Annotated in this window: 48 protein-coding genes (2 of these 48 cut by a window edge); 24 read left to right on the forward strand and 24 right to left on the reverse strand. The window is 66.4% G+C overall.

What is annotated here, in order from left to right; translation table 11 throughout:
* The 7 genes from WK25_RS17385 to WK25_RS17415 all read left to right on the forward strand — a co-directional run.
* Window positions 1-1,034: the 3' portion of an ATP-binding protein gene (locus tag WK25_RS17385; RefSeq protein ID WP_083253037.1), read on the forward strand. 718 nt of this gene lie to the left of the window's left edge; 1,034 of the gene's 1,752 nt are visible here — the last part of the coding sequence; its start codon lies off the left edge, out of view; it ends in the stop codon at window positions 1,032-1,034.
* Window positions 1,035-1,185: 151 nt separating this feature from the next.
* Window positions 1,186-2,616, forward strand: a complete 1,431-nt coding sequence (locus WK25_RS17390; protein WP_069242210.1) for a cytochrome ubiquinol oxidase subunit I — start codon at window positions 1,186-1,188, stop codon at window positions 2,614-2,616.
* Complete coding sequence (gene cydB, locus WK25_RS17395) at window positions 2,613-3,593, forward strand: cytochrome d ubiquinol oxidase subunit II (RefSeq protein WP_012218176.1); 981 nt, start codon at window positions 2,613-2,615, stop codon at window positions 3,591-3,593. Before WK25_RS17390 ends, cydB begins: the two co-directional genes overlap by 4 nt.
* A 39-nt stretch (window positions 3,594-3,632) precedes the next feature.
* Entirely contained in the window at window positions 3,633-4,376 is a 744-nt protein-coding gene (locus WK25_RS17400; protein ID WP_069242211.1) for a (Fe-S)-binding protein, read from the forward strand.
* Window positions 4,373-5,746, forward strand: coding sequence for a lactate utilization protein B (locus tag WK25_RS17405; protein WP_012218178.1), 1,374 nt, complete (start codon window positions 4,373-4,375; stop codon window positions 5,744-5,746). The genes WK25_RS17400 and WK25_RS17405 overlap by 4 nt, the downstream gene beginning before the upstream one ends.
* Window positions 5,743-6,342 carry a LutC/YkgG family protein gene (locus WK25_RS17410; protein ID WP_069242212.1) on the forward strand — a complete coding sequence of 200 codons (600 nt, stop codon included), beginning with the start codon at window positions 5,743-5,745 and terminating at the stop codon, window positions 6,340-6,342. Before WK25_RS17405 ends, WK25_RS17410 begins: the two co-directional genes overlap by 4 nt.
* 14 nt (window positions 6,343-6,356) lie before the next feature.
* A complete protein-coding gene (locus WK25_RS17415) occupies window positions 6,357-8,336 on the forward strand; it encodes an FUSC family protein (protein WP_069242454.1) in 1,980 nt (659 codons plus the stop codon).
* 104 nt (window positions 8,337-8,440) lie between these two features.
* Here WK25_RS17415 and WK25_RS17420 read toward each other — a convergent pair whose 3' ends face one another.
* The 4 genes from WK25_RS17420 to WK25_RS17435 all read right to left on the reverse strand — a co-directional run bounded on the left by WK25_RS17420 (window position 8,441) and on the right by WK25_RS17435 (window position 12,846).
* Window positions 8,441-9,079 carry a PqiC family protein gene (locus tag WK25_RS17420; protein ID WP_069242213.1) on the reverse strand — a complete coding sequence of 213 codons (639 nt, stop codon included), beginning with the start codon at window positions 9,077-9,079 and terminating at the stop codon, window positions 8,441-8,443.
* Window positions 9,076-10,371: an MlaD family protein gene (locus WK25_RS17425; RefSeq protein WP_038572209.1), complete on the reverse strand. Its 1,296-nt coding sequence runs from the start codon at window positions 10,369-10,371 to the stop codon at window positions 9,076-9,078. Before WK25_RS17425 ends, WK25_RS17420 begins: the two co-directional genes overlap by 4 nt.
* A complete protein-coding gene (locus tag WK25_RS17430; RefSeq protein ID WP_059545755.1) occupies window positions 10,368-11,573 on the reverse strand; it encodes a paraquat-inducible protein A in 1,206 nt (401 codons plus the stop codon). The genes WK25_RS17425 and WK25_RS17430 overlap by 4 nt, the downstream gene beginning before the upstream one ends.
* A 703-nt stretch (window positions 11,574-12,276) precedes the next feature.
* On the reverse strand, window positions 12,277-12,846 hold the full coding sequence (locus tag WK25_RS17435; protein WP_012218184.1) for a lipocalin family protein: 570 nt from the start codon (window positions 12,844-12,846) through the stop codon (window positions 12,277-12,279).
* A gap of 200 nt (window positions 12,847-13,046) precedes the next feature.
* On the opposite strand from WK25_RS17435, the gene WK25_RS17440 reads away from it, so the two are divergent.
* The 11 genes from WK25_RS17440 to WK25_RS17485 all read left to right on the forward strand — a co-directional run bounded on the left by WK25_RS17440 (window position 13,047) and on the right by WK25_RS17485 (window position 22,907).
* Complete coding sequence (locus tag WK25_RS17440) at window positions 13,047-13,880, forward strand: DUF1295 domain-containing protein (protein ID WP_069242214.1); 834 nt, start codon at window positions 13,047-13,049, stop codon at window positions 13,878-13,880.
* Window positions 13,877-14,977, forward strand: coding sequence for an SAM-dependent methyltransferase (locus WK25_RS17445; protein ID WP_069242215.1), 1,101 nt, complete (start codon window positions 13,877-13,879; stop codon window positions 14,975-14,977). Before WK25_RS17440 ends, WK25_RS17445 begins: the two co-directional genes overlap by 4 nt.
* Complete coding sequence (locus WK25_RS17450; RefSeq protein ID WP_038570866.1) at window positions 14,974-15,594, forward strand: lipocalin family protein; 621 nt, start codon at window positions 14,974-14,976, stop codon at window positions 15,592-15,594. Before WK25_RS17445 ends, WK25_RS17450 begins: the two co-directional genes overlap by 4 nt.
* A 92-nt stretch (window positions 15,595-15,686) precedes the next feature.
* Window positions 15,687-16,991 (forward strand): NAD(P)/FAD-dependent oxidoreductase, encoded by a 1,305-nt coding sequence (locus WK25_RS17455; protein WP_038570879.1) that lies wholly within the window; start codon window positions 15,687-15,689, stop codon window positions 16,989-16,991.
* On the forward strand, window positions 16,988-17,842 hold the full coding sequence (locus tag WK25_RS17460; protein WP_069242216.1) for a DUF1365 domain-containing protein: 855 nt from the start codon (window positions 16,988-16,990) through the stop codon (window positions 17,840-17,842). Before WK25_RS17455 ends, WK25_RS17460 begins: the two co-directional genes overlap by 4 nt.
* Window positions 17,839-19,056 carry an SAM-dependent methyltransferase gene (locus WK25_RS17465; RefSeq protein WP_069242217.1) on the forward strand — a complete coding sequence of 406 codons (1,218 nt, stop codon included), beginning with the start codon at window positions 17,839-17,841 and terminating at the stop codon, window positions 19,054-19,056. The genes WK25_RS17460 and WK25_RS17465 overlap by 4 nt, the downstream gene beginning before the upstream one ends.
* A 1-nt stretch (window position 19,057) precedes the next feature.
* Window positions 19,058-19,585 (forward strand): chalcone isomerase family protein, encoded by a 528-nt coding sequence (locus tag WK25_RS17470; protein ID WP_069242218.1) that lies wholly within the window; start codon window positions 19,058-19,060, stop codon window positions 19,583-19,585.
* Window positions 19,586-19,688: 103 nt separating this feature from the next.
* A complete protein-coding gene (locus tag WK25_RS30545) occupies window positions 19,689-19,859 on the forward strand; it encodes a DUF2256 domain-containing protein (RefSeq protein ID WP_082721534.1) in 171 nt (56 codons plus the stop codon).
* Window positions 19,860-20,442: 583 nt separating this feature from the next.
* Window positions 20,443-21,228, forward strand: a complete 786-nt coding sequence (locus tag WK25_RS17475) for a hypothetical protein (RefSeq protein WP_069242219.1) — start codon at window positions 20,443-20,445, stop codon at window positions 21,226-21,228.
* A gap of 126 nt (window positions 21,229-21,354) precedes the next feature.
* A complete protein-coding gene (gene folE, locus WK25_RS17480) occupies window positions 21,355-22,086 on the forward strand; it encodes a GTP cyclohydrolase I (RefSeq protein WP_038570893.1) in 732 nt (243 codons plus the stop codon).
* Between the two features lie 116 nt (window positions 22,087-22,202).
* Window positions 22,203-22,907 carry a sigma-70 family RNA polymerase sigma factor gene (locus WK25_RS17485; protein ID WP_038572211.1) on the forward strand — a complete coding sequence of 235 codons (705 nt, stop codon included), beginning with the start codon at window positions 22,203-22,205 and terminating at the stop codon, window positions 22,905-22,907.
* Window positions 22,908-23,169: 262 nt separating this feature from the next.
* Here WK25_RS17485 and WK25_RS17490 read toward each other — a convergent pair whose 3' ends face one another.
* From WK25_RS17490 to WK25_RS17515, 6 genes are read right to left on the reverse strand one after another with little or no spacing between them, the layout of a single operon-like run.
* Complete coding sequence (locus WK25_RS17490) at window positions 23,170-23,871, reverse strand: succinate dehydrogenase iron-sulfur subunit (RefSeq protein ID WP_038570896.1); 702 nt, start codon at window positions 23,869-23,871, stop codon at window positions 23,170-23,172.
* Between the two features lie 21 nt (window positions 23,872-23,892).
* Complete coding sequence (gene sdhA, locus WK25_RS17495; protein ID WP_038570900.1) at window positions 23,893-25,668, reverse strand: succinate dehydrogenase flavoprotein subunit; 1,776 nt, start codon at window positions 25,666-25,668, stop codon at window positions 23,893-23,895.
* Between the two features lie 3 nt (window positions 25,669-25,671).
* On the reverse strand, window positions 25,672-26,040 hold the full coding sequence (gene sdhD, locus WK25_RS17500; RefSeq protein WP_006399546.1) for a succinate dehydrogenase, hydrophobic membrane anchor protein: 369 nt from the start codon (window positions 26,038-26,040) through the stop codon (window positions 25,672-25,674).
* A gap of 4 nt (window positions 26,041-26,044) precedes the next feature.
* Window positions 26,045-26,461, reverse strand: coding sequence for a succinate dehydrogenase, cytochrome b556 subunit (sdhC, locus tag WK25_RS17505; RefSeq protein ID WP_069242220.1), 417 nt, complete (start codon window positions 26,459-26,461; stop codon window positions 26,045-26,047).
* A 13-nt stretch (window positions 26,462-26,474) separates the two neighbouring features.
* Window positions 26,475-26,918, reverse strand: coding sequence for a DUF3429 domain-containing protein (locus WK25_RS17510; RefSeq protein ID WP_226209478.1), 444 nt, complete (start codon window positions 26,916-26,918; stop codon window positions 26,475-26,477).
* A gap of 11 nt (window positions 26,919-26,929) precedes the next feature.
* A complete protein-coding gene (locus WK25_RS17515; protein ID WP_069242222.1) occupies window positions 26,930-27,682 on the reverse strand; it encodes an SDR family NAD(P)-dependent oxidoreductase in 753 nt (250 codons plus the stop codon).
* A 272-nt stretch (window positions 27,683-27,954) separates the two neighbouring features.
* Between WK25_RS17515 and WK25_RS17520 the strand changes: the two genes are divergently transcribed.
* The gene (locus WK25_RS17520) at window positions 27,955-28,968 is read left to right on the forward strand and encodes an NAD(P)/FAD-dependent oxidoreductase (RefSeq protein WP_069242455.1); all 1,014 of its coding nucleotides are present in this window, start codon (window positions 27,955-27,957) and stop codon (window positions 28,966-28,968) included.
* 242 nt (window positions 28,969-29,210) lie between these two features.
* Here WK25_RS17520 and WK25_RS17530 read toward each other — a convergent pair whose 3' ends face one another.
* Complete coding sequence (locus tag WK25_RS17530) at window positions 29,211-30,740, reverse strand: cryptochrome/photolyase family protein (RefSeq protein WP_069242224.1); 1,530 nt, start codon at window positions 30,738-30,740, stop codon at window positions 29,211-29,213.
* Window positions 30,741-31,078: 338 nt separating this feature from the next.
* Here WK25_RS17530 and WK25_RS17535 point away from each other — a divergent pair, with 338 nt between their 5' ends.
* Window positions 31,079-32,050 carry a MerR family transcriptional regulator gene (locus WK25_RS17535; RefSeq protein ID WP_059547900.1) on the forward strand — a complete coding sequence of 324 codons (972 nt, stop codon included), beginning with the start codon at window positions 31,079-31,081 and terminating at the stop codon, window positions 32,048-32,050.
* 179 nt (window positions 32,051-32,229) lie between these two features.
* On the opposite strand, the gene WK25_RS17540 is transcribed toward WK25_RS17535, so the two are convergent.
* On the reverse strand, window positions 32,230-33,189 hold the full coding sequence (locus WK25_RS17540; protein ID WP_069242225.1) for an alpha/beta hydrolase: 960 nt from the start codon (window positions 33,187-33,189) through the stop codon (window positions 32,230-32,232).
* 515 nt (window positions 33,190-33,704) lie between these two features.
* On the opposite strand from WK25_RS17540, the gene WK25_RS17545 reads away from it, so the two are divergent.
* Window positions 33,705-34,319 (forward strand): DUF2878 domain-containing protein, encoded by a 615-nt coding sequence (locus tag WK25_RS17545; protein ID WP_081011801.1) that lies wholly within the window; start codon window positions 33,705-33,707, stop codon window positions 34,317-34,319.
* A 91-nt stretch (window positions 34,320-34,410) separates the two neighbouring features.
* Window positions 34,411-35,928, forward strand: a complete 1,518-nt coding sequence (locus tag WK25_RS17550) for a cryptochrome/photolyase family protein (protein WP_069242226.1) — start codon at window positions 34,411-34,413, stop codon at window positions 35,926-35,928.
* A 129-nt stretch (window positions 35,929-36,057) separates the two neighbouring features.
* On the opposite strand, the gene WK25_RS17555 is transcribed toward WK25_RS17550, so the two are convergent.
* Both WK25_RS17555 and WK25_RS17560 read right to left on the reverse strand, forming a co-directional pair.
* Complete coding sequence (locus WK25_RS17555; RefSeq protein ID WP_069242227.1) at window positions 36,058-38,667, reverse strand: YbcC family protein; 2,610 nt, start codon at window positions 38,665-38,667, stop codon at window positions 36,058-36,060.
* Window positions 38,668-38,688: 21 nt separating this feature from the next.
* Window positions 38,689-40,287 (reverse strand): NADH-quinone oxidoreductase subunit L, encoded by a 1,599-nt coding sequence (locus WK25_RS17560; RefSeq protein ID WP_059547915.1) that lies wholly within the window; start codon window positions 40,285-40,287, stop codon window positions 38,689-38,691.
* A 97-nt stretch (window positions 40,288-40,384) separates the two neighbouring features.
* On the opposite strand from WK25_RS17560, the gene WK25_RS17565 reads away from it, so the two are divergent.
* Together WK25_RS17565 and WK25_RS17570 are read left to right on the forward strand one after the other, a co-directional pair.
* On the forward strand, window positions 40,385-41,314 hold the full coding sequence (locus tag WK25_RS17565) for a LysR family transcriptional regulator (protein ID WP_038570926.1): 930 nt from the start codon (window positions 40,385-40,387) through the stop codon (window positions 41,312-41,314).
* A 182-nt stretch (window positions 41,315-41,496) separates the two neighbouring features.
* Window positions 41,497-45,153 (forward strand): CheR family methyltransferase, encoded by a 3,657-nt coding sequence (locus tag WK25_RS17570; RefSeq protein ID WP_069242228.1) that lies wholly within the window; start codon window positions 41,497-41,499, stop codon window positions 45,151-45,153.
* A 141-nt stretch (window positions 45,154-45,294) separates the two neighbouring features.
* On the opposite strand, the gene WK25_RS17575 is transcribed toward WK25_RS17570, so the two are convergent.
* The 10 genes from WK25_RS17575 to WK25_RS17620 form a co-directional block, all read right to left on the reverse strand.
* Window positions 45,295-46,767: an efflux transporter outer membrane subunit gene (locus tag WK25_RS17575; protein WP_069242456.1), complete on the reverse strand. Its 1,473-nt coding sequence runs from the start codon at window positions 46,765-46,767 to the stop codon at window positions 45,295-45,297.
* A gap of 47 nt (window positions 46,768-46,814) precedes the next feature.
* A complete protein-coding gene (locus tag WK25_RS17580; RefSeq protein WP_059548193.1) occupies window positions 46,815-49,901 on the reverse strand; it encodes an efflux RND transporter permease subunit in 3,087 nt (1,028 codons plus the stop codon).
* Window positions 49,898-50,995, reverse strand: a complete 1,098-nt coding sequence (locus WK25_RS17585) for an efflux RND transporter periplasmic adaptor subunit (RefSeq protein WP_069242229.1) — start codon at window positions 50,993-50,995, stop codon at window positions 49,898-49,900. The genes WK25_RS17580 and WK25_RS17585 overlap by 4 nt, the downstream gene beginning before the upstream one ends.
* 165 nt (window positions 50,996-51,160) lie before the next feature.
* Window positions 51,161-51,595 carry a DoxX family protein gene (locus WK25_RS17590; protein ID WP_069242230.1) on the reverse strand — a complete coding sequence of 145 codons (435 nt, stop codon included), beginning with the start codon at window positions 51,593-51,595 and terminating at the stop codon, window positions 51,161-51,163.
* Entirely contained in the window at window positions 51,592-52,782 is a 1,191-nt protein-coding gene (locus WK25_RS17595) for a multidrug effflux MFS transporter (RefSeq protein ID WP_069242231.1), read from the reverse strand. Before WK25_RS17595 ends, WK25_RS17590 begins: the two co-directional genes overlap by 4 nt.
* A gap of 57 nt (window positions 52,783-52,839) precedes the next feature.
* Window positions 52,840-53,466: a thermostable hemolysin gene (locus WK25_RS17600; RefSeq protein ID WP_038570942.1), complete on the reverse strand. Its 627-nt coding sequence runs from the start codon at window positions 53,464-53,466 to the stop codon at window positions 52,840-52,842.
* A 14-nt stretch (window positions 53,467-53,480) separates the two neighbouring features.
* Window positions 53,481-54,950, reverse strand: coding sequence for an AMP-binding protein (locus WK25_RS17605; RefSeq protein WP_069242232.1), 1,470 nt, complete (start codon window positions 54,948-54,950; stop codon window positions 53,481-53,483).
* Complete coding sequence (locus WK25_RS17610; RefSeq protein ID WP_226209403.1) at window positions 54,947-55,807, reverse strand: TauD/TfdA family dioxygenase; 861 nt, start codon at window positions 55,805-55,807, stop codon at window positions 54,947-54,949. The genes WK25_RS17605 and WK25_RS17610 overlap by 4 nt, the downstream gene beginning before the upstream one ends.
* Before the next feature lie 289 nt (window positions 55,808-56,096).
* Entirely contained in the window at window positions 56,097-57,053 is a 957-nt protein-coding gene (locus WK25_RS17615) for a LysR family transcriptional regulator (protein WP_069242233.1), read from the reverse strand.
* Between the two features lie 78 nt (window positions 57,054-57,131).
* Window positions 57,132-57,671, reverse strand: partial view of a MarR family winged helix-turn-helix transcriptional regulator gene (locus WK25_RS17620; protein ID WP_069242234.1) — the 3' portion only. 12 nt of this gene lie beyond the right edge of the window; only the last 540 of its 552 coding nucleotides appear in the window; the start codon falls outside the window, past its right edge — the gene reads right to left on this strand; its stop codon occupies window positions 57,132-57,134.

Here is a 57,671-nt window from a genome sequence, read left to right on the forward strand (position 1 = left end):
GCGATCGCGCGCTCGCCGGCGTCGCACCCGACGCGCCCGCGCACTGCGACATCGAGCAGGTGCTGAAAGCCGGGGAACGGGCACGGCTGCTGGTCGAGCGCATCCTGACATTCAGCCGCAGCGGCCCGACGGCGAGGGAGCCGGTAGACGTCGGCGCGGTCGTCGACGAAACGGTGGAACTCGTGCGCGCCACGCTGCCGCCGCATGTCGCGCTCGACGTACGCATCAGCGCCCGCGATGCTTACGTGCTGGGCGACGCCACGCATCTGCACCAGGTCGTGATGAACCTTTGCGGCAATGCGATCCACGCGATGCGTGCCGGCGGCACGCTGCATATCGGACTCGACGTCGTCAGCGTCGACACACCGCGCTCGCTGTCGCACGGCGCGCTGCGCGCCGCCCGTTTCCTGCGGCTCACCGTCGCGGACGACGGTTGCGGCATTCCGGCCGAGATACTGGAACGCATCTTCAACCCGTTTTTCACGACACGCCCCGCCGGTGAGGGGACCGGCCTCGGCCTGTCGCTCGTCGACGGCATCGTCCGCGAACACGGCGGCGCAGTCGACGTGCACTCCGCGCCGGGGAAAGGGGCGCGTTTCGACGTCTTTCTGCCCGCCGCGGACGCGCGCCCGGCGCCGCGTGCCGACGGGGTCCCGCCGCCTCGAGGGAACGGGCAGGTCGTGCTGGTGATCGACGACGAAGAAACACTCGTGCGCCTCGCGGAAGACGTACTGGCCGATCTCGGGTACGAGCCGGTCGGATTCTCATCGAGCGAGGCCGCATGGGATGCCGTGAACGCCGATCCGGCCCGCTTCGACGTCGTCGTGACCGACCATACGATGCCGAATTTGACCGGCCTCCAGCTCGCGGCCCGCATCGCGGGCCGGCGCGCGGATTTGCCGGTGATCCTGTGCAGCGGCTTCAGCACGGCCTCGCTTGAACGTGAAGCCCGCGCGCTCGGTGTGAGCATGGTGCTGCGCAAGCCGCTGAAGTCGCGCGATCTCGCAGACGCGCTCGCCCGCGTGCTGCGCTGACGGGGCGACCGGGCCGGCCGCGCACCATGCGATCGGCCCAGCCGGTGCGGCGCTTGTTTCAAATGTAACGCAGCCGCGGCAATCTGCAACGCCCGAGCAACACCCCGCGCCGACACTCCATTGCAATGCAATCTCGCAATGGAGCGTACGCATGGAAGCAACGGCCCTCCTGTTGTCCCGAATCCAGTTCGCGGCCACGGTCTCCTTTCACATCATCTTCCCGTCTTTCACGATCGGCCTCGCGGCGTGGCTCGCGGTACTCGAGGCCATGTCCATCGCGACGGGCAATCGCGTGTATCGCCGCGTATTCGAGTTCTGGCTGAAGATTTTCGGCGTCGCGTTCGGCATGGGTGTCGTCTCGGGCATCGTGATGGCCTTCCAGTTCGGTACGAACTGGAGCGAGCTGTCGCGCGCGAGCGGCCCGATCCAGGGGCCGCTGCTGACTTACGAATCGTTTACCGCGTTCGCGCTCGAGGCGACGTTTTTCGGTGTGATGCTGCTGGGACGCGCGCGTGTGCGGCCCTGGTTCTATCTGACCTCGTGCATCCTCGTCGCGGCGGGTACGACGATGTCCGCCTTCTGGATCCTCGTGAACAACTCATGGATGCAGCATCCGGTCGGATACGTCGTACAAAACGGCATATTCGCGCCCACCGACTGGGCGGCGATTATCTTCAACCACGTCGTGTGGGTACGCTTCCCGCACATGCTGTTGGGTGCGTACCTGACGACCGCATTCTGCGTGGCTGCCGTCGGCGCGGCCTATCTGCTGAAGGACCGCTACCGGGTCGAAGCCACGCTCATGGTCCGGATGTCGGTTACGCTCGCTGCCGCGCTCGTCCCGCTGCAGATCCTGTTCGGCCATCTGACCGGCGACTATCTGCACGACGACCAGCCGGCCAAATTCGCCGCCGTCGAGGGAAGATGGACCGACGAACAACCTGCCGCCGAAGTGATTTTCGCCATTCCGGACGCCGCGCACGAGCGCAACCGCTTCGAATGGAAAGTACCGGTGCTCGGCAGTCTGATCGCGTCGGGCACGGCGGACTCGCGCGAAGTCGGCCTCACCGACTTTGCCGCCGCCGACCGGCCGCCGGTGCTGATTCCATTCTTCGCGTTCCGCGTGATGGCCGGCTGCGGGCTGATCATGCTGGCGCTTGCGTGGGCGGGCACCGTCGCGGCCCGGCGCGGCCGGCTCGAACGACGGCGCTGGCTCCTCTGGCCGCTCGCATGCAGCTTTCCACTCGGCTTCATCGCAATCCTCGCGGGATGGTTCACCGCCGAAGTCGGGCGCCAGCCGTGGACCGTATGGGGCGTGCTGCGCACCGCAGATGCGCTGACGCCCGGGCTGACCGCGCACTTCGCGGCTGCGACGCTCGCGCTGTTCGTCGCCATATACGCATTCATTTTCTGCTTCGGCGTGTACTACATCGTACGGATCGTGCGGCGCGGCCTCGTCATCGGCAACGTGCTGACCGTCTGGAATGGTCACGTGATTCAACAAACGCATGCGCCCGCCGCGCTGCCGGTGCACGCGCGGCGCCGCGACGTCCTCAAGATTCGATCAGGAGAACTTCAATGATGACCTGGTTCTGGTTCGCCGAACTCGCGTTCGCGCTCGTCGCTTACCTGATGCTCGACGGGTTCGACCTCGGTGTCGGCATGCTGACGGCCTTCGCCGGCGATGCGCGCGACGAGATGATCGCGTCGATCGCTCCGGTATGGGACGGCAATGGTACGTGGCTCGTCATCGCCGGCACGATCCTGTTCGGCGCGTTTCCGTCGGTGTATTCGATCGTGCTGCCTGCGCTGTATGCGCCGCTTTGTCTGATGCTCGCCGGGCTGATCATGCGTGGCGTCGCGATCGAATTTCGCCACAAGGCGGCGCGCTCGCGCCGGATCTGGGACGTGCTGCTGTTCGTCGGCTCGCTGCTCGCCAGCGTGATGCAGGGCGTATGCGTGGGCACGTACGCGCACGGGCTGCCGGTCGATCAGCTGCGCTACGCAGGCAACGGCTTCGAATGGTGTTCGCCGTTTTCGTTCTGGTGCGGCGTCAGCCTCGCGCTCGGCTATGCGCTGCTCGGCTCCGGATGGCTGGTGTTGAAAGGGCAACGCGCGTCGCAGCGCATCGGTCGCGACGCGATCGCGAGGCTCGCGCCGATCACCGCACTGTTCGTGCTGTCGATACTCGCGTCGACGCTGCTGACCGAGACGACCGTCGAAACGCGCTGGCTCCTGCATCCGCTGCTGTTCGCGCTGCCCGTCGCAGCATGCGCGACGTTCCTTTGCGCGCCTGCGGCGGCGCGGCGCGACGGCGCGTCGGCCTATCTGTTCGCCGCCGGCGGATGCATCGCGATGGTGCTGATGCTCGCCGCATCGTATCTGCCGTTCATCGTGCCGTTCGACCTGACGCTCGATGCAGCGGCCGCGCCGCGAGCGAGCCAGACGTTCATGTTCTGGGGCGCAGGCCTGTTCGTCATGCCGTTCATCGTGTTCTACACCTGCGTCGCGTACTCGGTATTCCGCGGCAGGGTGTCGAACGATCACGCATACCACTGACGCTTTCGCCCCGAGCGTTCAATTCAACGGAGGAATTCCATGAAGGTCGCCCTTTTCATTCCGTGCTTCATCGACGCGTTCTACCCAGACGTCGGGATCGCCACGCTGCAGTTGCTCGAGCGTCTGGGTTGCGACGTCGACTATCCGCTCGACCAGACCTGCTGCGGCCAGCCAATGGGCAACAGCGGCTGCGAAAGGCAGGCCGCCGCGACCGAGAACCTGTTCGTCAAGAATTTCACGGGCTACGACTACATCGTCGCGCCGAGCGGCAGCTGCGTGCACCACGTGCGTGACCACCTGACCGCAGCCGACCAGACCCGCGATGCCGTCGCCGTGCGCAAGAACACGTACGAGCTCGTCGAATTCCTGCACGACGTGCTGCGCGTGCGGGAATTTCCATGGGCCGAATTCCCGCACAAGGTCGGCCTGCACAACAGCTGCGGCACGCTGCGCGCGTTGCGCACAGCGAAGATGTCCGAGATCGAGGAGCCGTTCTTCTCGAAGCCGCTGACACTACTCAAGGGCGTCAAGGGTATCGAGTTCATTCAGCCCGATCGGCCCGACGAATGCTGCGGCTTCGGCGGCACGTTTTGCGTATCGGAGGAACCGGTTTCCGCGCGCATGGGCGCGGACAAGGTGCGCGACCACAAGCGCAACGGCGCGGAATACATCGTGTCGGCCGATTCGTCGTGCCTGATGCACCAGAAAGGTTGCTCGGACCGCCTGGAGCTGGGGCTGAAATTCATCCACATCGCACAGATCCTCAATGGAGCACGAGCATGAAACGCGTAGACCACGTCGGCGCATCCGCGAAATTCATCGCCGACGAAAAGCACATCCAGTTCCATGACAAGCGTCTTTGGGAACTGCGCACGTCGCGGGATGCCGAGGTGCACGCCATCCCCGAATGGGAGGAATTGCGCACGCTTGCGTCGGCGATCAAGGAGCACACGCTCACGCATTTGCCCGAGTATCTCGAGGAATTCGAGCGCAACGCGACCGCCAACGGCGTGATCGTCCACTGGGCGAAGGATGCCGAAGAACACAATCGGATCGTGTACGAGATCCTGGAGCGCCGTCACGCGAAGCTGCTCGTGAAGAGCAAGTCGATGCTGACCGAGGAATGCGAGATGCGCCCGTATCTGGAGGAGCGCGGCATCACTGTCGTCGAAACCGACCTCGGCGAGCAAATTCAGCAGCTCGATGACGAGCTCCCTTCTCACATCGTCGTGCCAGCCGTGCACAAGCTCGCCACCGACGTCGCCAAAATCTTTTCCGAGAAGATCGGCACCGACCCGAACGAAAGCAACATCCCGAAACTCGCCGAAGCGCAGCGCAACGCCACGCGTCCGCTGATCCTGAACGCCGATGCCGGCATGACCGGATGCAACTTCGCGGTCGCCGAAACGGGCGGCATCACCGTGTGCACGAACGAAGGCAATGCGGACCTCAGCGCCAACGTGCCGCCGCTGCACATCGCATCGATCGGCATCGAGAAACTGATTCCGAAGCTCGAGCATCTCGGCGTATTCATCCGGATGTTGTCGCGCAATGCGATCGGTTCGCCGATCACCCAGTACACGTCGCACTTCCGCGGTCCGAAGAAAGGCGGCGAAATGCATTTCGTGCTGGTCGACAACGGCCGCTCCGAGCGGCTCGGCATGGACGACTTCTGGTATTCGCTCAAATGCATCCGCTGCGGCGCGTGCATGAACACGTGCCCGGTCTATCGACGCAGCAGCGGGCTCAGCTATGGCGGCGTCTACTCGGGGCCGATCGGCGCGATCATCAACCCGACCTTCAACCTGCGCAAGTACAGTTCGCTGCCGTTTGCGTCGACGATGAACGGCAGTTGCACCAGCGTGTGTCCGGTGAAGATCAATATCCACGAGCAGATCTACAAGTGGCGGCAGATCGTGGCCGAACAGCACGAACTGCCGTTCGTCAAGCAGGAGGCGATGAAAGTCGCCGGACAGGTGCTGTCGCGGCCGGCGCTGTACCGCGCAGCCGTCAAGACGGCCGGCACCGCGGTATCGGTACTGCCGCGCGCCGTGCTCTACAACCCGCTCAACGTGTGGGGCAAGCATCGAGAAGTGCCTGACGCACCCCAGCAGACTTTCCGCGACTGGTATCTGAAGAGGAACAAGAAATGAGCAGCCGAGACCTGATTCTTTCCCGTTTGCGCGACGTGCGTCCCACGCCCCGGCCGTTGCCCGACGTGCCGCTGTTCGATACGGCTCTGCCGCCTGCCGTCGACACGTTCAGGGCGTCGCTCGCGCGACTCGGCGGGACGTGGTGCGCGATGCCCGAAAACGCGTCGCTCGACGCGTTCGTGCGCTCCCGGTTTCCCGGCGCGTCCGTGTTCTGCTCGGCCACGCCCGAGTTCGACGGCAACCGCGATCTCGCCGCGATCGACGATCCGCGCGCGCTGAACGACGTCGACGTCGGGATCGTGCGCCCGGCGTTCGCCGTCGCCGAAACCGGCTCGATCTGGCTCAGCGAGGCGCAATACGACGTCAACGCGCTCGGTTACCTGTCGCAACACCTGGTCGCGCTGCTCGACCCCGCCGACATCGTCGGCAACCTCCATCACGCGTATCACCGCAGCGAGTTCTTCGCGGCCAACTACGCCGTGCTGATGAGCGGACCGTCGGCAACCGCCGACATCGAAGGCGTGCTGGTGCGCGGCGCACAGGGGATCCGCTCGCTCACCGTTATCCCGTTGCGGAGGCCCATCGGCGAACGGTGATGCAGGAGCATGCGATGAGCGCCATCAAGCGCATCCGAGACTGGGCGGCCCGTGCGGTTCGCGACGGGCGGCATCACCTGCCGCTGCCCACGGCGCTGAAGGCCGGACTGGTGTGCGCGGCGCCCGCGCTGCTTGCCGCCACGCTGCACGCGCCGCTGCTGTGCTGGGCGGCGATTGCCGCGTTCTGGACGTGTCTCGCCGACGAGCCGTCAGAATCGATGCGCCAACGTGCGCTCGCGGGTGCGATGTTCGGATTGATCGGCTCGCTTGCATCCGCCGCAGCCACGGCCGTGGCGGATCTCGCGTGGCTCGCGGTCGGCCTGACCGGCATTGCCGTCTATATCGGCGGCCTCACCCGCGTGGGCGGCCCAACGATCGGCGCTCGGGGGCTGCTGCTTGCCACCGCGTGCGCGGTGTCGGCCGCGTTTCCCGCCCATCCGTGGCCGGCGCCTGCCGAGTATGCAGCGAGCTTCGCGGCCGGCAGTCTGTGGGCGGTCGCATGCCTCGTCGGCCTCCGGCCCGAAAGCGCGGCGACGCGCGCACGCCGGGCGGCGTTCGCCTATCTGTACGCGGCGGGATCGTTCGTGCGTGCGCTGGTGCCGGTCGCGCACGATGCACGGCACGCAAGCGGCCCGCACCGCACGGCACTGCGAACGCGACTCGATGCGCTGATTCGGACGGCGCGGAGCCGCCCCGACGCGGCCGGCGCCACCGTGACGGCGTGGCAGCTAGACGGCGAACGCTCGATCGCATTGCTCGCGGGCCTCGACACCCTGCTGCGCAATCGGCCGCCCGGCAGTAGCGCCGCAACCGCGCTGCTGGTTCCGTCGCTGCACCAACTCGTCGCGTTAATCGACGCGCATGCCGACACCGTGCTCGCGCGGCCGCATGCTCGCGCCGCCGTCACGCGGCTGCGCAACCGGCTGACTGCCGACCTGCGCGGCGCAACGCTGCGCGCCGAAGGGGCGGCGCTGACCGAACCGGCACGGACGTGGCTGCAATCGTGCCTGGCGCTCATGATGGCATTCACCGATATCGGCGGCAGCGAGGTCGGCGATCGGCGCATGGCGCCGCCGCCGCAAACGGAACGGCACGAGCCGTTGCGCGCAAAGGCGACCGCACCAGGTGCGGCGCTGATGGAGATTCGCACAAACGGACGCATCGCGCGCTATGCGCTGCGCCTGTCCGCCGCGGCCATGCTCTCCGCCGTGCTCGCGCGCGTGCTCGGCGTTCAGCAGGGTTACTGGATGGTGCTGACGACGTTGTTCGTCATGCAGCCGACCGTGCCGCACACGTTGAAAACGTCCGCGCTGAGAGTACTCGGCACGATCCTGGGCGCGATCCTGGCATCGGCGGTCGCGCTCGCGTGTCACAACCCGGTGCTTCTCGCGCTGGCGATCGTACCGCTCGCAACCGGCACGTTCTCCGCAAGGCCGCTCGACTACGTGTCGTACATCCTGTTCCTCACACCGCATTTCATCCTGGTTGCGTATCTCGGCGCGCCGATTGCATCGCCGTGGCTGCTTGCCGGCATGCGGGTCGCGAACAGCATCGCCGGTGCGCTCGTTGCGCTCGGCGTAAGCGTGCTCGCGTGGCCCGATTGGGAGCGCAGGCGGCTCGATGCCGTGTCGAGCGATGCGACTGCCGCCGTGACGGAATACGTCGAACTCGTCCGTGCGTTCGTCACCACGCACGGGGTCGACGCAGATGCGCTCGTTGCAGCAAGGCGGCGCGCGTGCACGGCGACGGACGAACTCGACACGCTGTTGGCCGCCATGCGCCTGGAGACCGTCGCGAGGCGCCGACGCCATATCGACGATGCGCGCGAGCTGGTTCGTCGCCTGCGCGATGCGGTCGGCGCGGCCGCGCCGCTCGAGTGCCTCACGCCGGACATGAGCGACGGGCCGAGCGCAGGACGCGGGCCGCGCGCGCGGCCGCTATTCGACGTTCCGGCGCCCCCTTTGGCGTGCGCTGTCAAAAGCGCAGCCTCGTGAGCGCCAACGCGGTAATCGGCTCGGTCCGGATCCGCGCAGAAGCGGCGCACGGGACGCCGCGCCGACGCGCCTTCACTCGCTCACCGATTCACACACCCACGCACTCAGCGCCCAACGAGCGCACTCGCGATCCGGTCGGCGAGCTGCCCGAGCACACGGCTCAGGGCGTCAGCCTGCGCCGCCGCATCGCGCGACGTGAGTTGCGCGGTCAGCGCCGTCTCCCGGCTCGACGTCACGCGCTCCGGGCGGCCGGACAACAACGTCCACGCAGCCAGAAACGTCAGCGTGCCGCTTTCGTCGGCGTGCGCGTCCAGCACCGTGACGACGAGCGTGCGCGTATCCGCCTGCCGCGGCGCGCCGGGCAACACGACGGCACCTTCAGGCAGACGCGCCAGCAAGTCCTGCGTCAGGGTCTCGCGCATCATCAGGTCGAGCGGCGCGCCCCAGCGTGCGCCGTCGTCGATCACGAGGCGATTCGCCGAACGCTGCACGACGACCTCGAGGCGGTCGAGCGCCGCCGGAACATGCACCGCAGTCAGCTGCACGGGCGCGACAGGCTCGGTTGCGCGCGGCGCAGCACTTGCCACCGGGCTCAGCGCAACGTAGCGCGTCGGTGGGCTGTGCCCGCATCCGGCGACGACGAACGTGCCACCCAGCGCGATGGTGACGGCGAGCGCGGCCGGTGCCGATTTCACCGCGTCGCGCACCGATGTTCGGATCCGCTTGCACGCAACAGCGATCATGGCTTCTCCTCACGCCTGCCGCGCACGATCGCTTCCGGATGCCGGTCGAGATAGTCGGCCAGCGCGCGCACCGAACGCGCGGTGTCGGTCAGTTCGCGCAGCGCGGCAGGCAAACTGCTTTGCGCGGTCCCATCGTCGTCGAGCGTGCGCCTGGCCGACGCAACCGCCTGATCCGCAGCGTTCGCCGTATCGCGCAGTTGCGCGACGAGCGGGCCGATCTGCGGCGACACCTGTTGCAGCGTCCGGTCGATCTGCGCGACCGAGCGGTCGATATGCGCGAGGCTGTCGCGCAGTTGCGGCGATGCTGCCAATGCGTTGATCCGTGCCGCGATGCTGCGCACGTCGTCGCCCGTTTCCCTGATTGGCAGCGCATCGATCTTGCCCGCGATGTCGTTGGCCCGGGCCGCGATCGCGTCGAAGTCCGCGGATTCGACGCTCGGTATCTCGGCCGGCCCCTCCGCGGCCGCCAACGTCGCAGCCGGCGCATCGCGGACGAAGTCGAGACTGATCATACGGGCGCCGACGAGCGGCGGATCCTGCACGAGGCGCGCACGCAGCCCGCGTGCAACGAGTCGCCCGAGCATGCGGTCGACGATCGGGCGCCAGTTGCCATCGGCCGGCGGTTGCACGCCGGTGATACCCAGCGCTGACGGCTCGAGCGCAATCTGCACGGGCGTACCAAGCTGCTCGCTGGCGACGTCGTAGCTCAATCGCACGCGTGTGACCGTCCCGACCTGGAAGCCGCGCAACTTCACGGGCGCGCCGTCCTTGAGTTCGCCTGCAGCGCCGGCAAAGCGCACGACATACGAAACGACGGGCCCATGCCGCGGCGCAAGCGCGGGCCGCCGCTCGGTGCCATCGAAATGCCGCGCGGGCTTGCCGGGCCCGGGCTCCATGACGATTTCCGGCCCGACGACGAGCGCACGCAGCGATGACGGATCGCTCATCTCCGGTTGCGCGCCGCGCAGGAAAAACCGCGTTCCGCTGCGCAGGTACTGCTCCTCGGCACGCGCGATGGCGAGGGTGGCCTCGACGTGCTGGCCGTCGGGCGACAACGCGATGCCCGACAGCTTCCCGACCTTGACCCCGCGCAGCGTGACTTCGGTATCGTCGACTTTCATTCCGTGCGCGTCGGAAAACACGACGGTCACGGTTTCGCCGCGTTCCGCCAACGCGCGGATGCCGAGCCATCCCACCACGCCGAGCGTCGCGACCGGGACGATCCAGACCCAGCCGGGCCATGCGCTGCGGCGCACGTCGGCTCGCGTGCGTGGCGTGCGCGGCCTGTTCATCGGCTGCTCCTGTCGCGCGAGTCCCACATCAGGCGGGGATCGAATGCATGCGATGCCAGCATCGTGAAAAAGACGACGAGCGCAAATGCGGTGGCGCCGGCCGCGGGGTCGGCGGACGCGATGCCGTCGAACCGGATCAATGGAATGAACGCCGCGATCGTGAACACGTCGACGTTCGACCATCGGCCGAGTTCGTCGATCCATCGGTAGAGCCGTCCTTTTGCGCGCAAATGCCGGCGCGAGCGTCGCAGCACCGACGCGACGAACCATGCCATGCCGGCGATCTTGCCGACCGGTATCGCAATGCTCGTGATGAACGTCAGTATCCCGAACGGCCAGAGCCCCACGTGAAACAGTTGCGATACGCCGTCGATGATTCGATGCGACACCACGTGTCCGAACTGCATCGACCGCGTCATCGGCAGCAGATTGGCGGGCACGGTCAGCACGAGCGCCGCCAGCGACAACGCGCTGGCCCGCGAAAGCGGCGCCGCCTTGCGCAAGCGCAGCCCGAGCCCGCAGCGCGGACACGGCGTCCCTTCGCGCGACACCGGCAGCACCAGGTCGCAAGCGCTGCACGCAACGGTCAGCTCGCCCGGCTGCGGGTATCGCTCGGCCGCGATGGCACGCCACACGGTTCGGCGATCGAGCGACGCGCGCGTGATCATCGACATCAGTCCTGCTGCGAGCAGGCAGTAGCCTCCGGCGTCGATCGTGCCGGTCAGGTTCTGCGTCACGCGCGCGTAGCCGACGATGCAGCCGACCAGATACACGTCGGGCATTGCCCACGCATCGAGCCAGAGCGTCCACCGGAACACCACGCCGATGCCGGTGAAGGGCCGGCGGAAGCGGATCGCACCGAGCACCAGCATCAGGCCGCCGAAGCGGGCGAACGGCAATACGATGCCGAACATCGCGAGCAGCGCGGCCAGGATCACCCAACCGCGATCCCACATCGTCAGGATGCCCGACGCCAATACCGACGAGTGTGCGGTTCCGAGCATCGTGACAGTCATTAGCGGCGCGAGATTGGCCGGAAACAGCAGGATGAACGTCGCCGTCGTGCAGGCGAGTGCGGCCTGCACGCTGCGGCCGCTGCGCCGCTCCAGCGGCGCGCGGCACCGCCGGCAACGCACCAGCGCGCGAGCGCCGAGCGGCGGGATGTCGCCGAGCGTCCCGCAGGCGGGACAGCCGATGGTCATGCGGCCGTCTCCGAATCGTCGCGCCTGTGGTTGCGCCGCGCGTCACGACAAGCGTGACACGGGTCATGGCAGAACTTGCCCGCAGTCCTTGGTCGTTCATGCATTCCGGTTCGCATGGATTCTCCTGCCGCTCACGTTGTCGCACCATCCGGGACACCGATGCCCGGTACGACCCGCCGGTTTCGCCGGCCGACGCGCACACGCGAGAAAAGCGCAGCGCGACGCGCTTCGGCCGATTGCCGCCGTGTCGGTTAGGAACGGCTAGCAAGCGGCGTTCCTCGCCGTGCCGCGCGTCCGCTGACGCGGCAAGACCGAGCGAAATCCGGATCGATGCGCCGGTCGGGCCGGCTTGCGCGTGCGGCGGCATGAAGCACTGGCATGGCGCTGGAAACGTGTCGAAAGCCGGCCGCTGCCGGCGCGTCCGCCCACGCGGATGCGCGCCGAAGGCGGCATCACGCCGCCTCGCCGTGCATCGACGGCGCCATCCGGTGCTTCGCCCCGTTTGCCGAATCGCCCACGGTGATCACAGTAAGCTTGCGCGATCGCGCGGGTGGGGAGTCTGCGACGACGCCGCTCGGAACGGCGGCGCCGGCATGGACGTCCGGTCAACGGGCGTCCGTGAGCGTCGTCCTTCTCCGGCGCTGCGCCGCTTGTGTGGCCGCGCTCGGCGAAGCCGCGCACACCGGTTGCATGTAGCGCCCGCTCAGTGCGCGGTGCGGCGCAACATCGCCGTATCGTATCCGAGCGAACGGACCCGCTCGACCAGCGCCGCCGCGCGCTCGGCTGACGGCTTCGCGTCGCGCGTCAGGATCCACAGGAACCGGCCGGAGGGCTCGCCGACGATCGACCATGAATAGTCGTCAGCATGATCGAGTATCCAGTAGTCGCCGAAGAAGAACGGGCCGAAGAACGAAACCTCAAGCTTCGCGTCGCCGCTGCCCGGCACGATGCGCGCGCGGCCGTCGGAGCTGCGCGCACGGCCTTCCGGGCTGCCTTCGCGACAGGTGTTGCGCACGGAGACCAGACCGTCCTCCCGTTTCGCATAGTCTGCGGTCACGCCCTCGCATCCGCGCTCGAAGCGGTTTTCATAGCGCGCGAATTCGTACCACCTGCCGACGTAGCGATCGAGATCGACTGTTCTGGCCGGCTGCGGCACGTGGGCGTTGCCGCTCGGCCCGCCGGCCACGCCGGCGCAACCCGCGAGCAAGAGCGCTGCGCCTGCAACGAACACGCTGGCCGTTAGCAACGGCCGACCAACGATAAGTCGCTTCATCCCGTTTCATCTCCACATACGAAAGCGGCTTATTGTGCACGCAATCGCCGTGCCGTTGCAGCGCAGTTCGCGCCCGGAGCGCCCGTCGCGGCAGGCACGTCGCGCGCTCCCCTGCTGCGCGAGCGCAGCGCAACGCATCCCGCTGCATCCATCCGGCCCCCGGCTTCGTATATGACGGTTATTGCGCCCCCGGAGCCCGTATGCCCGCCGTCGCCGTTGCCCTTCTCGCTTTCGTCGCACTGATCGCGTCCTTCACGGCGGTGTGGATCGCCCAGTTGCACTCCCGGAACGCGGGAATGATCGATCCGGTCTGGGCGGCGACGCTTGGCGGCGTGGCCGTATTCGTCGCCGTGCTGGGCACGGGCCCGGAACTGAATCGCGCACTCGTGGCCGCCGGCGGCGGCATCTGGGGTCTGCGGCTTGCCCGGCACCTGTGGGCCCGCAATCGCGGGCAGCCGGAGGATCCGCGCTACCGGCAATTCCGCCAGCAATGGGGCGACGCCGCGCCGCGCAACATGTTCTGGCTGTTTCAGTTGCAGGCGCTGATCTCGATGTTGCTGTCGGCGTCGTTCTTCGTGCCTGCATACAGTCCCGAACCCGCGGCCCCTGCCGCCATCGCCGCCGCCGCCGCGATCTGGATCGCCGCCGTAGCCGGAGAGACGGTCGCCGACCGCCAGCTCAAGCGCTTCCTCGCGAATCCCGACCATCGCGGCCAGGTCTGCCGCGCCGGCTGGTGGCGCTATTCGCGGCACCCCAACTATTTCTTCGAGTGCGTGCACTGGCTCGCCTACACGGCGCTCGCGATCGGCATGCCGTGGGGCTGGCTCACGCTGATGCCGCCCGTCCTGATGGCCTGGCTGCTGGTCAAGGTATCGGGCCTGCCGCTGCTTGAAGCGCGCATGGTGCAAACCCGCCCCGACTATCGCGAGTACATGCGCACCACCAGCGCGCTCATTCCGTGGCCGCCGCGAGCGGCGGCCGGCACGTCCCGCACTCGACCCGATCACCCTCAAGACCGGAGCACGCGCTCATGACCGCTACCACCTCGCAATCGTCGCCTGCCGCGATTGCCGCCCCCCAGGATGCCTGGCTGATTCGCTGCTGCGAGCGCGGCTGGCTGCCCGACGCGCTGATCCGGGCCGGGATGCGCAGGCTGATGCGGCAGCGGCTGCGCGACGCGCACGCACACGACGGCGAGCAGCGCGCGGCGGCCGTCGACGCGCTCGTGCACGAACTGCGCGCGAGCCCGATCGCGATCGAAACACACGCGGCCAATACCCAGCATTACGAAGTGCCCGGCAGCTTCTTCGAAGCCCATCTCGGCCCGCGGCTCAAATATTCGTGCGGCTATTACCCGAACGGCAACGAAACGCTGTCGCAAGGCGAGGAGGCCATGCTCGCGCTGTACGCGCAGCGCGCCGATCTCGCGGACGGCCAGCGCATTCTGGACCTGGGCTGCGGCTGGGGTTCGCTGTCGCTGTGGCTCGCCGAGCGGTATCCGGCCGCGCAGATCGTCGGACTCTCGAATTCGTACGGCCAGCGCGAGTTCATCGAACGATGCGCGGCGCTGCGCAGGCTGACGAATCTGCGGATCGTGACCGGCAACGTGGTCGACTTCGACTTCGATCCGGCGGAAGCCGGCTTCGATCGCGTGCTGTCGATCGAGATGTTCGAGCACATGAAGAACTACGGACAGCTGCTCGCGAAAATCGCGCGCTGGATGGACGACGACGGCAAGCTGTTCGTGCACATCTTCGCGCACAAGCTCGCCGCCTATCACTTCGCGGTGCACGACGACACCGACTGGATGTCGCGCCACTTCTTCACGGGCGGGACGATGCCGTCGGCCGATCTGCTGCTGCGGTTTCAGGACGATGTGCGAATCGCGCGCCAGTGGTGGCTCGACGGCACTCATTACGCGCGCACCGCGAATCAGTGGCTCGCGTCGTTCGACGCGGCGCGCGCGCGGATCATGCCCATTTTCGACACCGTCTACGGCGCCGACGCGCGCATCTGGTTCCAGCGCTGGCGGATGTTCTACATGGCCGTCGCCGAGCTGTTCGGCTACGCCGACGGGCAGGAATGGGGCGTTGCCCAATACCTATTCGACAAGCGCGGGGGGCGCGCATGAACGCGTTGATCGTCCGCCGGATTCTCCGTCGCGCAACCATCACGGCCGTGACGGCGCTCGCGCTCGGCGGAGCCGGCTGCACGGGCAGCCCGCCGAATCCGAATCCGCGCGCCGCGGTTCCGCTGTCGACCGTACCCGTCGACTTGCCGCGCTACATGGGCCGCTGGTACGTGATCGCCAACATCCCGTACTTCGCGGAACGCGACTTCGTCGGCAGCCGGGCCGAGTGGCGCCTTCGCGACGACGGCCGTATCGACGACGCATTTGTCGGCCGCAAAGGAAGCTTCGACGGGCCCGAGAAGCGCTATCGGTTCGTCGACACCGTCAAGCCCGGCAGCGGCGGCGGCGAATGGCGCGTGCGGCTGTTCTGGCCGGTGTACGTCACGCAACTGACGCTCTACGTCGACCCCGACTACCGGTACACGATCCTCGGCTATCCGGGCAAGACGCTCGGCTGGATCTTCTCGCGGGAGCCGACGATGGACGACGCCACCTATCGCTCGCTGCTCGCGCGGCTCGACGCGATGGGTTACGACACGTCGCGCTTCAGGCGCGTGCCGCAACTGCCCGCGCAAATCGGCATGCCCGGCTTCGCGTCGCCAGGCGATCGCGAATGACGGCCGCGGATGCATCCGCGGCGCGCCGTGCACCGTATCTGCGCACATGACATTCCCTATCCCGCCCTTGTGACTGACGGAGACCATTCGCGATGCACCCGAAACCATCAGTGCCGCCGCCCGGCCGCCGGATCGCAGTCGTCGGCGCCGGCATCGCGGGCCTCGCGAGCGCATACCTGCTGGCTCGCCAGCATCGCGTGACGCTGTTCGAATCCGCCGACTATCTCGGCGGCCACACGCACACGGTGGACGTCGAACTCGACGGCGCACGCCACCCGGTCGATACCGGATTCCTCGTGTTCAACGATCGCACGTATCCGAACCTGATCGCACTGTTCGACGAGCTGGGCGTGGCTGCGCATGCGACCGACATGTCGTTTTCGGTGTCCGTCGACGGCGGGCGGCTCGAATGGGCCGGCAGCAATCTGAACACCGTGTTCGCGCAGCGCCGCAACCTGTTCTCGCCGACCTTTCTCGGGATGTTGCGCGATATCCTGCGCTTCAACGCGTCCGCCCAGGCGCATCTCGAATCGGCGAGCCGCGAGCGCCTGTCGGTCGGCGAGCTGCTCACGGCCGGCGGCTACGGCGCGTCGTTCCAGCATCACTACCTGCTGCCGATGGCGGCCGCGATCTGGTCGAGCGCGGCCAGCGACATCCTGCGGTTTCCGGCGGCGACGTTCCTGCGCTTCTGCCTGAATCATGCGTTGCTGCAGGTCAACAACCGGCCGACGTGGCGCACCGTCGCGGGCGGCGCGCGGCGGTACGTCGAGCGCATCGCCGCGACGCTCGACGACGTGCGCGTGAATACGCCCGTGCGCGCGATAACGCGCGACGACGCGGGTGTGACGGTGGCGACCGACACGGCCGGCCCCGAGCGTTTCGACGCGGTCGTGCTTGCATGCCATGCGCCGACGAGCCTGCGGCTGCTGGCGGACGCCAGCAACGCCGAGCGCGCCGTGCTGGCCGCCGTGCGCTACCAGCCCAACGTCGCGGTGCTCCATACCGATACGGCGCTGCTGCCGCGGCGGCGGCGCGTGTGGTCGGCGTGGAACTACCTGAGCGGACGGACGGGGCGCCGCGCCGGCCCGGCGCCGGTATGCGTGAGCTACCTGCTGAACCAGTTGCAGCCGCTGCCGTTCCGCTCGCCGGTCGTCGTCACGTTGAATCCGGTCGACGAGCCCGCGCCCGGCACCGAGCTCGGCCGCTACGATTACGAGCACCCGCTGCTCGACCTCGCGGCCGTCGATGCGCAACATCGTCTGCCGATGCTGCAAGGGCGGCGCAATACGTGGTTCGCGGGAGCATGGACGGGCTACGGCTTCCACGAGGACGGGTTGAAGTCGGCGTTGCGCGTCGCATATGACTTCGGCATCGCGCCGGCCTGGGCTCGCCCATGAACGCGCCCTTCGCGCGCGACGGCGCGGCCGCCCGGTTGCTCGTCGGCACCGTGATGCATGAGCGGCTGCGGCCGGTGCGCCATGCATTCCGGTATCCGCTCTTCCAGGTCTGCTGCGATGTCGAGCGGCTGGACGAGATCGCCGGAAGCTGGTTCGGCATCGATCGCTGGGCCCCGCTCGCGCTCGCTTGCCGCGACTACGGCCCGCGCGACGGGCGCGCGCTCGGCCCATGGATGCGGGATGTGCTCGCGCAAGCCGGCATTCGCGCCGACGGCCCGATCTGGCTGCAGACGATCCCGCGGATCTTCGGCTACGCATTCAACCCGGTGAGCTTCTGGTATTGCTACGACTGCGCGGGTGCGCTCCGCGCGCTGTACGCGGACGTGCGCAACACGTTCGGCGCGCATCACGGCTATCTGCTCAGTGCGATGCACCACGCGCCGATCGAAGCCGACACTGTGCTCGTCTGCCGCAAGACGTTTCATGTGTCGCCGTTTTGCGACGTCATCGGGGAATACGCGTTTCGTGTGCGTCAGCGCGGCGACCATCTGAGCGTGGCGATCGATTATCGCGACGACGACGGCGTGCTGCTGCACACGGCGATCGGGATGCGCACCGCGCCGCTGACGGCGGCACGCGCGTGGCGCGCGCTGGCGCGGCAGCCGCTGAACGCGATCAACGTCGTCATTCGCATCCATTGGCAGGCGCTGCGGCTATGGCTCGCACGCGTGCCGTTCCACGGCAAGACGCCGGCCGGCCGTTCCGCCGCGACCGATTCGCCATTGTCCCCCGTACCGGGCGCGTCGCCACGCGGCCGCTCGGCGATGTCCGATCACGAGGCTCGTCCATGACCTTGCTGCGCCTGCTATCCTCCGCATCACAACCGGCGATGCCGCTGTCGGCCCGGTTGTTCATCGCGCTTCTCCGGCGGATCCGCGACGGTCACCTGACGCTCGTGACGCCCGAAGGCGCGCAGCATGTGTTCGGCGATCCGCACTGCCAGCCGGCCGCGACGCTGCAGATCCGCGACTGGCGCGCGTGCCGCGCGATCCTGCGCGCGGGCGACATCGGCTTCGCGGAAGCGTATCGCGCCGACTGGATCGACACGCCGGATCTCGTCGCGCTGCTGCGCCTTGCGATCCGCAACCAGCCGGTGATCGCGAAGCCGGTGACGGGCGGCCGCGTGGCACGCGTGTGGTACGCGCTGCGCCATCGGCTGCGGACGAATACGCGAGCCGGCAGCCGCCGCAACATCCATGCGCACTATGACCTCGGCAACGACTTCTACGGGTTGTGGCTCGACGACACCTGGACGTATTCGAGCGCCTGCTTCGACGGCGACCCGCAGCGGTCGCTTGCCGACGCGCAAACGGCGAAGTATCAGCGCATCGTCGATGCGCTCGGGCTGCGCGCCGGCATGCGCGTGCTGGAGATCGGCTGCGGCTGGGGCGGCTTCGCGGTGCACGCTGCACGGCAAGGCATTCATGTACACGGCGTCACCATCTCGCACGCCCAATACGCGCTGGCCCAAGAGCGCGTCGCGCGCGACGGGCTGTCGGATCGCGTCACATTCGACTTGCGCGACTATCGCGACGTCGAGGGCCAATACGACGCAATCGTGTCGATCGAGATGTTCGAGGCCGTGGGCGAATCGTTCTGGCCGGTGTACTTCAACACGCTCAGGCAGCGCCTGAAGCCCGGCGCCCGCGCGCTGATTCAATCGATCACGATCGTCGAGTCGCAATTCGACGCGTACCGCGCGTCGAGCGACTTCATTCGCGAGTTCATCTTTCCCGGCGGAATGTTGCCGAGCCCCGCGCGCTTCGTCGATGCCGCGCGACGCGCGCGGCTCGTCGCGAAACCGGTGTTCGCGTTCGGCGACGACTACGCACGCACGCTGCGCACCTGGCGATCCTCGTTCGATGCCCACGTCGACTCGGTGCGCGCGCAACGGTTCGACGAAACGTTCATTCGCACCTGGCGGCTCTATCTCGCCTATTGCGAAGCAGGATTCGCCGAACGGCGCACCGACGTGATGCACTTCATCGTGTCGGCGCACGACTGACATGAAGCGCCGGCTCGCGATGCTCGCCGCGTCCGTGGCGCTGGCTGCGCCGCTCGTCGCCGACGCGAGCTGCGTCGACGAAATAGCGTCGGCGCGACTGATCGGCTCCGGCCGGTTCTGCATACTGGGTATCTGCCTGTACGACGCGCAGCTGTGGGCGCCCCGCGCGCCCGGTGCGCTCGACACGCCGTTCGCGTTGTCGTTGGCCTACCGTCGCGACGTGAAAGGGGAGCGGCTCGTGTCGACAGGCATGGACGAAATCGAGCGCCTTGCACCCGCGCCGTTGCCGGCTGCAACGCTCGACGCATGGCGCCGCGACATGGAACGAGCGTTCACCGACGTATCGCGCGGCGACGTACTATGCGGCGTCTACGTCCCCGAGCGTGGCGCACGCTTCTACACCAACGGCCGCCTCACGGCCGACGTGACCGACCCGGCGTTCGCGCGCGCATTCTTCGCGATCTGGCTCGACCCGCGCACGCGGGCCAAAGCACTGCGCCGCCAGCTGCTGGGCGACGACGCGCACTAGATGCGGCGCTCGGCGATGGCCATGGGTGCGTCGTATCGCTGCGCACCGCACGCTGCCGCCCGGTGCGACCGTGCACGGGTTCCTTTTCTGCGCGTGAGTCGCGATGGCCAACAAAACGCACTTGCCTGAAAAGATCTGCGAAACCTGCGGCTTGCCTTTCAGCTGGAGAAAGAAATGGAAGGCCGTCTGGGACGAGGTCCGCTATTGCTCGGAACGTTGCCGCCGCAATCGGCGGTCGGCCGCCGGCATGAAGACGAACGCTGAACGCCGTTGACTTCGCGTTGACGCACCCATCGCTCAACGCCGCGCCCGGGGCAGCGCCTCCCGCGCCCCGATGGTGTGGCCGTTGTGTCGGCTCCGCGGAATCGACCGGCACCGGTGTGTCCGTCCTGGCGGCACGCCTGCCGCTGCCCGGAGCCCCCCGGGTTTCGACGGCGCGGTAGCGCCAACCTGATTCACACCGCCGATGTGCAGCACGGGCGCCCCGCGCGAAAGCGGCGCGTGTTCGCGCGCACCATCGACCGTGTACCGCATTTCCCGCCCATGACACGATAATATGACTCAAACATGATGCATGCTTCAACGTTCTGCGCGTGGGGACGCCGAACCGGTCCTCAGTCGTCCATTCCTCCCCCGACGAATCGACGTCAAAATTCGTTTCATCAGCGGCCTCAACCCCCAATCTTCGTCCCTTATCGGGTATATCGACGTTCCCGGCGATAGATTGCCGCGCCATTCCGGTGCACGACGCAAAAATTCCCGGTACAAATAATTCATTGAATCGCTTTTCTGCTTCACTTTCCCGGAAATTTGCATACAATCCAGCTGTGACGCATGAATCGACCAGGGAGTCCCCCGTGCCAACACGCAATCACGCCATCAATCCGCGCCGCTTACCGGCATGCCCGGCTTCATTGATCGGGCGTGGCTCCGTGGCGAGCGCCCGCGGCCCGTCCCGGCACGCCGGTGCGGCATCCGGCCCGCCGGTTGCGTCGCGCCGACTGGAGGCCGCGCAGTGTCGCGGCGAGCGTCGCCGGCACCGCTCACCGCAGCAGACCACCCTGTGCGCAAGCGCCGGCCCGAACGACACGTCGGTCGAGCCGCGATCAAACTCCGTCGCAGCGCGCGCGCATCCGACGCTCCTCGTCACGGGCAGCCTGACTGCATCCGACGAAGCGGCCGAAGGGGCCGGCCTGCATGTTTGCGAGCGCGTCGAGTCGTTGGCACGAGCGCTCCGGCAGCCGTGCCTTGCCGTGGACGCGCTGATCGCCGAGGTCACGTCGCTGCACATCGATCTGGCGAATCAGTTCGTATCGCTCGCACGGGCGCGCCATGTCCGCGCAGCCGCGCTCGTCTATGAGCACGGCAGCGCGCAAGCGCTTTCGGCGGTGCGGCGCGCAGGGTTCCACCTGTTCCGCTCGGTCGGCGACCGCGTCGATCAAACGTTCGTGCTGACGAAGCTGCAACAGTCCGTCGCCGTCACGCTGGCAGCCACGATGGCGGCGAACGACCCGGTATGGCGGCTCTACCGGGACGTCGAAGGCTGGGCGCGAGCGCCATCAGCGTGCCCATCGTGCGCGTACAGAGCCGGCGCTCCGGCGACGCGGCCGCATCGCCACGCATGCCCGCGTGCACGCAGGTGAGCGGCGCCCGCCAGATGCGCCGTCGAAACGTCGGCGGCCGCTCGGCTGTTACCCGATGAACGCGAGCATCGCATCGCGTCAGTCGTGATTCATCGCACCACCCCTAACCTCGAGAAACGAACCGAAATGGGAAATCTGATCGACGCTCCCGCGCGTACGCTGACTGCGATCGACGAGGGCATTCCTCTGTCGCTCATCATTCGCCGGCGGCTCGAACACGCGGGCGCACGCTTCCATGCCAACGACAACATCGCCGCGCACCTGCGTGACGGCGAACTGGATGCATTGCAGAACGAAGTCGCACAGCAAATGGAAGCGGTGCTGCGCTCGCTCGTGATCGACGTCGACAACGACCACAACACCCGAGAGACCGCACAGCGCGTCGCAAAGATGTTCATCCGCGAAGTGTTCGCGGGCCGCTACGAGGCAGCGCCGCCCGTGACCGAATTCCCGAACGTCGAGCGGCTGGACGAGTTGCTGATCGTGGGCCCGCTGCGCGTACGCAGCGCGTGCTCGCATCACCTCTGCCCGATCATGGGCCGCATCTGGATCGGCGTGCTGCCCAGCGCCACGTCGAACCTGATCGGCCTGTCGAAGTATGGACGGCTGGTGAACTGGGTCATGACGCGCCCGCAGATCCAGGAGGAAGCGGTCAAGCAGATCGCCGACCTGCTCGAATCGCGCATCGCGCCCGACGGGCTGGCGGTCGTGCTCGAGGCCGACCACTTCTGCATGCACTGGCGCGGCACCAAGGACGATCAGGCAAAGATGACCAACAGCGTGATGCGCGGAAAGTTTCTCGCCGACGCATCGCTGCGCCGGGAGTTTCTCGCGTTGTTGTCGGGAAAGAATGCATAACGCGCGCGGCAGGCACGCGCGACTGATGCGACATCGCAATGTCTGGTCATGATCCGCGCTCGCTCGTCATCGCGAGCGCGCAACAGCAGGAAGCTCAAAGCCATGCGGAGTTCCCGATGAACCGTTCGCACGAATCACTCCGCCCATCTTCCGGCCCGGGGCGAACGACGCCGCTGCACGCAGGCAGGCAGCCGCAGCGGAGGGCGTCCCGCGCGCGATCGCGCCCCGGCGGCAGGACCGACATCAGCGCCGATGCCGCCGTTCTGCCTGACGAAGCATGCGACGCACATGCGGAACTCGACCGCTTGCTGGCTCGCGTCGCGACGGGCGACGAGCATGCGTTCGCGCAGCTGTATCGATGGACCGCGCCGCGGCTGTTCGGCGCGATCCTGAGGATGATCCGCGATCGTCATGAAGCGGAAGACCTGCTTCAAGACGTGTTCACGACAGCATGGCGCCGCGCCGGTTCGTTCGACGCCACGCGCGGCGCGGCAATGACGTGGTTGATGACGCTCGCCCGCAACCGGACCATCGACCGGATCCGGCAGCACCGCGAGCTGCCGCTCGACGACGAGCTGGCGCTGTCGATCCCCGACGCAAGCCCGACGCCCGATCTCGGCGCGCAGGCGAACCAGGAGCGCCTGCGTCTGGAGCGCGGACTCGCGCATCTGGGCGAGCGGCAGGCGTATGTTTTGCGGGAAGCGTTTCACGGTGGCGCGTCGTATGCGGAGCTGGCCGAACGCATGCAGGTGCCGCTCGGCACGATGAAGAGCTGGATCCGCCGCAGCCTGATGCGGTTGAAGATCTATCTGGAGCAGTAAGCGCGAGCGGCGCGACCCGGTTCGATCGCGCCGAGCCACCTGGCCCGAGCAACGGCGCGCTTCGCGCAGCCGTTGCATCGGCATTCTCGGGAGCCGAATCCGCACGATATTGACGTGCTTGCCGACCGCTGGGAATCGGCGCCGCACCGCATCCGTTCCGCTCGATGAGGACGACGAACGACGGTCGTGCAACGGCGCGTGAATCCTCATTCCAAGCGACCGCGCACATCGACACCCCCGCCCTTTCACACGCGCCAGCGCTTCAAACCGCGCGGCGAACCATCAGTTCCTTGATCTTGCCGATCGCCTTCGTCGGATTCAGGCCCTTCGGGCACACGTCGACGCAGTTCATGATCGTATGGCAACGGAACAGACGGTACGGGTCTTCCAGATTGTCCAGACGCTCGCCGGTGGCCGTGTCGCGGCTGTCCGCGATGAAACGGTAAGCCTGCAGCAGGCCCGCCGGGCCGACGAACTTGTCCGGGTTCCACCAGAAGCTCGGGCACGACGTCGAGCAGCTCGCGCACAGAATGCACTCGTACACGCCGTCGAGCTCGTCGCGCTCTTCCGGCGACTGCAGGCGTTCCTTCTCCGGCGGCGGCGCATCGTTGATCAGGTACGGCTTGATCGAGTGATACTGGTTGAAGAAGTGCGTCATGTCGACGATCAGGTCGCGCACCACCGGCAGCCCCGGCAGCGGACGCAGCACGATCTTCTGCGGCAGATCGTTCAGGTTCGTCAGGCACGCCAGACCGTTCTTGCCGTTGATGTTCATCGCGTCCGAACCGCACACGCCTTCGCGGCACGAACGGCGGAACGACAGCGTCTCGTCCACGGCCTTCAGCTTCACCAGTGCATCAAGCAGCATGCGCTCATGCTTGATCTCCAGCTCGTACGTCTGCATGCGCGGCGCCGCGTCCTTGTCCGGATCGTAGCGGTAGACTTCAAAAATGCGTTTTGCCATTTCGGATTCCTTTGACTCGGCTTAGAACGTGCGCGGCTTCGGCGGCACGGATTCGACCGTCAGCGGCTTCATTTGAACCGGCTTGTAGTCGAGCCGATCGCCTTCGCTGTACCACAGCGTGTGGCGCAGCCAGTTTTCGTCGTCGCGGTGTTCGTAGTCGCTGTGCGCGTGCGCGCCGCGGCTTTCCTTGCGCGCCTCCGCCGACACCATCGTCGCGCGCGCCACTTCGATCAGGTTCTCCAGCTCGAGCGCTTCGACCCGCGCCGTGTTGAACACCTTCGACTTGTCCTTCAGGTGGATGTTTTCCACCCGAGCCTTCAGCTCGGCCATCTGCTCGACGCCTTCCTTCAGCAGCGCCGACGTGCGGAACACGCCCGCGTGCTTCTGCATCGTTGCGCGGATGTCGTTCGCGACGTCCTGCGTGTACTCGCCCGAGCTCGACTTTTCGAGCTTGTTCAGGCGCGCCAGCGAGAACTCGCCCGCATCCGCCGGCAGCGGCTTGTGTTCCTTCTGGTTCTTCACGTGCTGGACGATGTGGTTGCCGGCCGCGCGGCCGAACACCACCAGGTCCAGCAACGAGTTCGTGCCCAGCCGGTTCGCGCCGTGCACCGACACGCACGAGCATTCGCCCACTGCATAGAACCCGTTGATCGGCTCCTTGTGATCGCGCGACGTGCCGACGACCTGACCATGGATGTTGGTCGGGATGCCGCCCATCTGGTAGTGGATCGTCGGGACGACCGGGATCGGCTCCTTGATCGCGTCGACGTTCGCGAACTTCAGCGCGATTTCGCGGATCGACGGCAGACGCTTCATGATCGTCTCCGCGCCAATGTGCGACAGGTCCAGCAGCACGTGATCCTTGTTCGGACCGACGCCGCGGCCTTCCTTGATTTCCTGGTCCATCGATCGCGACACGAAGTCACGCGGCGCCAGATCCTTCAGCGTCGGGGCGTAGCGTTCCATGAAGCGCTCGCCGTTCGCGTTGCGCAAAATGCCGCCTTCGCCGCGCACGCCTTCGGTGATCAGCACGCCCGCGCCCGCCACGCCGGTCGGGTGGAACTGCCAGAACTCCATGTCCTGCAGCGCGACGCCCGAGCGCGCCGCCATGCCGAGGCCGTCGCCGGTGTTGATGAACGCGTTCGTCGATGCCGCGAAGATCCGGCCTGCGCCGCCCGTCGCGAACAGCGTCGTCTTGCCTTCCATGATGTAGACGTCGCCCGTCTCCATCTCGAGAGCCGTCACGCCCAGCACGTCGCCGTCCGCGTCGCGGATCAGGTCCAGCGCCATCCATTCGACGAAGAACTGCGTCTTCGCCTCGACGTTCTGCTGGTACAGCGTGTGCAGCAGCGCGTGACCGGTGCGGTCCGCGGCCGCGCATGCGCGCTGCACCGGCTTCTCGCCGTAGTTCGCGGTGTGCCCGCCGAACGGGCGCTGGTAGATCGTGCCGTCCGCGTTACGGTCGAACGGCATCCCGAAGTGTTCGAGCTCGTACACGACGTTCGGCGCTTCGCGGCACATGAACTCGATCGCGTCCTGGTCGCCGAGCCAGTCGGAGCCCTTGATCGTGTCGTAGAAGTGGTAGTGCCAGTTGTCTTCGCTCATGTTGCCGAGCGACGCACCGATGCCGCCCTGGGCCGCCACCGTGTGCGAGCGCGTCGGGAACACCTTCGACAGCACGCCGACCGACAGGCCCGCGCGCGACAGTTGCAGCGCTGCGCGCAAGCCCGAGCCGCCCGCGCCGACGATCACCACGTCGAACTTGCGGCGCGGCAGGGAAGTTTTGATTGCAGCCATTCTTTACACTCTCCAGAGAATCTGCGCGGCGTAGCCCGCACATGCGAGCAGCCAGACGATGGTCAGCGATTGCAGCAGCAGGCGCACACCGACGGGCTTCACGTAGTCCATCCAGATGTCGCGCACGCCGACCCATGCGTGGTAGAAGAGGGAAAGCAGCGTCACGAAGGTTGCGAGCTTCATCCACTGCGCGGAGAAGATCGACGCCCAGCCTTCGTACGAGAAATCATGCGCGCCGAAAAACAGCACGAGCAGAATGACCGTGTAGACCGCCATGATCGTGGCGGTGACGCGCTGCGCGAGCCAGTCGCGCAGGCCGTAGTGAGCGCCGACGACGAGGCGCTTCGAGCCGATTCGGTTGTTGGCTGCCATTTTCTTAGAATGCTCCGAACAGTTTGAGTGCCATGGCGATCGTCAGCGCGATCGAGACGACAAAGACGACGACGGCCGTCCGCTTGCCGCCTTCCTTCGAGACGGCGTCGTGGTTGACGTCCATCAGCAGGTGGCGAATGCCGGCGCAGAAATGGTGGAAGAACGCCCACGACAGCGCGAGGACGATCAGTTTGACGACGATGTTGGAGAGGAACTGCTTGAAGACTCCGAAGCTGAGCTCCGACGTCAGGCTCTGGTCGAAGAGAAACAGCAAGAACGGCAGGAACAGGAACAGCAGCGCGCCGCTGACTCGGTGGAGAATCGACAATATCGCCGCCAGCGGCATCCGATATTTCAACGTGATGTCGCCGATCCCGATGTTCCGGTATTCGCGCGGGCGAGGCGTTCTGGACGTAGTCATGACAAGCTCCGGATCAACCGTTCGTCGACGCTGCGGCCGCCAGCAGCGACAGGCCGGCGACGCTCGTCAACAGGCATCGCAACGCGAAATACCAGCCCGGAATGAGCGCTTTTCTCCACAGCACGCCGTCGACCGCCGCGCAGCCGACGAGACCGATCGCCATTCCCGCGAGCCGCGCGCCGATGTCCGGCAGCATCAGCACGGCCCACGCGATGAGCGCGGGAATCACGCTCCACCCGTAGAGCATCCGCTGGCGCGGCGGCGATTCGGGTGCCCGCAGCGCGATGCCCCAGTGCACGGCGCCGACGAACGACACGATACACGCGGCGTAATTCAACAGCGCGTGCACGTAAACATCGTGACGCGACGACGCATGCACGCTCAGCCACGACAGCGCGATGAACGGCACCAGGCCGGCGAGCGCCAACGCGGCCGGAACGCGGTAACGACGCAGCATCGCACGCATGCTCATGGCCTCGCTGGAACGATCAGCGCACCCTGCCCGCCATCGACGCCGAATTGCTGGCCGGTCACCCATGACGCATCGTCGCTCAACAGGAATTCCGCAAGTGCGGCAGGATCGTCGCCAGCGCCGATCCGTCCGAGCGGATTGGCGTCCGCGAGGCGCTTCGCGACCTGCGGCGCACTCGTCAGGCGCGCGGACATCGCCGACGCGATCAGGCCCGGATGAATGCAGTTGACGCGAATTCCGCGCGCCGCGTAGGTGGCGGCAGCCGACTGCGCAAGCGCGGCCACGGCGGCTTTCGCGCTGGCAATCGCCTCATGGTTGGGAAAGCCCGCTCTCGACGCGACGCTGCCGAACAAGACCGCACTGCCCCCGGCATGAGCGGCGAGCACTGTGCGCACGAACGCGCGCAGCGCGTTCCATGCCGAGAAGTAATTCGCCGCGAACGCGTCGTGCAGTTCGGCATCCGAAGTCGAATGCATCGGCTTCACGACGATCGAGCCGACGCAATGCGCGAGCCCGTCCGGCGCGCCGAAACGCTCGACGCCTGTCGCGAGCGCACGATCGAGCGCAGCCGCGTCAGTTGCGTCGGCAGGCGCCACGACCACACGCTCGCGCGACAACGTCTCCGCAAGAGCGCCGAGACGCTCCGGGTTTCGTGCAGTGAGCAGCGTTGAAACGCCTTTGGCGTTCAGCCGACGCGCGAGCGCACTGCCGACGGCCCCCGTTGCACCGCAGATCCACACAAACGCCATGGCGACTCCTGTTGCGAACATGCTTCCCGTTTCGGCGATTCCGGCTCGTGCGCGACGCATGACCGGGCCGCGCACGCGCCGATCCTCACAGACTCGATTCTATGCCATTTTCATGCTCAATGAAGCACTATCATGACTCATTTCTAGGACATGAATCATGATTTTCATGGTTTCCGCCTGTGAAATGTCGGCGTTTCACGCCAGAATGGCATAAACTTTCCATGCCAAGCCGAATAATCCGCGCAATTCCTCGCATTTTTATGACGAAACAGATGAATTCATTTTCCGACTCATCGGCCAACATTGCGGTCATCGGCGCAGGAATCGCCGGGCTGGCCTGCGCACGCGTGCTCGCCGATGCGGGATATCGCGTGACGGTGTACGAAAAAAGCCGCGGCGTGGGCGGACGAACGAGCACGCGCCGCGCGGATGGCTGGCAGGCCGATCATGGCGCGCAGTATTTCACCGCGCGCCATCCGGCATTCGTCGCCGAAGTAGCGCGCTGGGTCGCCGGCGGCGCGGCCGCGCCTTGGGCCGCGCGCGTTGCTTCGATCGGCTCGCTCGGCCCGCGGGAACTGCTCGCGCCCGCTCAGCGATACGTCGGCGTGCCGGGCATGACGGCTCCGGCGCGGTATCTGTCGGCGGGGATCCACACGATGCTCGAGACGACGATTACCGAGCTGACGCGCGACGCGCAGCGCTGGCGGCTGATCTCGGCCGAGCATGGAGCGCTCCGCATGCATCACGACGCCGTGATCGTCGCCGTGCCTGCACCGCAAGCCGTTGCGCTGCTGCGGCGCGCCGAGCCGGGTCTTGCGGTGATTGCGCAACGCACCGAGATGCGCCCGGCCTGGGCCGTGATGGCCCAGTACGGCCGCTTGCCCGATCCGGGTTTTGACGCCGCATTCGTCAATGTCGGCCCGCTCGGCTGGATCGCCCATGACACATCGAAGCCCGGGCGCTCCGGTTTGAGCACGTGGGTACTGCACGCGACCCCCGAGTGGAGTCAGGCTCATCTGGAAGCGCCGCCCGAGCAGATCACGCGCACGCTGCTGGACGCCTTTCGCGACATCGTGGGCGCTACCGCCAACTCGGCAACCGCTCATCGCTGGCGCTATGCCGAGCTGGCGCCGACGTCCATGGCGGCGCCCGGCCGCTTTGCGTGGCGGGCGGACCCGCGCATCGGGCTATGCGGCGACTGGCTGGGCGGCGGCAAGATCGAAGGCGCATGGTTGAGCGGCGCCGGTCTCGGCCGCGCGGCGGCCGACACGCTGATCACGCACTGAACGTGTGCGCCTCATGACGGCGCGCCGGGCGCGCCTTCTCTTGCCGGAGAAAGCCGCAGCGCTCGCGGGCAGCCTTGCCGTTCGGGAAACCCGGACGCACGGCGGCCGGCGGCCGGCGGCCGGCAGAATCGCACGAGCGCGCGGCGACGCAAACCATTCGCGAGCCAAAACGGATCGCGCACTCGCAACGCATCACCATCGCATCCGCCGTTCTCAACGGCATCGGCCGAATACGCGAAGACCTACAGCGACTCGATATTCCGCACGATGCCATCCGCCTGCATCCGAATCGCGTCGAGTGCGTCGGCATCGAAACGTGCGAGCTGCCGATAGACCATCGCAAGCCGATGGTTGTGTTGCAGGGCGTCGCGGTGCCGGGCGAAAAAATCCCAGTACAACGCGTTGAACGGGCACGCACGCGCACCGGTTCGGGCATTGCGGTCGTACGCACAGCCCTTGCAGTAATTGCTCATCCGATGAATGTACGCGGCGCTGGAAACGTACGGTTTGGTTGCCATCGCGCCGCCGTCCGCGTATTGGCTCATGCCGAGCGTATTCGGCATCTCGACCCATTCGAATGCGTCGATATAGACGCCGAGATACCACTCGTGCACCGCGTGCGGATCCAGCCCGGCCAGCAGCGCAAAGTTGCCGATCACCATCAACCGCTGGATATGGTGCGCATGCGCGTCTTCGAGCGACTGCCGCAACGCATGCGCCATGCAGCCCATTCGCGTGCGCCCGTTCCAGAACCACTGCGGCAACGGACGGCGATGACCGAACGCATTGCTCGTTTCATAGCCTGGCATGCGCGCCCAGTACACTCCGCGCACGAACTCGCGCCAGCCCAGGATCTGCCGGATGAACCCTTCGACCGCGGCAAGCGGCGCCGCACCGGTCCGATACGCATGCTCGGCGCGCGCGACGACTTCGCGCGGATTCAACATCTTCACATTGAGCGCAAACGACAGCATCGAGTGGAACAGGCGCCGCGCACTTGTGTGCATCGCGTCCTGGAACTGCCCGAACGACGGCAGTGCGTGCTCGATAAATGCGTCGAGGCACGCGAGCGCCTCGACGCGATCGACGGGCCAGCGGAAGTCGCCGGCCGACGGCTCCCCGAAGCTGCGCACGCCCGCCGCCACGATACGATCCCACAGCGCGCGATGATCGTGATGCGGCCGCCAGTCGCTTGGCTCAGCGGGTGTGCCGGACCACGCGTCGCGGTTTTCGGCGTCGTAGTTCCACTGCCCGCCTGCCGGCCGCCCGTGTCCGTCGAGCAATACGCGATGCCGCACGCGCATGCTTCGGTAAAAGCGATCCATGACCCACGCGCGGCCCGTTCCGAGCACACGTCCCACCTCGTCGCGCGTCGTGTAGAAATGCGCGGTATCGACCGCGCGAACCGGCACGCTGGCCACGGCCGCATACTCGCTCAGTTGCCGGTCGACGCGCCATTCGTCCGGCAGCAGGTACTCGATGCGCGCGGCGCCGTGAAGCGCGGCAACACTGTCCAGGTTGGCCGGAATGGCCTGACGATTGAACGGATCGTCGATCTCGATGTAGTGCACATGATGACCCGCGTCGCGCAACAGCGTCGCAAAGCGGCGCATCGCCGCAAAGATCGCAATCAGCTTCTGCGCGTGATGAAGCGTGTAGTCGGTCTCCTGCCGAACTTCCATCAGCACGTACAACGTGTCGGCCCGGACATCGGCAAACCACGGATGAGTCCAGTCCAGCTGATCGCCGAGGACAAGCCTTAAAGTCTTCATGGGACGCTCCGCCATGGATGTTCCGTTTCGGGGGCGGCCGGGATGGCCATATCGCTGGCGCGCGGGACGCCGCACGCGGTAATCCGTCGACGCATCAGCGCATCGGCGCTGCGTGCGCGCCTTGCGCGCCGCGGCATCGCGCGCACCATGCTGCACCGGCAGTTGGGGCTCTGCCGCTTCACCGCACCGCGGCGGGGTGCAGCATTCCAGCCACATCCCGCTTCGCGAAACACCTCCCGGACGACATTTCCGCACATTGAATCGCCTTCCTGCTTCATATTTAATCCAGACTGCGTACAATTCTGAGACAACCTTCCGTCGACTTCAGGAGAACAACGATGCCCCCTCGCAAGGATCGCGACACGCCTCACCGCTATCGCAGCGGGGAAGCCGCGCGCCTGGCGCGCATGCCAGCAGCCACGCTGAGGATCTGGGAGCGGCGCTACGGCGTGGTTGCGCCGCCCAAAACGCCATCCGGGCAACGGTTGTACTCTGACGACGACGTCCAGCGCATTCGCCTGCTGAAGGCGCTCGTGAACCAGGGCCACGCGATCGGCACGATTGCCACGCTGAGCCGCGAGGAGCTCGAGGCGATGTCGCTCACGAGCACGCACGGCCCCGCGCTGCCCGAAAAAGGCGTGAGCCTCGCGGTCGTCGGCGCGTTGCCGATCTCCGAATCGGCGATCGAGCGAATGGGCCTCCGGATCGCCATGCAGCTCGACTCGATTGACGACGCGAGCGAACACGCGGGTGAAGCTGCGGATGCGCTGATCGCAACGACCACGTCGCTCCACGAAGATGTCGTGTCGCAGCTCGCGACCGCCGCGCAAAAGCTCAATGCGCAGGCCGTCGCCGTCGTGTATGCATTCGGCACCGCGGAGGCAATCGAGCTGGCGCGGCTGTCGGGGTTCGAGCTGTTCCGCTCGACGGAAGGTCAGACCAATCCTGCGTCCATCATCTCCAAACTCGCGCAAGCGGTCGTCAAGGCACGCCAGTCCAACGATGCCGATCGCGGGCTGTGGCTGCGCACGCGGCGTCGCTTCGACGAGACGACGCTCGCGTCGCTCAGCGGCCTGTCCACCACCGTCAAGTGCGAGTGCCCGCGTCACTTGTCCGAACTGATCATGCAGCTCAGCGCGTTCGAGCGATACAGCGACGAATGCGTATCGCGCTCGCCCGCCGATGCGCTGCTGCACCGCCATCTCGGAGACGCGGCGAACCGGGCAGCCGAATTGCTCGAGACCGCACTTGCCGTGATCCTGCGCGAAGAGGGACTGGGCGGAACGACGCCGGACCTGAAAGCGCAGTAGCGCACGCAGCTCCGCCCGCCAGGCGGGCCGCACGTTGCACGCGCCGGCCACGGCGTCGCGTGCGAGGTGCGAATGACGGGCGTGGCCGTGTCGCGGTTCGCTCACGGCCGACTGCCCGCCTGAACCGCAAGCCAGCGTTGAGCAACGGGATGCACGTGCAACGCACGCTGCCCCGTCGATCACCGCAGCGACACGGCCGACCGCGCGGCCGCGCCCGATGCCGACACCAGCCCGCTCGCGGCTCCGGCGTGCGACGCCTGCGCGACGCGGCGCACAAACGCGGACAGATCGTCAAGCACCGGCGCTCTTCCGCGCAACGGCGCGCCCAGCACACCGACGATCGTCGCATGGCCGAGGTTCGCGTAACGCATGACCGCGACCGCGTCACCCGCGCTCTGCAACGCGCGCGCAAAGCGGTACGTGTTGCCGGGCTCCACCACCATGTCGTTCTCCGCAACGGCGAGCCACATCGGCGGCTCGGCGCCCTCGATGTATCGGATCGGCTGGCTCGCCGCGCGCACTTCCGCCGGGAAGACCCGTTCGAGCATGGCATCGTGCAGCGGCAGGAAGTCATACGCGCCGGCCAGCCCGATCACGCCCGCAATGTCACGCTTGTGCATCTGCCGGGCAGCCAGATAGCGACCGTCGGTCGCAAGCAAGGCGGCTATCTGTGCGCCCGCCGAATGCCCCATCAGAATCAGGCGACGCGGATCGCCACCGAACGCGCTTGCGTGCGCGCGCGCCCACGCCACCGCTTGCGCGGCGTCGTCGACGAAACCGGGAAAGGTGGTCGCCGGATACGTGCGGTAGTCGGGCAGCACCGCAACGAAGCCTCTTGAGGCCAGGGCCTCGCCCACGAACAGATAGTCCTTGCGCTCACCGGACTGCCAGCTTCCGCCGTAAAAGAACACAACGACCGGGACGCCCGCATCCGAATCGGCCGGCCAGTCGTCCATGACTCGCGTCGGCACATACACGTCGAGCACGTGGCGCTCGCCGGAACCGTACGGAATATCCGCGAACAGGCTGAACGTGTATCGCGGCGACAGCGCGTTCAGGAGCCGCGCCGGCCTGCACGCGGCGAGCAGGCCGACCGCGAGCAGGATCGTCAGCACGGCCAGTCCCACTTTGACGTTCATTCAAATCTCCGTAACGGAAGATTCCGGCCCCCACATGGCGCCTGACACGGGAGTTACGGCCCGCGCGCACAAGCGGATGCATGCGGCGCGCGACAGCGGGCAGCCGCCCTGGCGATGCTGCGATCGAATGCTCATCGTCAGCGTGCCGACCCGCTCGGGCCGCCGGCCGTCCGGACCCGCGGCGTGCGCGAATCCCGGCCAGTCGACTCCGAGCGCGTGCGGATCTTTTTTTCCCAATGGTGCATCCGGACGCAATGCGGCGTCGTAAGAGTAAAACGACACGAAAATCGATCCCGCATGCCGACAATCGCTCCCTGCAAAGCCATCATCCGCCAACGGAACCGCTCGTCTGACGATATCGGGGCCGTGTACGGTGGGCGCATTAGCTGCGACCGTTCCGCGGCGGCGACATCCGCGTGGCGGCCGGGCCTGTGTCGCTCGTTGTCGAGCGCGCCGGCACGCTTTGGCCGGCGCACGCGATGTGGCGCGTACGCCGTTACGCATCCCGCGCGATCATGACAAGTGTCCGAAATCGAGCAACGCCGCGCACGCCCGCGCTGAATGCTCGCACGTGCGTCTATCTCGCGACGACCCAGATCGGGTGGCTCCTGTGCGTGATGACGGCTGCATCGCACCGCGCCGCGTGGGGCGTCGCCTATGCGCTGACGGCAACGGCCGGCCACCTGCTGTTCGCCCGCCGGCCGTCGAGCGAAGCGCGCCTCGTCGTTACGGTGACGGTGACCGGATGGTTATGGGACAGCGCCGTTGCGCATTCCGGCCTGCTCGACTACCCGAACGGCGTGTTGCTCAACGGCACGGCGCCGTATTGGCTCGCGGCGCTGTGGGCGCTGTTCGCGATTCAGCTCAACACGCTGTTGCGCTGGCTCCGGGGGCGGCCGATCATTGCGGCGCTCGTCGGCGCATGCGCCGGTCCGGCGTCCTTTCGGGCGGGTGCGGCGCTCGGCGCCGTTCATTTCGACGCGCCGGCTGCGGCGCTCCTCGTGATCGCAACCGGCTGGGCGTGCATCTTGCCGGCCTCGGTCGCGCTCGGCAGCCATTGGGACGGAATAACGCCCCGTTCTGCGCCGATAGGCGGAAACGAAGGCATGCAGGACGGCCGCGCCCGATAACCGCGTCGAATGAATCGAACCACAAGCATTTCGTGCCCGCGCCGCCTGCGGTCACCCTCACGTCCCTCTTGCCACTTCTCACGTAACCCACATGACAAGCTCCGAATTGCCGTATGAATCCCGCCCCGTCGTCGTATGGTTTCGCGACGACCAGCGGCTCGGCGACAATCCCGCACTGTGTCACGCGGTCGCCAGCGGCCATCCCGTCGTCTGCGTGTACGTGCACGACCCTGCCCCGTCGATTCGCCGCCCGATGGGCGGTGCGCAACGGTGGTGGCTGCACGAATCGCTGGGCAAACTCGATGACGCGCTTTCCGCGCTAGGCGGCTCGCTGATCGTGTTGCGCGGCGACGAACATGAAGCCATCCGCGACTTCGCGGTCGGGATCGGGGCCGCCAAGGTTGTATGGAATCGTCGTTACTCGAAAGCGCAAACCGGAACGGACGCGTCGATCAAACAGGACCTGGTCGGCCGCGGAATCGCTGTATCGACCTTCAATGGCCATCTGCTGCACGAGCCTTGGACGGTGCTGACGCGCGAAGGATTGCCGTACCAGGTATTCAGTGCGTACTGGAGAGCCGCATGTCGCGATGATCTTTCCCCGCCGCCGCCGCTGCCGGCACCCTCGCGGATTGCGTTTTTTCCGGTTCCGCACAACGTCACGCCGCATGTTTGCACGCTTCGCGCGCTCGGGCTCCAGCCGACGTCGCCCGACTGGGCGAGCGGCCTGCGTCTGACCTGGCGCTGCGGCGAGGAAGCCGCCCGGCAGCGACTGGACGCGTTCCTGGAGCACTCGCTGCGCGACTATGCCGACATGCGCGATTTGCCGGCCGCGCATGCAACCAGCAGGCTCTCGCCGTATCTTCGCTTCGGCAACATATCGGTTCGGCAGGTGTGGTATGCGGCATCGTCGGCGGCAAGCGCGATGCAACGCACACGCAAGGCGGATCTTGGCGATCCGCAAAGCGGGCCGTTGAACAAATTCCTCAGCGAAATCGGCTGGCGGGAATTTTCGTATCACTTGCTCTATCATTTCCCGCCGCTGCATCAGGTCAATTTCCGCCGACAGTTCGACTCCATGCCGTGGCGCGACGATCCGAACGCACTGCGCAAATGGCAAACCGGGCACACCGGATACCCGCTTGTCGACGCCGGCATGCGCGAGTTGTGGCACACCGGCTGGATGCACAATCGCGTGCGCATGGTCGCGGCGTCATTTCTTTCGAAGCATTTGCTGATCGACTGGCGCGAAGGCGAAGCATGGTTCTGGGACACGCTGGTCGACGCGGATGAGGCCAGCAATCCCGCGAGCTGGCAGTGGGTTTCGGGAAGCGGCGCCGACGCAGCACCGTATTTCCGGATTTTCAACCCTGTTCTTCAGGGGCAAAAATTCGATCCGCAAGGCGAATACACGCGTCACTGGGTGCCGGAACTGTCGAAGATGTCGGCAGAGAAAATTCATGCGCCGTGGACCGCGTCGGCGGAACAGCTGCACGATGCGTGCGTGAGCCTCGGTCGGACTTATCCGTTTCCTATCGTGGATCACCAGGCCGCGCGCGCGCGTGCGCTTGAATCCGTCAAGCGCGTCGATTCGCAGAAGAATGCGTAGCGGGAAGCTGGCCGCTCAACAGGATTCGGGAGCGGCGTCGGCGTGACGTGGAGCAGCCGAGACTCGAAGGTTGGCCCGCGACACGAACCATGGCTCGCCGCCCGCACGTGCGGGCGACGACGTGCACCGTCAACGCGATTGCCGGGTGGCCGGATCAGCGCCCATCGCCAACGGGTGCCATTGTCGATCGGAAAAACGCAGCAACCCCGTCTCGCCGAAACGCCACAGATGAAGCCAGCCGTGGTCGATCAAATGCCGCACTGTCGGATGCCGGTCGATCACGCGTTCGATCGATTCGCCGGGCGCGTCGATGATCACGGTAAGGCGCAACGGCTCGTGCATCCAGCGCTGGCCATCATGCAGCGACTGTTTCGAAAGGCCGATGCGCAAGTCGCCGCTGTTGCCTTCGAAGACGCCGATATGCCCGCCGACGACGTTGTGAAGGACCTTGTTGCCGCAGCCCATGTGCGCGGGATCGCATGTCGACGCATGGTATTGCCAATTGATCCAGTGCGCGACAAGCATCGGTGCGGTCATCAGCAGTTCCAGCAAGCTGCCGTCCGTATCCTGCGTGAAATCATAGTCGTGCAGGAAGCAGCGGCCGTCGAGCACGGCGCCGTGGCTGCGCGTGCGCGGCCCGATGATGAACGCGGCATTGCCGGCCAGTCCCCACTCGGGGCGAGTCTGAGCGCCGTCGTTCGCGCGTTCGCGAAGGCTGGCCAGCAACCGGCCGCCTTCCATGCGCGGGTCGAGGCCGACACGCACCGCACGCTCGCGGCGCACCTGGTCGCTCGCGTGGCCGAAGACGCTCAGCAGCTTGGCCCAGCGCGCTGCGGCGATCGGGTTGAGGAGGTCGACGTCGAAGCCTTCGATCTCGTCGGTCGTGGTGTTGTGCAGCGCTGCGACGAAAGTCGTGTCGTCGGGCACGTCGATGCCGCGCTGCGCGAGACCTGCGCGCGTCACGCGATCGTTCAGCAGCTGCGCGAGCACGCGTACATTGACTTCCCCGCTTTGGCCGCAGCAGGCGCCGCAGTCGAGCGCCGCGGCATGCGCGTTGTTCGCGCTCTGGCTGGCATGCCCGACCAGCACCACCAGCGGTGCGAGCGATCGCGCGATGCCCATGCCATGCAGGATGCGCGCGGCCAGATCGGCCTTGGCCTGATCGTCGATGCCGACGAGCGCCGGGCGGCAAACCGCCTTGTAACGGGGCGGCAGCCCGGCGAGGTCGTCGCGAACGCGCGGGTTGCGGGACGGCTTCAGCCATTGTCGCAGCTTGCCCAGATAACCGAGCCCCGCGGCCTCGACGAACGAGAACGAGGTGCCCGGCAACCGGGTCGCCGCAGACGCCTGATTCGACAATGCGAACCGCGTGCGGCGGGCCGTGCTCGCAGCTGCCCGCATCGTTCCGCCGCCTTCGCCGGCGGGCCCCGATACCGCATCGGTGACTTCCAGCGACGGTGCGAGCAGGCCGGGAAGCTGCGGGCGGCGCGCCGACGTGGCCAGCGGCGTATAAGCGACCGGCAGCCCGAAGAATCCGGCGAACCCGATCGTCTGGACCGCCGGCCAAATCGACTCGACGGCGCGCCGCAACGGTTCGCTACGAACGTCGATGCAGAACGCGGCCTGGACTTCGATCTCTTCGGCCGGCGTTGCGGCTTCCGGAATCGTCTGCGGCCGGCCGACCGCGCCGAGCCTGCCCGCCAGTTCACGCTGGTAGCCGGCCTCGAACGCCAGTTGCCACACCTCGTCGACGAGCAGCCGCGCCTGCGCGTCCGCCAGCAGCGCAGCCGAATCGCGCCAGTGGCCTTGCACGGCTGCAAACGCGCGGCGTGCCGCCGCATCGTCCTTGCAGTCGAGCAACAGCACGCCCCATGCCAACCGTATTGCGAGCAGATCGCGCAGGTGCTCGTCGGACTCGCCGGCCAACCGGGCCTGCCAGCCGAGGTACGCGCACCACGACGCCCAGCCGTTGACGGTCAGCAGCACCGCCTCCAGATAGTCCGGCCACACGGCTTCGGGCAAACCGAGTCGCTCCAGTACCCACGCTTCGGCCTCCTGTCGCGTGGCGGGCAGCGCCCTGAGCGACTGACCGAGACGCGGCAGGCCCATCAGCACGCCAATGCCGTGATCATGTGAGATCGTGTCGCGCCAGAACGCATAGAGGCTCTGGTCATGATGCGGCCGCCAGTCGGCCTGATGCTCGTCGAAGTAGGCCGCGCAGGTCTGGCTGACCTGATGCGTGATTGCCTGGCGCCACGACAGGCGCTCGTGACGCAATGGATCGTCGTCGAGCACGTCGATCAGCAACGGCAGGCGGGGCAGGTTGAGCGGGCGCGCCAACGCGTCGATGCAGATGCGCTCGGTCATGCCGGCCGCCTGTGCGGCGGGCAGAGCCTGCAATGCATATCGCAAGTCCGCCGGCGCGATGCGCGCGGATTCCCATGCGGATCGGATCTGCTCGCGCGGAGGGAACACCTTGATGTCGGCCAGCACGGCCATCCGCGCGGCAATTTCCCTGACGGGGCGGCCGATGCGTTCCCAGTGAGGATTGACGGCGATCGCGCGATCGAGCGGCCAGGCCGGCGCAATCGACCGGCATGCCGCGTCGCATGCCGCATCGATCCGCTCGCGCGGATATCCCCGGCGGGCGCCGTCGGCGGGATGCGCGCAGCGGCCGGCATCGTTCGCCCGGGGCGCTTCACCGCGCTTGGCGCGTTGTTCGAGTGTTGCAGTGCTCATGTGATTCTCCGGATCAGCGGCTCATCGTTCGGTGAGGCCGGGCGCGCTGCTCGTCGCTGCCGGTCGCGGCGCGTGGGCCGCGTCGTGCGGCGCCCAGCGGGCCGGCCAGATACGCAACGCCAAGCGCGTGTAGAACTCGTCCACATAGAATCCCGCGTAGCTCCAGCGCCGCCACGTCGCAAAGCGGCGCGGGCAGCGTTGCAGCGCCGCCAGGCCGACATAGAGCAGCGCCATGCCCGCGAGCGCGACCGGGCCCGCGACGTTGAACGGCGTATCCGCGACGCCGAGCGGGAGCTTGTGCGCCAGCGCGGCCACCGCCGTATAGCCGGCGATCAGCGTGGCGCCGAAGCCCGCGTGCGTCCACGCGCGGGCGGGCTCGTCTCCTTCAGTCACCGGAATCCACAGCAGCGGCGCCCACGCCAGCGCGAGCACGCCGCTCCACCACCACGGCCAGCTTCCCGTCGGCGCCAGCATCTGCACGAGCATGACGACGACGAGGCTCGCGGCCGGCGCAAGCACCAGGCTCGGTGTGGCTGCGTCGCGCCGGCCGCGCATGATCTGCAGTCGCGTGTTCTGCACCGCCGACGACGCGGAAAGAAACGTATGCGCCTTGTAGAGCGAATGACCGATCAGGTGCAGCGCAGCCAGCTGATACAGGCCGAGGCCGCACTCGAGCACCATGAAGCCCATCTGCGCCACGGTGGACCACGCCAGACGCACCTTGATGCTGATGCGCGTGAGCATGACGAATCCGGCCAGGAACGTGGTGCCGAGCCCGAAACCGACCAGCAGCCAGCGTGCGGCCGGCGCGACGGCGAGCAGCGGTGCGAAGCGCATCAGCAGGTAACCCGCCAGGTTGACGACGCCTGCATGCAGCAGCGCCGACACCGGAGTCGGCGCTTCCATCACCTGGATCAGCCAGCCATGGACCGGGAACAGCGCGGTGCGCAGGACGATCGCGAGCACCAGGCAGACTGCACTCGCCTGCAACGGTGTCGACGCGCCGTACGCGGCAATGTGATCCCGAAGCGCGGCGAACGTGCCGCCGCCCGCCTCCGCCCACGCCAGGCCAGCCGCCGCGAGCAGCAACAGATCGGCCAACCGGTCGACGATCTGCTTCTTGTAGGCTGCCAGTCGCGCGAACGGGCGATCCCGGTAGAAGCACAGCAGATCGCGCAGCCACACGCCGACGCCGGCCCATGCCGCGATCAGCAGCAGCCAGTGACCGGACAGCAACAGCACATGCACGGACGCGAGCACGCCGGCGAATGCAGCGGCGTAACGCGGCTGGCCCGGTTCGCCATGCAGATAGCGCCCGGAGAACACGCCGATCACGGTCCCGAGCAACTGCACCAGCGCGGCCATCCACGCGGCGAGCGGGGTCACTTCGATCCACGCGGTCCACGCGCCGTCGTGAATGTTGGCGGCAGGCGGCGCGGCCGTTGCGAGCACGACCGGCTGGATCAGCGCGACCAGCAACGCGATCGCCGCGAGCCAGTGGAACGGTTTCCACACGGCGCGGCTGTCATCGGGACGGAATCCGAGCAGAGCGGCGGCTGTCGACATCAGCACGGCGGGCGCCAATGCGCAGACGAATGAAACGACGTGGGTGACGGGCATGGCAAACATCTCGCGAAACGATGCGCGCCATGATGTTCGATGCGAATTATTCTGTAAAATATATTCTATAGAACGAAAACATTGATAAAAGAGAACGATGCGGATTGAACATCTGAACTTTCATCACCTGTTCTACTTCTGGCGGGTGGCCCGAACCGGCCATCTGACTCAGGCGGCAGGCGAGCTTCATATCTCTCAATCGGCCCTTTCCGCGCAGATCAGGCAGCTGGAGGACCGGCTGGGCGAGGCGCTGTTCGAGCGCGAAAAGCGGCGGCTGATCCTGACCGACACGGGCCGCATGGTCCTCACGTACGCCGAAAACATTTTCGGCCTTGGGCAGGAGATGCTCGGCAGGCTTCAGGGACGCTCGGAAGGCATGCTGCGATTGCGTGTGGGCAGTGTCGCCACGGTTTCCCGCAACTATCAGGAAAACTGGATCCGGCCGCTTCTGAGCGATCCGGGCGTGACGCTCACGCTCGAGTCGGGGATGCTCGACGGCCTCATCGAGCGGCTGCTGCAGCATCAGCTGGACATCGTGCTGGCGAACGAGCCGCTGCCGTCCGACCCCGACCGACCGCTCCATTGCAGCTTTCTCGGCAGTCAAGCCATCTCGCTGGTGGGGCCGGCGAGCGTCTGGCACGGCCGCAGCTTGCGCGTGCCGGACGACCTGGGCGGCCTCGACGTGGCATTGCCGGGCGCGCGCCATGCGCTGCGGGCCCGCTTCGATGCGTTGTGCGCGTCGGCAAGTGTGAAACCGCGGATCAGGGCGGAGGTCGACGACATGGCGATGTTGCGTCTGATTGCGCGCGACAGCGGATGGCTTACGGTGCTGCCGGAAGTGGTCGTGCAGGACGAGTTACGGCAGGGTATGCTGGTCAGCGTGGGTCAGACGCCGGAACTCCAGGAGCACTTTTACGCGATCACCACGCCCCATCGGCATCGTATTGAACGCCTCGAACAACTGCTTGCGGGCGCAACGCTCTCGGAGGTCGATCCACTCGGTGGTGGACCGGCCGGAGCTTCATAGACACTCACGAGCCGTCGAGCGGCTAGCGCCGCCCAAACTCCATAGGAGACAGGTCGCCGGGGAATGGGGTCGTAGAACGTCTCAATGTCACCGCACACGTCCGTGGTACTTGCGTTGTTGAAGTGTGGAGGTGGCGACGATAGACTCCGTCCCACGTTACTAGCGCAAACAGGAGAACGGCCGTGGGGTCGATTTCGTCGGAGCCACTGCGAGTGGTTGTACTTGGCGGCTCGGCCGGGAGCCTGGACGCTCTGCGCGCGATCGTCGCCGCGCTGCCCCGCGAACCCGGATTCGCCGCACTCGTCATTACACACCTGGATCCCAGCGAGGAAAGTCGGCTGGCCGATATCCTGCAGGCGGATGCGCGCATGCCGGTCGAAAAACTCGCCCATCTCCGGAAAATCGAACACGACCGCGTATACGTGCTGCCCGAAAACGCCGGCGTGATCGCCCTGGACGGCCATTTCAGGCTCACGCGCCGGCAGACCGGGCTGAATCTGCCGATCGATACGTGCCTGGCATCGCTCGCGCAGGATCCCGACGTGAATGGCGCGGTGGTGATTCTTTCCGGCACCGGGCAGGACGGAGCGGCCGGCCTGGTTGACCTGAAGGCCTCCGGCGGCTTCGCTATTGCCCAGCTGCCGCAGACGGCCAATCACACGGGCATGCCCACCGCGGCAATCGATACGGGTCTGGTCGACGAGGTGCTTCCGCCGGAAGACATCGCCGCGTGTCTGACACAGCGCTTCGGCGACCAATCCCGCGGCGACGACACACAGGACACGCAGACGTCCGAAAACGACCCGCTCGCGACCGCAATTTCCATCGTTCAGCAGAGGACGGGCATCAATCTCAGCTACGTCAAGGACGTCAATTTGCGCCGCCGGTTTCTACGCCGCGTCCTGTTGCAGAAAGACCGGGACGTGGACGCTTATCTCCAGCTGCTGCGTAGCGATGCGCGCGAAGCCGAGGCGCTGCGGGACGACATTCTGATCGGCGTGACCGCTTTCTTCCGCGATGCCGAGTTCGTCAACGTGCTGCGCCAGTCCGTCATCCCCGCGCTTCTCGAACTGAAGCGCGATCCAGTGCGTATATGGGTGCCCGCCTGCTCGACCGGTGAAGAGGTCTACACCATTGCCACGTTGTTGAGAGAGGCGCTGGACCGCGAAGCACCGCACCGCCGCGTACAGATCTTCGGCACCGACATCAACGAAGCGTCAATCGAGATTGCACGAGCCGGGCGCTACAGCCTGGCGTCGATCGAGGACGTGCCGGAGCCGTTTCGCGAGTCCACGTTCGCGGCCACTTCGGGCGGCTATGTCGTGCGCAAGTCGATACGCGACATGTGCGTGTTCGCGCGACACAACGTGCTGACGCACGCGCCGTTCTCCGGCATGGACCTGATCAGTTGCCGCAACCTGCTGATCTATCTGCGCAAGGAAGCACAGCAACACGTGCTCGAGGTGCTGCACTACGCGTGCCGGACAGATGGTTTTATGCTCCTCGGGCGCGCCGAAGCAGTGTCGGGCGCGGACGGCTTCGAACACGCTGGCGCGCCGCACCTGTACCGCAAGGTGCCGGCCGGCAAGCGACATCAAGGGGCATTTCCCATCGACGCATTACGGCCGTGGGCGAGCCAGGGCGCCGTGCCATCGGTACGCCGCGCGCAGCAGCCGGACCCGGTTTTGGAAGCAGCCAATCGCGCGGCGCTGGAGCGCTATTCGCCGCCCGGCTTCGTCGTCGACGACAAGGGCGACGTCGTGCACTTCCGCGGCGACGTGTCCGGCTTCGTCGCGCCTGCAAGCGGCGAAGCGTCGCTCGCTCTGCCGCGCCTGCTGCAGCCCGAATTGAACGTGACGGTGCGCACTGCGCTGATCGAGGCCAAGCGAACGAACGAGCCGGTGCGGCGAGAGCGGGTCGCGCTTGGCGACCAGCACTTCGCACTGGAAGTCTTGCCGCTCACAGCCGACGATCTGGTGCCGCATTTCCTGGTCACGATGGCGCGGTTGCCCGACGATGCGTCCACGCGGTATGGCGCGAGTACAGGCGCGAGCGGCGGCAGGGTCCAGGAGCTGGAACGCACGGTGACCACGCTGTCGGACGAACTCGAAGCGACGCAGACGCAGCTCAAAACCGTCGTTGCCGAATTCGAATCCGCCAACGAGGAACTGCGTACCGCCAATGAGGAGATGCTCAGCACCAACGAAGAGTTGCAAAGCGCCAACGAGGAATTGCTGCTGGCCAAGCAAGAGCTCGAGTCGGCCAACCAGGAGCTGGCTTCGCTCAATGACGAGCTGAAGTCGCGCAATCAGCAACTCGATCGCGCGAACGACGACCTCAGCAACCTCGTCGAAGGCATTCCGCTGCCCGTCGTGGTGCTCGACCGACAGTTGCGCTTGCGTCATTTTTCACCGCAAGCCCAAACGCTGTTCGCGTTGTCCGACGATAGCGTCGGACAACCGATGGCACAGCAAAACAGCCTGTTCTCCGCAGCCGATCTCGAACGCGTGGTGCAGTCCGCCGTCCAGGGATTGGCCGATGTGGAGCACGAGTACCAGGACAGCGAAGGCCGCTGGTGGCTGGTCAACGTGCGCGCGTACCGCACCGCAGATGATCGCATCGACGGCGCCGTGCTCGCGTTCCAGGACATCGACGCGCTCAAGCTCGCCCTCGGCACGGCAGAGGCCGCCCGTAGCGAGGCCGAGCGGGCCAATACGGCAAAAGACAACTTCCTCGCACTCGTTTCGCACGAACTGCGCTCGCCGCTGAACGTGATCTCGGGTTGGGCCGCGGTGCTGATGACGGCACGCGAACGCCGCATGCCGACGGACGAGGAATTGAGCCAGCGCGCGGTGACGACCATCCTGCGTCATTGCCAATTGCAGGCCGAATTGATCGACGACCTGCTGGATATCTCGCGCATCTCGTCGGGTCGATTTTCGCTCGACACCAAACCGCTCGACTTCGCCGCGGCCGTACGTACGGTCGTGGAAAGCAATCGGCCTGCCGCGGAAAAAAAGCGCATCACTCTGGTCAGCGCGGGTTTGCAAGGGCGGGCAATCGTCAGCGGCGACGCACGTCGCCTCCAGCAGGTTGCGTCCAATCTGCTCGGCAATGCACTCAAGTTCACGCCCGACGGCGGCCGCGTCGAGGTCGCGTTGACACAACTCGGCACGCTGGTCGAACTCTCGGTCACAGACAACGGCATCGGGGTGAAGGCCGAGTTGCTGCCACGCCTGTTTGATCGCTTCATGCAGTCCGACATCACGCGCACCCGGAATTACGGCGGCCTCGGCCTTGGCCTGTCAATCGTCAAGCATCTGGTCTCGGCACACGGCGGAACGGTGACTGCCAGCAGTGACGGCGAAGGCCGCGGCACGCGCTTGACGGTGCGTCTGCCACTGATGCACGAGACCGTCGTCGAATCGGACATCGTTGTGCCGGCGTCAAACAGTTCGGCGCGTATGGACGGCCTATCGATTCTGCTGGTCGACGACGACGTCCCAGCGCAGGAGGCATTGGCACAGTTGCTGCGCGGTCTGGGTGCACAAGTTCAGACGGCCAACGGTGCGCAAGAAGCGCTCGCCTGTCTGACGGCGGGTTCATTCGACATCCTCATCAGCGACCTGGCCATGCCTGGCGCAGACGGCCATGCACTGTTGCGCAGTGTTCGCGCATACGAAGGCGATCGACGGCGCATCTACGCACTCGCGCTGACGGGGCTCGCTTCGATACACGATCGAGACGCCGCGATCGAAGCGGGCTTTGACGATCATCTGCCGAAGCCGGTCAACCTTCAGCTGCTGATCGAGAAGCTGTCGCTCGGACGAGGCCGGTAAGGGAAGCGGGCAACGCTCGCGGCGACCGCCAGCGCCCCGCTGCGTCAGCCACGATTCGATGTGGTGCTCGGTTCTCCTGCCCGCTTCAATAATGCCAATGTGCTTCTGCGAAGGCATCTTTAAACCCGCTCGCGGAATGTTTTAGTCGGCCGATGCATCCGGCGCGCGCGGCGTCTCGCCGGCGCGTTGAATCCAGCCGCCGCCCAGTGCGCGATACAGGTCGACGAGGTTCGTCCAGCGTACGAGCCGTGCGCTGATCAGCGTCTGCTGCGCCGAGTAGAGATCGGTCTGCGCGGTCAGCACCGACAGATAGCTGTCGACGCCGTTCTTGTAGCGCAGGTCCGACAAGTCGAAGCGGCGCTGCTGCGCGTGCTCGTTGCGCTCGAGCGCCGCGATCTGCTGGTCGTACGTGCCGCGTGCCGCCAGCCCGTCAGACACTTCGCGGAACGCCGACTGGATCGCCTTCTCGTAGTTCGCGATCTCGATGCGCTTTTGCACGTTCGCGAGATTCAGGTTCGCGATGTTCTGCCCGCCTTCGAAGATCGGCATCGTGATCTGCGGCGCGAACGACCACGCCGCCGTGCCGGCCTTGAACAACCCGCCAAGCGTCGGGCTTGCAGTGCCGAACGCGCCCGTCAGCGAGATGCGCGGGAAGAACGCCGCGCGCGCCGCGCCGATGTTCGCGTTCGCGGCGAGCAGCGTCTGCTCGGCCTGCATCACGTCGGGGCGACGCGTGAGCAGATCCGACGGCAGGCCCGCCGGCACGTCCGTGAGCAGGTTCTGCGCGTCGAGCGGCATGCCCGCCGGCAGATCGTCCGGCAGCGGCTCGCCAATCAGCAGCACCAGCGCGTTCAGCGCCTGCGCACGCGCACGCGCCTGCGCCTGCTGGTTCGCGAGCGCCGTTTCGACGACCGTCTGCGCCTGACGCAGGTCGAGCTCGGAGCCCGTACCGTTGTCGAACTGCAGCTTCGTCAGGTCGTACGACGCCTGCGCGGTCTTCAGCGTGTTTTCCGTGACCTTCAGCAGATCCTCGGTCGACAGCAGCGTCAGATATTGGTCCGCGACCTGCGACACGAGCGAGATCTCGGTCGCCTGACGCGCGTACGACGTTGCCAGATACTGTGCGAGCGCCTGGTCCTTCAGGCTCTGCACGCGGCCGAACAGGTCGAGCTCCCACGACGCGGACAGCCCGACGTTGTAGGTGCGCGAGATGTACGGCGCGCCGGTCTGCGACACGCCGCGCGGCACGCGCTGGATGTTGCCGGTGCCCGTACCGTCGAGCGTCGGGAACAGGCCCGCGCGCGTGATCTGGTACTGCGCGCGCGACGCCTCGATGTTCAGCACCGCGACGCGCAGGTCGCGGTTGTTCTTCAGCGCGATCTCGATCAGCCGCTGCAGGCGCGGATCGACGAAGAATTCGCGCCAGCCGATGGCGGTCGCCGCCTGGCCGTTCGCGCTGCGCGCGCCGGCAGCGCCGGGCTGCGTCGCATAGACGCCGCCGGACGGGTATGCCTGCGCGACGGGCGCGTCGGGCCGCGTGTAATGCGGCGCCAGCGTGCAGCCCGCGGCGAACAGCGCGAGCGCCGCAGCGGCCATCATCCGAATTCCACTCATGTTGCCCTCGTTGCGTCCCGTCGCGGCACGCGTTTCAGATTGCACTTTCATACGGTCTCCAGCACGCGGGCGCGCTCGCTGTTCGCCGCCTCGCGATGGCGCTTCGCAATCAGCGTGTACACGGTCGGCAACACGAACAGCGTGAACAGCGTACCGACCAGCATGCCGGTCGACACCGTGATCCCGATCGCGAAGCGGCTGGCCGCGCCCGCGCCGCGCGCGAAAATCAGCGGCACGAGCCCGGCGACCATCGCGGCCGTCGTCATCAGGATCGGCCGCAGCCGCACCGTGGCCGCGTGCTCGATCGCCGCGCGCCGGTCGAGATGCTGCGTGCGTTGCAGCTCGTTCGCAAAGCTCACCATCAGGATCCCATGCTTGGAAATCAGGCCGATCAGCGTCACGAGCCCGATCTGCGTATAGATGTTCAGCGTCGCGAAGCCGAGGTACAGAGGCACCAACGCGCCACACACCGACAGCGGCACCGACACGAGAATCACGAGCGGATCCCGCAGGCTCTCGAACTGCGCGGCGAGCACCAGAAAGATCACGACGAGCGCGAACACGAACGTGACCGTCAGCCGATTGCCTTCCTGCACGTATTGCCGCGATTCGCCGAGCCAGTCGATCTCGTAGCCGGCCGGCAGCGGCTGTTTCTGCAGAAACTCGACCGCTTGCCCCATCGTCACGCCCGGTGCGGCCACCGCCGACAGGGTCGCGGAGTTCAACTGGTTGAACTGCGTGAGCGCGTTCGCCTGGCTGCCGTTCGACACGCGCACGACGGTCGACAGCGCGACCATCTTGCCGCCGCGCGTCTTTACGTAGTAGCGGTTCAGCATGTCCGACGACAGGCGCTCCGCACGCGCGACCTGCGGAATCACGTCGTACGAGCGGCCGTTGTGATCGAAGCGGTTCACGTAGTTCTCGCCCACGAGCACAGCGAGCGTGTCGGCGATGTCCTTCATCGTCACGCCGAGCGCATTCGCCTGGTTACGGTCGATCGTTACGCCGACCGAGCGGCTGTCGAAGGTCAGATCGCTGTCGACCACCGAGAACAGTCCGCTCTTCGACGCGGCAGCCTTCAGTTTGTCCATCGTCGCGAAGATGCTGTTGAAATCGGCGGGCGCGCGCAGCACCATCTGGATCGGCAGGCCGCCGCTCGACGCGGGCAGCGACGGCAGCAGGAACGTGAACACCTGGTCGCCGGCGATCGCGTTGGCGCCCGCCTGCACTCGCGCCTGCAGGTCGGCCGCACTGCGCGTGCGCTTCGACCAGTCGACGAGGTTCACGCCGGCGAAGCCGAGGTTCGCCCCGCCGACGCCGTTCAACACGAAGCTAGTATCCGCTTCCGGCAGCGAGCGGAACACCTTCTCGATCTGCGGCGCGTAGCGTTCGAGGTAGTCCAGATTCGCGTACTGCGGCGCCTTCACCTGCAGCATGATCGAGCCCTGGTCCTCCTGCGGCGCCAGTTCGCGCTTCACGCCGCTGAACAGCAGGCCGATGCCCAGCAGTACGCCCGCTCCGAACACCAGCACCGCCGGCCGCGCGCCGAGGCTCGCGTGCAGCAGGCGCCGGTATCCGTGCGTGACGCGCGAGAGCGTGTGTTCGATCGCCCGCGCTACCCGGCCCTCCGACATCCGGCTGTCGAGCAGCAGCGAGCTCAGCATTGGCGACAGCGTCAACGCGATGACCGCCGACACGCACACCGCCCCTGCGAGCGTAAAAGCGAACTCGCGGAACAGCGAGCCGGTCAGCCCGCCCATCAGCCCGATCGGCGCATACACCGCAACGAGCGTGATCGTCATCACGATCACCGGCGACGCGATCTCGCGCGCGCCGAGCAGCGCCGCACGCGCGGGCGGCTCGCCGGATTCGATGTGCCGGTGAATGTTCTCGACGACGACGATCGCGTCGTCCACGACGAGCCCGATCGCCAGCACCATCGCGAGCAACGTGAGCAGGTTCAGCGAAAAGCCCGCGGCCAACATCAGCGCGGCGGAGCCGACGAGTGCGAGCGGAATCGTCACGACCGGAATCACGACCGCACGGAACGAGCCGAGGAACAGGAAGATGACGACCACGACGATCGCGATCGCCTCGACGATCGTCTCGCGCACCTCGTCGATCGACGCGTTGACGAAGCGCGCGACGTCGAACACGTCGCCGATCCTGATGCTGGCCGGCTTGCTGCGCTCCATCGTCGGCAGCAACGCCTGTACGCCGCGCACGATGTCGAGCGGGTTGCCCGACGGCGTCGCGTTGATCGCGATGTTGACCGCGCGGTGCCCGTTCATCAGCGCGCTCGCGTTGTATTGCTGGCCGCCCAGCTCGATCGTCGCGACGTCGCGCAAGCGCACGAAACTGCCGTTCGCCTCCGATTTCACGACGAGGTTGCCGAACGCGCCGACATCGGTCAGGTCGGTGTTCGCGGAAATGTCGGCAACGGTCAGCGCGCCCTTCAACTGGCCCGGCGCAGCCTGCACATTGTTCGCCTTCAGCGCGGCCGCGACATCGCCGGCCGACAGCCCGTGCGCGGCGAGCCGCGACGCGTCGAGCCAGACGCGCATCGCGAGATTCTGCCCGCCGACGATTTCAGCGGACGCGACGCCGGGCACCGTGGTGACCAGCGGCTGCGCCACGCGCACCACGTAATCGGTGATCTCGGGGATCGACAACGTATCGCTCGAGAAGCCCAGATACATCACGGCCGTGGGCGCGTCGGTCAGCTTGGTGATCACGGAGTCGTACGCGCCTTCGGGCATCTTGTACTTGACCTCCTGCACCTTCGCCATGATTTCCGTCATCGCGCGATCGGCGTTCGCATTCAGGCGCAGCCGCGCCTTCACGACGCTCTTGCCCTGCGTGGACGTCGAGGTCAAATACTCGATGCCGTCCGCGGTCGCGATCGACTGTGCGATCGGCGTCGTCACGAAGCCCTGCATCAACGCCTGCGACGCACCGGGATAGGCCGTCTCGACGCTGATCGTCGCGCTCTCCAGCATCGGGTACTGGCGCACCGGCAGCGCACCGAGCGAGCGCAGGCCCACCAGCAGGATCAGCAGGCTGCAGACGATCGACAGCACCGGCCGCCGCACGAAGATGTCGGTGAAACGCGCGCCTTGCGTGGTCTGGCTCATCGCACCGTCTCCTGTTGTGTGCCGGCATCGGCCAGCGCCTGCACCTTCGCGCCCGGTGCGACGCGCAACTGCCCGGTCGTCACGACCACGTCGCCGGCGCGCAGCCCGTCTTCGATGACGATGCGGCCACGCTCGCGCCCGCCGGCACGCACCTGGCGCACGCGGGCAACGCCGACGCCGCGCCCATCGCGCTGCTCGACCACCACCACGGTATCGCCCGCCTGGGAGGTCTGCACGGCGGTATCCGGCACGCTGATCACCGCGTCGCGGCCAGGCAGCGCCAGATGCGCGTCGATATACATGCCGGGGCGCAGCAACTGGCCGGCATTGACCACCGTGGCCTGCACGGTGATGTTGCGGGTCTCGTCGCCGACCTGCGGCTCGATCGCCGTTACGTGGCCTTCGAAGGTCCGCCCCGGATACGCATCCGTCGTCACGCGCACCGCCTGGCCGAGCGACACGCGGCTCAACTCCTTCTGCGGCACCGTGAAGTTCGCGTACAACACACCGAGATCGGTCAGCGTCGCGATCGGGTCGCCCGGGTTCAGGTACTGGCCGACGTTCACGCGGCGCAAGCCGATCACGCCGGCAAACGGCGCGCGGATCAGCTTTTGCGTAATGACCGCCTGGGTCTCGCGGATATCGGCGCGCGCGGCGTCGAGTTCATAGCGGCGTGCGTCGAATGTCGCCTTCGGCTCGGCGCCGTTCGGCACGAGCTGCGCGGCACGGTCGAACTGCCGGCGCGTATAGTCGGCCTTCGCCTGCAAGCCGGCGAGCTTCGCCTGTTCGGGTGCGTCGTACAGTTGCACGAGCGTTTGTCCGGCGCTCACGCGCGAGCCCGCGACGAACCGGATGTCGACGACGCGACCGGCGACCTCCGGCGCGATGGTCACCTGCCGTACCGCTTCGAGCGAGCCGACCGCCTCGAGCGTCGGCGCATCGGCCTGCGGCTTCACGACGATGGTTTCGACCGGCAACGGCGACGGTGGCGACGCCGGCCGATCGGCGGCCGATACACGTTCCGTGCGCCAAAGGAACAATGCGCCGGACAGGACGATCAACGTGCCTGCGGCAAGGAACACAGAGCGTCTCACCGATCTCTCCTCAATGAATCAGTCATGACATCAGTGTGAGTGGAACCGCCGCCCCCGGACGTCAACTTTTCGAATCCCTGTTTAAATTTTTCGCATGCGTGACACGAAAAAAAGCCGCTTGCCCCTACGAACGGGACAAGCGGCGAAACAACGCCCGCCACGAGCTCAGATGTTCGTGGCAGGCGCTCGCGGCGCATGAAGGGTGCATGCGCGCGCATACCGGTGTGACATGGCCAACAGGACGGCGCCGAACAGCAGCAACGGATTGGTGCTGACCGCCCCGCACATGAGGAACAGCGCCGACATCGCAGCGGCGCCGGCAACGCCCCACGTGATCGCGATGCCGAGCAGGATCGACAGCCCTGCCGCCAGTTCGAGCCAGGGCACGATCAGGTTCACCGCGACGACGTGCGGAAGCGCGACGTGCACGATCGCGCTGGTCAGCGCGAGCCGCACCGCTTCGGGCGCCGCCTCGGATCGCGAGACGGCAGCCGTCAGAAAGGGGCCCGCATCGAAGTGCCCGACGATCTTCGTCAAGCCCGCCCAGCTCCAGAACGCGCCGAGCACGAGCCGCAGCGCGAGCGCGACGGCGGCCTTCATCGCGCCACCTGCGGATGCCGGCGATGCAGGTGCCGGAAGCCGATCATGGTCACGCCCAGCAGACACGCGAACATGATGGCAATCGTCGCGTTCGTCTCCATGGGCAACGCGCTGACGACCCCCGATACGATAGAACCGAGCGCCAGCATCAGGCACCCTTGCAGACTGGCTGCAGCGCCGGCGCGGCCCGGGAACAGGGCCATCGAGCGCGCCATCGCGTTGGAGAAGATGAAGCCCTGCGCAAACGCGATCAGCATGATTCCGCCGAGGGCGGTCGCCAGGCTCAGCTCGACGCCGCTCGACGCCACGCAGGCCACCCCGAGCGCAAAGGTCGCGATGCCGCCGCGCATGAGCTGCTCGCCGCTGTAGCGGCGGATCAGGCTCCGGTTCAGCGTCGTGCCGCCGAGGTAGCACAAGCCGACGCCGAGCGCAGTCGAGCCGAAGTAGGCCGCGGAATGCCCGAGGCGGATCTGCACGATGTACGGCCCGATCACGTTCCACATCAGGAACGCCGAGAAGCTCATCCCGAGCATCGCGACAGCCGACTGGAAGTGCGGATCAGACAGGATCTCGCGATAGCCCGCAATGGTTTGCCGCGGCGTGCGCCGCAATTCCGGCCGCAGCGTCTCGCGCAATCCCGCGAACGCAAACGACAGCACGACGAGCCCGTAGCCGCAATACACGACGAAGTTCCAGCGCCAGCCGGCCCACTCCTGCACGTGTCCGCCCACATACGGCGCGATCACCGGGCCCAACCCGAACGCCAGGCTGAGGTAGACGATCGCGACGCGGAAGCGGTCGCCCTTCAGCCGGTCGACCAGCACGGCGCGCGCGACGACCTGGCATGAGCCGATTGCGAAGCCCTGAATCGCGCGTCCCGCCATCAGCACCTCGAACGAAGGCGCGACGACGGCCAGCGCACTGCCGGCGATGAACAGCACGAGGCCGAAGAGTATCGACGGGCGTCTGCCCCACCAATCGGCCAGTATGCCGAACCCGAGCTGGCCGATCGCATAGAACACGAGCGTGATCGTGATCGTGTTCTGCATCATGCTCGGCAGGACGTCGAGTTCACGACCGATGGCCGGGATGCTCGGCGCATAGAGATCGATCGCGATCCCGCCGACGCTATTGATCAGCGGCGCGAGGAACACGAGGAAGTTTTCATATCTGTTTGAGTTGGACATGGGGACGTTCCTGAAATGACGGGACAGGCCGACGCGAGTGCGTGCGGCCTGTCGGGATCAGTGACCGTTGGCGGTGCATTCGACCTGCCTCGGCGACATTCGGGCCGAGGGCGGATCGCCGAGCGGGCTCCACATCGGCAAATCGTTGCGTCTGGCCATGTCGTCGATCCTCACCATGATGACGCGCGGCGAGTTGTCGTAGTAAGTGCCCCAGTCGACATGCCGGTCACGCACCCGGCTCGCACACGCGCGGCCGAGGTCGTCATAGGCGATTTGCAACGACTGCACGATGTAACGCACCCGCTCCGTCGCGGTCATCAGCACGTATCGGTAGTGGTGCTGGGCCAGTGTGCGGAACACGCTCGCCATCAGGTAGCGCCCCGCGCCCTTCGGGCCGAACGACGAGAACTGCCCGAGCTCGATCAGCTCCGCACGCGACAGCCCATACAGGCTCGTCAGCGATTCGTCGAGGTAGTGCTCCGAGAACAGCCGCGCGCTATCGCCCCAGCTGAGCCCCAGGCACGCGTATCCGGGCAAGGTTCTCTTGCGGTCGGTGAGACACCAGAACTGGTCCGGGCGAGGCTCCGGACGCGCGCCGTGCGCCTGATAGTAGTGCTGCGAGACCGCGAGCTGAATCTCGCGATAGGCGTCCTGGCCCGGGTGAAAAGTCCGTACGATCTGCACGTTCGGCTCCCCGGTCAGTAAAGCGACGCCGCATGGTCACGCTCGATCAGCTGGCGGCGCGGCCGCCCGGTGACCGTGTAGTAATCCGTGCGGAAGCGCTCGATGTCGGTCACGACCCGGACGCGCCGCACCCGCGCGAAATCCGCGAGCCGCGGTTCGAGCCGCGCCATCTCGTGGCGCACCGCCGCTTCGTCGTGCGTGGACAGCACGATCGCCGCCGGCTCTTCGCGCCCTTCGCCGAACACCACGATGTCGTCGATCAGCGGACTTTCCTTGTAAACCGTCTCGACCCACTCCGGCGAGATGTTGCGCGCCGTCGACAGGATGATCACGTGCTTCTTGCGGCCGGTGATGTACAGGAAACCATCGACGATCTCGGCGAGGTCGCCGGTATGCAGGTAGCCGTCGGTGAGCTCGCACGACGTATCGTCAGAGTTGTAGTAGCCCGCGCAGAGCGTCGGTGTGCGCACGCGCAGCTCGCCGTCTACGATCACCGGCTCGATCCCGTCGAGGAACGTCCCGGCGGAACCGATGCGGCGCTGTCCGGGATAGTTCAGCGAGATGATCGAGCTGTTCTCGCTGAGACCGTACGCTTCGTACACCTGCACGCCGCGCTTGTCCAACGATTCGAGCACGGTCGCCGGGATCTTCGCGCCGCCCGTGATGATATGCGGATTGCGGCGACCGAACAGTTGCGTCGTACTGGTCGACTCCAGCAGGGTATCGGCCTCCTCGAGCAGCTTCGGCGGCAAGTACAGGAAGTTCGGATTGACGCTGGCGATCAGGTCGAGGTATTCGCGCGCATTGCCGCTGCGTGCGCCGTACTCTGCGTAGTGCGCGGGCATCAGCGTCAGCGAGCCGCCGGACAGCACCGGCAGGAACACGCCGAGAACCTGTTCGATCAGCAGGCTCATCGGCACGATCGACAGGTAATCGAGCGGGCCGGCCGGCACGCGCTTCAGCACGTTCGTCACGAGCAGGCCGACCGCCTCGTCGCGGATCTTCACGCCCTTCGGCTTCGACGTCGTACCGGACGTATGGATGATCCCGCAGATGCCCGGCTCGATCCGCTCGCCGGTGGGTGCGCCCGCTGCGGGCCATTCGTCGCTCGCGGCGTTGATGCACGAGATGCCCGGCAGGATCGAACCGATGCGTGCGGCCGTTTGCGCATCCTGCGCGAAGATCGCGGTGGCCTTGTGCAACAGGCTGCCGATCTGCTCGTCGGAAAACTCGATCGGCACCGGCAGCAGCACCGCCTTCACGCGCAAGATCGCGAGCATCGTCGCCACCCACGTGTAGCTGGAGCGCGCGGCAATACCGAACACGAGACCGCTGCAATCGCCGTACACCTCCTCCAGCTTGCCGCCGATCCGCGCGACGTCGGCACGCAATTGGTCGAGCGAGTATTCGCGGCCGTCCATCTCCCGCACGACAATGCGGTTCGGCGCTTCGGCGAAATGACGTTCGATAAGTGCGCTGATCATGCGATGGCTCCCTTGCGATAGCTTTGCGCACCGAAAATGCGGCGGCCCGTGTCCGCGAGACGGCGGCGGCCATGCATCACGCGACTGTTGTCGATCACGACGATGTCGCCCTTGTTCCAGAACAGGTCGTACGTATAACGGGCCGTCACGTCCTTGATTTCGTCCCACACCTCGAAATCGATGTCGGTACCGTCGGCCCACGTGATCAGCGGCGGCTCGTAGTTCACGCTCGGCCCGAGCAGCGAGTTGCAGAACGCGCGACGGCCGGAGAAGCAGCTGACGGTGATCGCGTCGGTCACACGCTCGGACGACACCAGAAACTGGTCGAGCCGGCGATAGTGCTGGCCGCGAACGCGCTGGTTGACGACCTCGAGGTGCGAGTCGTTCACTTCGTGCGCCGGCAGCTGGAGTTCGACGCTCAGGAAGCGTTGCACGTTCGGCCAGGGAATGCGGCGCGAATACTTGATCTGGCGTTGCTCGAACAGACGACGCACGGCCGGCGTCAGTTCCTGCAGCACGCGCTGCCCGTCGCAGATCGTCGTTTCGGAGCCGACGCGAGCCGGCTCGAGGCAGTAGAACCATTGCAGGTCAGGCGTGAACGGCAGGTTGCCGTTCTCGCGGTGCAGGCCCATTTCCAGCTCGCCGGCATCGATTTCGGCGGTGTTTTCCGTCGAAGTCTTGCGCGCCGGGTCGAACGTGACGCGCGCCGAATGCTCGCTGACGAAGCGGTTGAAATCGTCGAGCGTATCGGCGAAATTGCGAAAGATCACGACACCCGAATGGGCGAGTTGCGCGTACAACTGATCGGTATCGACCAGGTCGATCGCCTTTTGACCGGCCTCGAGGCTTTCGATCAACTCGAAGCCGAAACGCGGTAACGGTTTATGCTGAACCCTCGCAGCGACTACATCAATAACATCCATCATAGTTGCCTCTCAGTGTGGTTAGTTTTGTGTTCGAATCACGGCCTCGTCGAACACTGACTAATCTACCGACACGGCGGGGCGCACCGTTTTAAAAATTAAATGGTGGATGTGAATTTTGTTCAGGCTCCTGAAAGGAAGCCCGGCTTTGCTTCCTCACTGGCAATAAACCGGACCGGTCGCCGGGACGGCGCGGCGCGGCTCGGTCGCGGCTCGGTCGCGGCTAGGCGCGAGGCAATTCTCCCGGGTCGAACGCGTTGGCGCTCGCGAGATCCTTGAAGAGGCTGCGCATGGTGCGGATGTCGGGGTTCTTTTCCATCGGTGTCGACCAGATCACGTCCAGCGTGAAGGTCGGGAAGCCGAGCGGCACGTCGCAGATCTGTACGTTCGCCGGAATCGACAGGTGCTGGAGCAGGCGCCGTGGCAGCGTCAGAGCGACCGGCAGCCGCGCGACGATGTTCAGGCAGGCCTGATACGTGTTGGCGCACGCGACGATACTGCGCGAGCGGCCGAGCTTTTCGAGCCAGCCGTCGATCATGTTGCGCTCGGATACCCACGGCGTCGGGAACACGTGGGCCATGTCGCAGAATTCGTCGAGCGAGACGCGCGTCGACTGTGCGAGCTTGCGCGAAGCGGTCAGACACACGAAGGTGTCGGAGAGGACCGACTCCCACTGCAGGTCGGGATGCAGCCGATGATAGCCGGGGCCGAAGCCGATCGCGAAATCGAGTTCTCCGGCCAGCAGCCGTTCTACCGGCAGCTCGCGGCCGAGGCGATCGACGATCAGCGAGGTTTCACGGCCGCGCTTCATGAACGACTCGAGTACCCCCGGCAACAGCAGCAGCTCGAAATACTCCGGCGCGCATACGCGCATCACGCGACGTGACGTTGCGGCCACCTGGTCGTCATCCATGTCGGCGCAGTGGTTCACCGCGTCGATCACGTTTCGCAGATACGGTTCGATGGCCTCGGCCTTGGCCGTCGCGACGAGGCTGCCGCGATCGACATCGAAGAGCACGTCGTGAAAGCAATTGCGCAAGCGTTTCAGGCAATAGCTGACTGTCGGCTGGCTGATGCTCAGGACTTCGGCGGTGCGGCGCGCGCTTTTATGTTCGTACAGACACAGAAATACCATCACGTCCTGAAGATCGAGTTGGCGCAGTACATTACTGTTAAGCACGATATTTCCTTATCGTTATTGTTGTCGCCGGCATCATTTTTTTCGGTCTTTATCTTAAACCCAACGACTTTCGGTATGTCACACCCGCTCCCCTCGCCCCCACCCTGCGCCGTCAGGCATCAGCGCTTCGCCCGGTAGCGCGAGAAGCGCACGCTTCAGGAGTAGCGCGAGCGTCGTGCGGTCGTCCCGATTCAGCCCGCCGAGCAACAGATTCAGTGTGTCGACGTGTACATTCACCGCCCTGTCGATCAGCGCGAGCCCCTCGCGCGTCAATCGCACGGCCATTCCCCTACCATCTTGCGGATTTGGAATACGCTCGACGAGGCCGGCCAGCTCGAGCCGCGTCAGGCGGTTGGTGATCGCGCCCGACGAAATCATCAGCGACCGGTATAGCTGCGTGGGCGACAGTTCGTACGGTGCGCCCGACCGGCGAAGCGTGGCCAGAACGTCGAATTCGCCCTCTTTGAAGCCAAACGGCGACAACGCCTCGGTCCGCGCCTTTTCGCAATGCTTCGCCAGGCGCGCCAAACGTCCGAACACCTCCATCGACTTCACATCGAGTTCGGGTCGCTCGTCGTGCCATTGCGCGACGACCAGGTCAACGTGATCTTCGGTGCC

The sequence above is a fragment of the Burkholderia latens genome (genome assembly GCF_001718795.1).
Lineage (GTDB): Bacteria > Pseudomonadota > Gammaproteobacteria > Burkholderiales > Burkholderiaceae > Burkholderia > Burkholderia latens_A.

Excerpts from the sequence above, each read along its gene's own strand:
- WK25_RS17485 (WP_038572211.1), top strand. The coding sequence starts at position 22,203 with ATGAACCGTTCGCACGAATCACTCCGCCCATCTTCCGGCCCGGGGCGA.
- WK25_RS17550 (WP_069242226.1), top strand. The coding sequence starts at position 34,411 with ATGACAAGCTCCGAATTGCCGTATGAATCCCGCCCCGTCGTCGTATGG.
- WK25_RS17455 (WP_038570879.1), top strand. The coding sequence starts at position 15,687 with ATGCACCCGAAACCATCAGTGCCGCCGCCCGGCCGCCGGATCGCAGTC.
- cydB (WP_012218176.1), top strand. The coding sequence starts at position 2,613 with ATGATGACCTGGTTCTGGTTCGCCGAACTCGCGTTCGCGCTCGTCGCT.
- WK25_RS17415 (WP_069242454.1), top strand. The coding sequence starts at position 6,357 with ATGAGCGCCATCAAGCGCATCCGAGACTGGGCGGCCCGTGCGGTTCGC.
- WK25_RS17580 (WP_059548193.1), bottom strand. The coding sequence starts at position 49,901 with ATGAGCCAGACCACGCAAGGCGCGCGTTTCACCGACATCTTCGTGCGG.
- WK25_RS17535 (WP_059547900.1), top strand. The coding sequence starts at position 31,079 with ATGCCCCCTCGCAAGGATCGCGACACGCCTCACCGCTATCGCAGCGGG.
- WK25_RS17450 (WP_038570866.1), top strand. The coding sequence starts at position 14,974 with ATGAACGCGTTGATCGTCCGCCGGATTCTCCGTCGCGCAACCATCACG.
- WK25_RS17530 (WP_069242224.1), bottom strand. The coding sequence starts at position 30,740 with ATGAAGACTTTAAGGCTTGTCCTCGGCGATCAGCTGGACTGGACTCAT.
- WK25_RS17575 (WP_069242456.1), bottom strand. The coding sequence starts at position 46,767 with ATGAGTGGAATTCGGATGATGGCCGCTGCGGCGCTCGCGCTGTTCGCC.
- WK25_RS17510 (WP_226209478.1), bottom strand. The coding sequence starts at position 26,918 with ATGCTGCGTCGTTACCGCGTTCCGGCCGCGTTGGCGCTCGCCGGCCTG.
- WK25_RS17390 (WP_069242210.1), top strand. The coding sequence starts at position 1,186 with ATGGAAGCAACGGCCCTCCTGTTGTCCCGAATCCAGTTCGCGGCCACG.
- WK25_RS17430 (WP_059545755.1), bottom strand. The coding sequence starts at position 11,573 with ATGACCATCGGCTGTCCCGCCTGCGGGACGCTCGGCGACATCCCGCCG.
- WK25_RS17565 (WP_038570926.1), top strand. The coding sequence starts at position 40,385 with ATGCGGATTGAACATCTGAACTTTCATCACCTGTTCTACTTCTGGCGG.
- WK25_RS17405 (WP_012218178.1), top strand. The coding sequence starts at position 4,373 with ATGAAACGCGTAGACCACGTCGGCGCATCCGCGAAATTCATCGCCGAC.
- WK25_RS17460 (WP_069242216.1), top strand. The coding sequence starts at position 16,988 with ATGAACGCGCCCTTCGCGCGCGACGGCGCGGCCGCCCGGTTGCTCGTC.
- WK25_RS17470 (WP_069242218.1), top strand. The coding sequence starts at position 19,058 with ATGAAGCGCCGGCTCGCGATGCTCGCCGCGTCCGTGGCGCTGGCTGCG.
- WK25_RS17560 (WP_059547915.1), bottom strand. The coding sequence starts at position 40,287 with ATGCCCGTCACCCACGTCGTTTCATTCGTCTGCGCATTGGCGCCCGCC.
- WK25_RS17540 (WP_069242225.1), bottom strand. The coding sequence starts at position 33,189 with ATGAACGTCAAAGTGGGACTGGCCGTGCTGACGATCCTGCTCGCGGTC.
- WK25_RS30545 (WP_082721534.1), top strand. The coding sequence starts at position 19,689 with ATGGCCAACAAAACGCACTTGCCTGAAAAGATCTGCGAAACCTGCGGC.
- WK25_RS17490 (WP_038570896.1), bottom strand. The coding sequence starts at position 23,871 with ATGGCAAAACGCATTTTTGAAGTCTACCGCTACGATCCGGACAAGGAC.
- folE (WP_038570893.1), top strand. The coding sequence starts at position 21,355 with ATGGGAAATCTGATCGACGCTCCCGCGCGTACGCTGACTGCGATCGAC.
- WK25_RS17445 (WP_069242215.1), top strand. The coding sequence starts at position 13,877 with ATGACCGCTACCACCTCGCAATCGTCGCCTGCCGCGATTGCCGCCCCC.
- WK25_RS17420 (WP_069242213.1), bottom strand. The coding sequence starts at position 9,079 with ATGATCGCTGTTGCGTGCAAGCGGATCCGAACATCGGTGCGCGACGCG.
- WK25_RS17555 (WP_069242227.1), bottom strand. The coding sequence starts at position 38,667 with ATGAGCACTGCAACACTCGAACAACGCGCCAAGCGCGGTGAAGCGCCC.
- WK25_RS17605 (WP_069242232.1), bottom strand. The coding sequence starts at position 54,950 with ATGATCAGCGCACTTATCGAACGTCATTTCGCCGAAGCGCCGAACCGC.
- WK25_RS17440 (WP_069242214.1), top strand. The coding sequence starts at position 13,047 with ATGCCCGCCGTCGCCGTTGCCCTTCTCGCTTTCGTCGCACTGATCGCG.
- sdhD (WP_006399546.1), bottom strand. The coding sequence starts at position 26,040 with ATGGCAGCCAACAACCGAATCGGCTCGAAGCGCCTCGTCGTCGGCGCT.
- WK25_RS17515 (WP_069242222.1), bottom strand. The coding sequence starts at position 27,682 with ATGGCGTTTGTGTGGATCTGCGGTGCAACGGGGGCCGTCGGCAGTGCG.
- sdhA (WP_038570900.1), bottom strand. The coding sequence starts at position 25,668 with ATGGCTGCAATCAAAACTTCCCTGCCGCGCCGCAAGTTCGACGTGGTG.
- WK25_RS17400 (WP_069242211.1), top strand. The coding sequence starts at position 3,633 with ATGAAGGTCGCCCTTTTCATTCCGTGCTTCATCGACGCGTTCTACCCA.
- WK25_RS17465 (WP_069242217.1), top strand. The coding sequence starts at position 17,839 with ATGACCTTGCTGCGCCTGCTATCCTCCGCATCACAACCGGCGATGCCG.
- WK25_RS17435 (WP_012218184.1), bottom strand. The coding sequence starts at position 12,846 with ATGAAGCGACTTATCGTTGGTCGGCCGTTGCTAACGGCCAGCGTGTTC.
- WK25_RS17595 (WP_069242231.1), bottom strand. The coding sequence starts at position 52,782 with ATGTCCAACTCAAACAGATATGAAAACTTCCTCGTGTTCCTCGCGCCG.
- WK25_RS17590 (WP_069242230.1), bottom strand. The coding sequence starts at position 51,595 with ATGAAGGCCGCCGTCGCGCTCGCGCTGCGGCTCGTGCTCGGCGCGTTC.
- WK25_RS17545 (WP_081011801.1), top strand. The coding sequence starts at position 33,705 with ATGACAAGTGTCCGAAATCGAGCAACGCCGCGCACGCCCGCGCTGAAT.
- sdhC (WP_069242220.1), bottom strand. The coding sequence starts at position 26,461 with ATGACTACGTCCAGAACGCCTCGCCCGCGCGAATACCGGAACATCGGG.
- WK25_RS17410 (WP_069242212.1), top strand. The coding sequence starts at position 5,743 with ATGAGCAGCCGAGACCTGATTCTTTCCCGTTTGCGCGACGTGCGTCCC.
- WK25_RS17520 (WP_069242455.1), top strand. The coding sequence starts at position 27,955 with ATGAATTCATTTTCCGACTCATCGGCCAACATTGCGGTCATCGGCGCA.
- WK25_RS17425 (WP_038572209.1), bottom strand. The coding sequence starts at position 10,371 with ATGAACAGGCCGCGCACGCCACGCACGCGAGCCGACGTGCGCCGCAGC.